Origin of the sequence: Sutcliffiella horikoshii, from assembly GCF_002157855.1 — a bacterium.
GTDB classification, from domain to species: Bacteria; Bacillota; Bacilli; order Bacillales; family Bacillaceae_I; genus Sutcliffiella_A; species Sutcliffiella_A horikoshii_C.
On record NZ_CP020880.1, the window covers coordinates 2,301,223 to 2,357,530 of the forward strand.

65 protein-coding genes (2 of these 65 running past the window's edge) are annotated in these 56,308 nt (G+C 38.8%); 16 read left to right on the forward strand and 49 right to left on the reverse strand.

From position 1 onward, the window contains the following. The 13 genes from B4U37_RS11790 to B4U37_RS11850 form a co-directional block, all read right to left on the reverse strand. Positions 1-114: the start of an aldehyde dehydrogenase family protein gene (locus B4U37_RS11790; RefSeq protein ID WP_088018390.1), read on the reverse strand. The gene continues 1,404 nt to the left of window position 1, outside the view; only the first 114 of its 1,518 coding nucleotides appear in the window; its start codon is at positions 112-114; its stop codon lies off the left edge, out of view. Between the two features lie 39 nt (positions 115-153). Next, positions 154-927, reverse strand: a complete 774-nt coding sequence (locus tag B4U37_RS11795; RefSeq protein WP_088018391.1) for an enoyl-CoA hydratase-related protein — start codon at positions 925-927, stop codon at positions 154-156. 12 nt (positions 928-939) lie between these two features. Then, positions 940-1,719 carry an enoyl-CoA hydratase/isomerase family protein gene (locus B4U37_RS11800; protein ID WP_088018392.1) on the reverse strand — a complete coding sequence of 260 codons (780 nt, stop codon included), beginning with the start codon at positions 1,717-1,719 and terminating at the stop codon, positions 940-942. Further along, positions 1,712-2,020 carry an EthD family reductase gene (locus B4U37_RS11805; protein WP_010193977.1) on the reverse strand — a complete coding sequence of 103 codons (309 nt, stop codon included), beginning with the start codon at positions 2,018-2,020 and terminating at the stop codon, positions 1,712-1,714. The genes B4U37_RS11800 and B4U37_RS11805 overlap by 8 nt, the downstream gene beginning before the upstream one ends. A gap of 92 nt (positions 2,021-2,112) precedes the next feature. Further along, on the reverse strand, positions 2,113-2,604 hold the full coding sequence (gene paaD, locus B4U37_RS11810; RefSeq protein WP_088018393.1) for a 1,2-phenylacetyl-CoA epoxidase subunit PaaD: 492 nt from the start codon (positions 2,602-2,604) through the stop codon (positions 2,113-2,115). A 42-nt stretch (positions 2,605-2,646) separates the two neighbouring features. Beyond that, positions 2,647-3,468, reverse strand: a complete 822-nt coding sequence (gene paaC, locus B4U37_RS11815; protein ID WP_088018394.1) for a 1,2-phenylacetyl-CoA epoxidase subunit PaaC — start codon at positions 3,466-3,468, stop codon at positions 2,647-2,649. Beyond that, complete coding sequence (gene paaB / locus B4U37_RS11820) at positions 3,465-3,749, reverse strand: 1,2-phenylacetyl-CoA epoxidase subunit PaaB (protein ID WP_425444111.1); 285 nt, start codon at positions 3,747-3,749, stop codon at positions 3,465-3,467. The genes paaC and paaB overlap by 4 nt, the downstream gene beginning before the upstream one ends. Before the next feature lie 79 nt (positions 3,750-3,828). Further along, on the reverse strand, positions 3,829-4,797 hold the full coding sequence (paaA, locus tag B4U37_RS11825) for a 1,2-phenylacetyl-CoA epoxidase subunit PaaA (protein ID WP_088018395.1): 969 nt from the start codon (positions 4,795-4,797) through the stop codon (positions 3,829-3,831). Positions 4,798-4,884: 87 nt separating this feature from the next. Next, complete coding sequence (locus B4U37_RS11830) at positions 4,885-6,204, reverse strand: phenylacetate--CoA ligase family protein (RefSeq protein ID WP_088018396.1); 1,320 nt, start codon at positions 6,202-6,204, stop codon at positions 4,885-4,887. A gap of 170 nt (positions 6,205-6,374) precedes the next feature. Further along, complete coding sequence (locus tag B4U37_RS11835) at positions 6,375-7,541, reverse strand: DUF2812 domain-containing protein (protein ID WP_088018397.1); 1,167 nt, start codon at positions 7,539-7,541, stop codon at positions 6,375-6,377. 299 nt (positions 7,542-7,840) lie between these two features. Beyond that, positions 7,841-8,506, reverse strand: coding sequence for a bacillithiol biosynthesis deacetylase BshB2 (bshB2, locus tag B4U37_RS11840; protein ID WP_088018398.1), 666 nt, complete (start codon positions 8,504-8,506; stop codon positions 7,841-7,843). An 18-nt stretch (positions 8,507-8,524) separates the two neighbouring features. Beyond that, entirely contained in the window at positions 8,525-8,866 is a 342-nt protein-coding gene (locus tag B4U37_RS11845; protein ID WP_010193952.1) for a YojF family protein, read from the reverse strand. 130 nt (positions 8,867-8,996) lie between these two features. Continuing rightward, positions 8,997-9,593, reverse strand: coding sequence for an alpha/beta hydrolase (locus tag B4U37_RS11850; protein WP_088018399.1), 597 nt, complete (start codon positions 9,591-9,593; stop codon positions 8,997-8,999). A 147-nt stretch (positions 9,594-9,740) separates the two neighbouring features. On the opposite strand from B4U37_RS11850, the gene B4U37_RS11855 reads away from it, so the two are divergent. Next, the gene (locus B4U37_RS11855; protein ID WP_088018400.1) at positions 9,741-10,244 is read left to right on the forward strand and encodes a hypothetical protein; all 504 of its coding nucleotides are present in this window, start codon (positions 9,741-9,743) and stop codon (positions 10,242-10,244) included. 41 nt (positions 10,245-10,285) lie between these two features. Here B4U37_RS11855 and B4U37_RS11860 read toward each other — a convergent pair whose 3' ends face one another. Then, a complete protein-coding gene (locus B4U37_RS11860) occupies positions 10,286-11,413 on the reverse strand; it encodes a hypothetical protein (RefSeq protein ID WP_088018401.1) in 1,128 nt (375 codons plus the stop codon). Between the two features lie 127 nt (positions 11,414-11,540). Between B4U37_RS11860 and B4U37_RS11865 the strand changes: the two genes are divergently transcribed. Next, positions 11,541-12,272 carry a ZIP family metal transporter gene (locus B4U37_RS11865; RefSeq protein WP_088018402.1) on the forward strand — a complete coding sequence of 244 codons (732 nt, stop codon included), beginning with the start codon at positions 11,541-11,543 and terminating at the stop codon, positions 12,270-12,272. Between the two features lie 81 nt (positions 12,273-12,353). Here the strand turns inward: B4U37_RS11865 and B4U37_RS11870 are convergent, their stop codons facing one another. The 3 genes from B4U37_RS11870 to deoD form a co-directional block, all read right to left on the reverse strand. Beyond that, positions 12,354-13,208, reverse strand: a complete 855-nt coding sequence (locus B4U37_RS11870) for a M15 family metallopeptidase (protein WP_088018403.1) — start codon at positions 13,206-13,208, stop codon at positions 12,354-12,356. A gap of 178 nt (positions 13,209-13,386) precedes the next feature. Continuing rightward, on the reverse strand, positions 13,387-13,794 hold the full coding sequence (locus tag B4U37_RS11875; RefSeq protein WP_088018404.1) for a secondary thiamine-phosphate synthase enzyme YjbQ: 408 nt from the start codon (positions 13,792-13,794) through the stop codon (positions 13,387-13,389). A gap of 428 nt (positions 13,795-14,222) precedes the next feature. After that, a complete protein-coding gene (gene deoD / locus B4U37_RS11880) occupies positions 14,223-14,927 on the reverse strand; it encodes a purine-nucleoside phosphorylase (RefSeq protein WP_088018405.1) in 705 nt (234 codons plus the stop codon). A gap of 321 nt (positions 14,928-15,248) precedes the next feature. On the opposite strand from deoD, the gene B4U37_RS22215 reads away from it, so the two are divergent. Further along, a complete protein-coding gene (locus B4U37_RS22215; RefSeq protein WP_010193932.1) occupies positions 15,249-15,392 on the forward strand; it encodes a hypothetical protein in 144 nt (47 codons plus the stop codon). 39 nt (positions 15,393-15,431) lie between these two features. On the opposite strand, the gene B4U37_RS11885 is transcribed toward B4U37_RS22215, so the two are convergent. Continuing rightward, entirely contained in the window at positions 15,432-15,746 is a 315-nt protein-coding gene (locus tag B4U37_RS11885) for a YodL domain-containing protein (protein WP_010193931.1), read from the reverse strand. 176 nt (positions 15,747-15,922) lie between these two features. Between B4U37_RS11885 and B4U37_RS11890 the strand changes: the two genes are divergently transcribed. After that, positions 15,923-17,029, forward strand: coding sequence for a DUF2515 family protein (locus tag B4U37_RS11890; RefSeq protein ID WP_157663776.1), 1,107 nt, complete (start codon positions 15,923-15,925; stop codon positions 17,027-17,029). 117 nt (positions 17,030-17,146) lie between these two features. On the opposite strand, the gene B4U37_RS11895 is transcribed toward B4U37_RS11890, so the two are convergent. After that, the gene (locus B4U37_RS11895; RefSeq protein ID WP_010193926.1) at positions 17,147-17,314 is read right to left on the reverse strand and encodes a YozD family protein; all 168 of its coding nucleotides are present in this window, start codon (positions 17,312-17,314) and stop codon (positions 17,147-17,149) included. Positions 17,315-17,502: 188 nt separating this feature from the next. On the opposite strand from B4U37_RS11895, the gene B4U37_RS21980 reads away from it, so the two are divergent. Next, entirely contained in the window at positions 17,503-17,661 is a 159-nt protein-coding gene (locus B4U37_RS21980) for a hypothetical protein (protein ID WP_157663777.1), read from the forward strand. On the opposite strand, the gene B4U37_RS11900 is transcribed toward B4U37_RS21980, so the two are convergent. From B4U37_RS11900 to B4U37_RS11990, 19 genes are all read right to left on the reverse strand, one after another. Continuing rightward, complete coding sequence (locus B4U37_RS11900; RefSeq protein WP_010193922.1) at positions 17,650-18,357, reverse strand: hypothetical protein; 708 nt, start codon at positions 18,355-18,357, stop codon at positions 17,650-17,652. The two genes, B4U37_RS21980 and B4U37_RS11900, sit on opposite strands and share 12 nt — an antisense overlap. 579 nt (positions 18,358-18,936) lie before the next feature. After that, a complete protein-coding gene (locus tag B4U37_RS11905; protein WP_245839965.1) occupies positions 18,937-19,185 on the reverse strand; it encodes a YozE family protein in 249 nt (82 codons plus the stop codon). A 31-nt stretch (positions 19,186-19,216) separates the two neighbouring features. Next, positions 19,217-19,495, reverse strand: coding sequence for a YokU family protein (locus B4U37_RS11910; RefSeq protein WP_088018408.1), 279 nt, complete (start codon positions 19,493-19,495; stop codon positions 19,217-19,219). An 11-nt stretch (positions 19,496-19,506) separates the two neighbouring features. Beyond that, the gene (gene kamA / locus B4U37_RS11915) at positions 19,507-20,928 is read right to left on the reverse strand and encodes a lysine 2,3-aminomutase (protein WP_088018409.1); all 1,422 of its coding nucleotides are present in this window, start codon (positions 20,926-20,928) and stop codon (positions 19,507-19,509) included. 96 nt (positions 20,929-21,024) lie between these two features. Beyond that, positions 21,025-22,437 carry a sigma-54 interaction domain-containing protein gene (locus B4U37_RS11920; RefSeq protein ID WP_088018410.1) on the reverse strand — a complete coding sequence of 471 codons (1,413 nt, stop codon included), beginning with the start codon at positions 22,435-22,437 and terminating at the stop codon, positions 21,025-21,027. Between the two features lie 12 nt (positions 22,438-22,449). Next, a complete protein-coding gene (gene ablB / locus B4U37_RS11925; protein WP_088018411.1) occupies positions 22,450-23,337 on the reverse strand; it encodes a putative beta-lysine N-acetyltransferase in 888 nt (295 codons plus the stop codon). Positions 23,338-23,398: 61 nt separating this feature from the next. Beyond that, positions 23,399-23,851: a Ger(x)C family spore germination C-terminal domain-containing protein gene (locus B4U37_RS11930; RefSeq protein ID WP_088018412.1), complete on the reverse strand. Its 453-nt coding sequence runs from the start codon at positions 23,849-23,851 to the stop codon at positions 23,399-23,401. A gap of 51 nt (positions 23,852-23,902) precedes the next feature. Continuing rightward, positions 23,903-24,610: a Ger(x)C family spore germination protein gene (locus tag B4U37_RS11935; protein ID WP_088018413.1), complete on the reverse strand. Its 708-nt coding sequence runs from the start codon at positions 24,608-24,610 to the stop codon at positions 23,903-23,905. Next, complete coding sequence (locus B4U37_RS11940) at positions 24,607-26,199, reverse strand: spore germination protein (protein WP_088018414.1); 1,593 nt, start codon at positions 26,197-26,199, stop codon at positions 24,607-24,609. The genes B4U37_RS11935 and B4U37_RS11940 overlap by 4 nt, the downstream gene beginning before the upstream one ends. Further along, positions 26,187-27,314 carry a GerAB/ArcD/ProY family transporter gene (locus B4U37_RS11945; protein WP_088018415.1) on the reverse strand — a complete coding sequence of 376 codons (1,128 nt, stop codon included), beginning with the start codon at positions 27,312-27,314 and terminating at the stop codon, positions 26,187-26,189. The genes B4U37_RS11940 and B4U37_RS11945 overlap by 13 nt, the downstream gene beginning before the upstream one ends. Continuing rightward, entirely contained in the window at positions 27,304-27,543 is a 240-nt protein-coding gene (locus tag B4U37_RS11950; RefSeq protein WP_088018416.1) for a hypothetical protein, read from the reverse strand. The genes B4U37_RS11945 and B4U37_RS11950 overlap by 11 nt, the downstream gene beginning before the upstream one ends. 339 nt (positions 27,544-27,882) lie before the next feature. Then, the gene (locus tag B4U37_RS11955; protein WP_088018417.1) at positions 27,883-29,151 is read right to left on the reverse strand and encodes a peptidase; all 1,269 of its coding nucleotides are present in this window, start codon (positions 29,149-29,151) and stop codon (positions 27,883-27,885) included. A gap of 36 nt (positions 29,152-29,187) precedes the next feature. Beyond that, positions 29,188-29,841, reverse strand: coding sequence for a 3-oxoacid CoA-transferase subunit B (locus B4U37_RS11960; RefSeq protein ID WP_088018418.1), 654 nt, complete (start codon positions 29,839-29,841; stop codon positions 29,188-29,190). Then, positions 29,811-30,527 (reverse strand): CoA transferase subunit A, encoded by a 717-nt coding sequence (locus B4U37_RS11965; protein ID WP_088018419.1) that lies wholly within the window; start codon positions 30,525-30,527, stop codon positions 29,811-29,813. Before B4U37_RS11965 ends, B4U37_RS11960 begins: the two co-directional genes overlap by 31 nt. A gap of 13 nt (positions 30,528-30,540) precedes the next feature. Further along, positions 30,541-31,872, reverse strand: a complete 1,332-nt coding sequence (locus B4U37_RS11970; protein WP_088018420.1) for an aspartate aminotransferase family protein — start codon at positions 31,870-31,872, stop codon at positions 30,541-30,543. A gap of 600 nt (positions 31,873-32,472) precedes the next feature. Next, positions 32,473-32,616: a YjcZ family sporulation protein gene (locus tag B4U37_RS11975; RefSeq protein WP_148966292.1), complete on the reverse strand. Its 144-nt coding sequence runs from the start codon at positions 32,614-32,616 to the stop codon at positions 32,473-32,475. Positions 32,617-32,702: 86 nt separating this feature from the next. Beyond that, positions 32,703-34,187 (reverse strand): methyl-accepting chemotaxis protein, encoded by a 1,485-nt coding sequence (locus B4U37_RS11980; RefSeq protein ID WP_088018421.1) that lies wholly within the window; start codon positions 34,185-34,187, stop codon positions 32,703-32,705. A gap of 161 nt (positions 34,188-34,348) precedes the next feature. Continuing rightward, positions 34,349-35,017 (reverse strand): DNA alkylation repair protein, encoded by a 669-nt coding sequence (locus B4U37_RS11985; RefSeq protein ID WP_088018422.1) that lies wholly within the window; start codon positions 35,015-35,017, stop codon positions 34,349-34,351. Positions 35,018-35,139: 122 nt separating this feature from the next. Beyond that, positions 35,140-35,742: a TetR/AcrR family transcriptional regulator gene (locus tag B4U37_RS11990; RefSeq protein WP_088020272.1), complete on the reverse strand. Its 603-nt coding sequence runs from the start codon at positions 35,740-35,742 to the stop codon at positions 35,140-35,142. 435 nt (positions 35,743-36,177) lie between these two features. On the opposite strand from B4U37_RS11990, the gene B4U37_RS11995 reads away from it, so the two are divergent. From B4U37_RS11995 to B4U37_RS12010, 4 genes are all read left to right on the forward strand, one after another. Continuing rightward, complete coding sequence (locus B4U37_RS11995) at positions 36,178-36,981, forward strand: GDSL-type esterase/lipase family protein (RefSeq protein ID WP_088018423.1); 804 nt, start codon at positions 36,178-36,180, stop codon at positions 36,979-36,981. Further along, positions 36,978-37,892: an ABC transporter ATP-binding protein gene (locus B4U37_RS12000; RefSeq protein WP_088018424.1), complete on the forward strand. Its 915-nt coding sequence runs from the start codon at positions 36,978-36,980 to the stop codon at positions 37,890-37,892. The genes B4U37_RS11995 and B4U37_RS12000 overlap by 4 nt, the downstream gene beginning before the upstream one ends. After that, on the forward strand, positions 37,885-38,865 hold the full coding sequence (locus B4U37_RS12005; RefSeq protein WP_088018425.1) for an ABC transporter permease: 981 nt from the start codon (positions 37,885-37,887) through the stop codon (positions 38,863-38,865). The genes B4U37_RS12000 and B4U37_RS12005 overlap by 8 nt, the downstream gene beginning before the upstream one ends. 98 nt (positions 38,866-38,963) lie before the next feature. Continuing rightward, positions 38,964-39,797 carry a phytoene/squalene synthase family protein gene (locus B4U37_RS12010; protein WP_088018426.1) on the forward strand — a complete coding sequence of 278 codons (834 nt, stop codon included), beginning with the start codon at positions 38,964-38,966 and terminating at the stop codon, positions 39,795-39,797. A 470-nt stretch (positions 39,798-40,267) separates the two neighbouring features. Here B4U37_RS12010 and B4U37_RS12015 read toward each other — a convergent pair whose 3' ends face one another. From B4U37_RS12015 to B4U37_RS22365, 4 genes are all read right to left on the reverse strand, one after another. Continuing rightward, a complete protein-coding gene (locus B4U37_RS12015) occupies positions 40,268-40,543 on the reverse strand; it encodes a hypothetical protein (protein ID WP_088018427.1) in 276 nt (91 codons plus the stop codon). A 245-nt stretch (positions 40,544-40,788) separates the two neighbouring features. After that, positions 40,789-41,007, reverse strand: coding sequence for a hypothetical protein (locus tag B4U37_RS12020; RefSeq protein ID WP_088018428.1), 219 nt, complete (start codon positions 41,005-41,007; stop codon positions 40,789-40,791). Between the two features lie 242 nt (positions 41,008-41,249). Further along, positions 41,250-41,753, reverse strand: a complete 504-nt coding sequence (locus tag B4U37_RS12025; protein ID WP_088018429.1) for an NUDIX hydrolase — start codon at positions 41,751-41,753, stop codon at positions 41,250-41,252. Positions 41,754-42,084: 331 nt separating this feature from the next. Next, complete coding sequence (locus B4U37_RS22365; RefSeq protein WP_245839967.1) at positions 42,085-42,369, reverse strand: NUDIX domain-containing protein; 285 nt, start codon at positions 42,367-42,369, stop codon at positions 42,085-42,087. 240 nt (positions 42,370-42,609) lie between these two features. Here B4U37_RS22365 and B4U37_RS12035 point away from each other — a divergent pair, with 240 nt between their 5' ends. Together B4U37_RS12035 and B4U37_RS12040 are read left to right on the forward strand one after the other, a co-directional pair. Beyond that, positions 42,610-42,840, forward strand: coding sequence for a hypothetical protein (locus tag B4U37_RS12035; protein ID WP_088018430.1), 231 nt, complete (start codon positions 42,610-42,612; stop codon positions 42,838-42,840). Between the two features lie 410 nt (positions 42,841-43,250). Next, positions 43,251-45,032 (forward strand): extracellular catalytic domain type 1 short-chain-length polyhydroxyalkanoate depolymerase, encoded by a 1,782-nt coding sequence (locus tag B4U37_RS12040; RefSeq protein WP_245839968.1) that lies wholly within the window; start codon positions 43,251-43,253, stop codon positions 45,030-45,032. A 424-nt stretch (positions 45,033-45,456) separates the two neighbouring features. On the opposite strand, the gene B4U37_RS12045 is transcribed toward B4U37_RS12040, so the two are convergent. From B4U37_RS12045 to msrA, 6 genes are all read right to left on the reverse strand, one after another. Continuing rightward, positions 45,457-46,503 (reverse strand): Ger(x)C family spore germination protein, encoded by a 1,047-nt coding sequence (locus tag B4U37_RS12045; protein WP_088018431.1) that lies wholly within the window; start codon positions 46,501-46,503, stop codon positions 45,457-45,459. Beyond that, positions 46,490-47,572 (reverse strand): GerAB/ArcD/ProY family transporter, encoded by a 1,083-nt coding sequence (locus tag B4U37_RS12050; protein WP_088018432.1) that lies wholly within the window; start codon positions 47,570-47,572, stop codon positions 46,490-46,492. Before B4U37_RS12050 ends, B4U37_RS12045 begins: the two co-directional genes overlap by 14 nt. Further along, entirely contained in the window at positions 47,569-48,885 is a 1,317-nt protein-coding gene (locus tag B4U37_RS12055) for a spore germination protein (protein ID WP_088018433.1), read from the reverse strand. The genes B4U37_RS12050 and B4U37_RS12055 overlap by 4 nt, the downstream gene beginning before the upstream one ends. A 364-nt stretch (positions 48,886-49,249) precedes the next feature. Next, the gene (locus B4U37_RS12060) at positions 49,250-49,681 is read right to left on the reverse strand and encodes a GNAT family N-acetyltransferase (protein ID WP_088018434.1); all 432 of its coding nucleotides are present in this window, start codon (positions 49,679-49,681) and stop codon (positions 49,250-49,252) included. 297 nt (positions 49,682-49,978) lie between these two features. Next, positions 49,979-50,128 (reverse strand): hypothetical protein, encoded by a 150-nt coding sequence (locus tag B4U37_RS22220; protein ID WP_088018435.1) that lies wholly within the window; start codon positions 50,126-50,128, stop codon positions 49,979-49,981. Positions 50,129-50,356: 228 nt separating this feature from the next. After that, positions 50,357-51,313, reverse strand: a complete 957-nt coding sequence (gene msrA, locus B4U37_RS12070; RefSeq protein WP_088018436.1) for a peptide-methionine (S)-S-oxide reductase MsrA — start codon at positions 51,311-51,313, stop codon at positions 50,357-50,359. Positions 51,314-51,450: 137 nt separating this feature from the next. On the opposite strand from msrA, the gene B4U37_RS12075 reads away from it, so the two are divergent. Beyond that, positions 51,451-52,377: a CobW family GTP-binding protein gene (locus B4U37_RS12075; RefSeq protein WP_088018437.1), complete on the forward strand. Its 927-nt coding sequence runs from the start codon at positions 51,451-51,453 to the stop codon at positions 52,375-52,377. A gap of 129 nt (positions 52,378-52,506) precedes the next feature. Continuing rightward, the gene (locus B4U37_RS12080; RefSeq protein ID WP_088018438.1) at positions 52,507-53,352 is read left to right on the forward strand and encodes a protein-glutamine gamma-glutamyltransferase; all 846 of its coding nucleotides are present in this window, start codon (positions 52,507-52,509) and stop codon (positions 53,350-53,352) included. A 183-nt stretch (positions 53,353-53,535) separates the two neighbouring features. Here B4U37_RS12080 and B4U37_RS12085 read toward each other — a convergent pair whose 3' ends face one another. Beyond that, positions 53,536-53,697: a Fur-regulated basic protein FbpA gene (locus B4U37_RS12085; protein WP_088018439.1), complete on the reverse strand. Its 162-nt coding sequence runs from the start codon at positions 53,695-53,697 to the stop codon at positions 53,536-53,538. A gap of 189 nt (positions 53,698-53,886) precedes the next feature. Between B4U37_RS12085 and B4U37_RS12090 the strand changes: the two genes are divergently transcribed. The 3 genes from B4U37_RS12090 to B4U37_RS12100 form a co-directional block, all read left to right on the forward strand. Further along, on the forward strand, positions 53,887-54,210 hold the full coding sequence (locus B4U37_RS12090) for a MerR family transcriptional regulator (RefSeq protein WP_088018440.1): 324 nt from the start codon (positions 53,887-53,889) through the stop codon (positions 54,208-54,210). Positions 54,211-54,325: 115 nt separating this feature from the next. Further along, on the forward strand, positions 54,326-56,086 hold the full coding sequence (locus B4U37_RS12095) for a sensor histidine kinase (protein ID WP_088018441.1): 1,761 nt from the start codon (positions 54,326-54,328) through the stop codon (positions 56,084-56,086). Then, positions 56,079-56,308, forward strand: partial view of a LytR/AlgR family response regulator transcription factor gene (locus tag B4U37_RS12100; protein ID WP_088018442.1) — the 5' portion only. 499 nt of this gene lie beyond the right edge of the window; the window shows 230 of its 729 coding nt (coding positions 1-230); it begins with the start codon at positions 56,079-56,081; the stop codon falls past the right edge of the window. Before B4U37_RS12095 ends, B4U37_RS12100 begins: the two co-directional genes overlap by 8 nt.

Below are 56,308 nucleotides of genomic sequence, written 5' to 3' on the forward strand. Positions count from 1 at the left end.
TGTGGTAAACGTTTCTCCTGTAGAACTGTCCATGCGTTGACCCGCGATAATAAGTTGATAAGTGTCTCGTTTCATATCAAGTTGTTCCATTTTTTGCTCTTTAACTGTAGACATACTCTCATCTCCTTTAAGTTTTCTTATATTTCAAATCAGTTATTTACCTTTGAAAGCCGGCTTTCTTTTTTCAATAAAAGAAGTTACCCCTTCTTTGTGGTCTTCTGATAAACCCGCAATTCGCTGACCATATGCTTCTTGTTCCAAATATTCTTCATACGTAACGCTCCAACTAGCTTGTATGGATCGTTTAATGAGGCCAATTGCTTGTGTCGGCATACTTGCAAGTTTGTTTGCAAAAGCTTCCACTTCTTCGTTCCAACTGTCTACAGGGACCACTTTTGTAACAAGTCCGAGTTCTTTGGCTTGCTCTGCTTTTATTTTCTCTCCTAAAATAGCTAACTCCAATGCTTTTGCAGTTCCTATTAACTTAGGGAGAAAATACAGATTTCCAGAGTCAGGTATCAACCCGACATGTATAAACGCCTGGACAAAGCTCGCTTTTTCAGAAGCAATTCGAAAATCACATGCCAAGGCGAGACTGAAACCGGCACCTGCTGCAACACCATTAACAGCTGCAATGACAGGTTTTTCACAACGGGCCAGCTGTTTCATCATCGGCCCATACCTTGTACGTAGCACATGTCCGTGATCCATATTTTCATCCACTTCTGCAAGGTCCTGGCCAGAGGAAAATGCCCTGCCCTCCCCTGTCATGACGATGGCCCGAACATTCTCATCTCCACTTGCTTGCTTTATTGCTTTCGTAATCTCTTTGTTCATCTGTTCTGTAAACGCATTCAATTTATCCGGTCGGTTCATGATGACCCATGCAACCTGGTTCTCAATTTCATATTTAATGGTTTCAAACATGGTATCTCCCCCTTAATCCCCTTCAAATTTAGGCTTGCGTTTTTCCTTAAATGCACGCATGCCTTCTTTTTGATCGTTGGATGCAAACAAAAGATAAAAATTCTTTCGTTCGTATTGCATCCCTTCATAGACGGAATAGTCCACTGCCTTATGGACAGATTCTTTGATCAAACGAAGGGAAAGAGGTGGTTGTTTTGCTATTTTTTTTGCAAAACGCATGGTTTCTTCTATTAATAATTCTTTTGGGATGACCCGGTTAATCACTCCATAGTGCAAGGCTTCCTTTGCACTCATTCTATCACCGGTGAGCAGCCACTCCATTGCTTTGGATTTCCCCATTAGTTTTGTCAATCTCTGGGTTCCACCAGCCCCAGGCATGACGCCAAGGCTAATTTCAGGAAAGCCGAATTCCGCATCATGAGCAGCAAATAGAATGTCACAGCACAGTGCGAGTTCAAAACCTCCCCCAAGGGCAAACCCTTGAACTGCACCAATTATAGGTTTCTTTACCCAAGCAAGGCGGTCCCATTCGGTGAATTGATTTAAGAGCTCCAGTTCAATGGCTGTAGCCTCTGCCATTTCATCGATATCTGCACCCGCCGCAAACGCGCGGCCGTTTCCAGCTAGGACCATGACTTTCACTTCATCGTTACGGTCAAAATCTTCTAAAACGGTCACAATTTCTGTCACCATCGGCCGGTTGATTGCGTTCAACACTTTTGGTCTATTGAGTTTAACGATGCCTATCGAGCTTTCAATGGAAACTTCGATATATTCGTACGTATTACTCATTCACTTCTTCACCAATCATCAAAGTGACAAGATTGCCGGCGAAGCTCATTAAATCCTTTCCAGATGCTTTCGCTTCATCCGTTCTCATCGCTTGCTTTAACGCGTCATGGCTATCGTAATACATTTCACACATTAAATAGTACTTGCCTTCTCCGCCCATTGGACTGCCTACGACTTTTGTTACTTCCATTTTGCGTAAGCCAGGGATTTTAGCAGTGATAGGTGCATGCGTGTCAAAGTAGTGCTGATCGAAAGCTTCCTTGTTTTCCGGGTGTTTGTAAAGCGCGATTAATTTTACCATTCAAAATCTCTCCTTTTATGGGCTCTGATTATTCTCAAAGAGCCGTTATTTATGTAATTGCCCAACAGAGTTTTTCTGTAAGGCAGGGGTACTTACATCATGGTTGAAATAGGTTTCATTGCTTCGAAAGGATTTTTGCATCCTTTGCAGTAAAGAATGCTTCTACAGGCGGTCGGGCCAAAGATGTTATCTAATGTTGTATAGGTCGATCCGCAATAAGGGCAATCCACATGCCATTCCCCGGAGTCATCCAGTGTTGGCGGTGGGGCAATTCCAAAATCTTGTAAATGAATTCTACCTTGTGCAGTAATGCGGTCAGATGTCCATGGTGGCTGATAGATGAAGTAAACTTGCACCTTTTTGAATAATGCTAAGTTATTAATCTCGTTTTCTACATTCTTTTTGATAATCTCCAGGGCTGGACATCCCATGAATGTAGGCAGCATCTGAATCGTCACTTCCTGATTTTTTACATCGATTGCTTCCACCATACCGAGATCGACCACACTGACAGAATCTATTTCAGGATCTTTTACTTGCTGCAGGGCATCCCAAACCTTCATGATATTTACTTCTTCCTGCATGATGTCATCATTCCTTTTTGTTGGGCTAAAAGGTGGATCAGCTTACCACACTGCTGCTGGATTGCTATTATAGACTTCGCTCAACGTTAAGAGGGCATCATCCAAATCCTTGGTATGGTCACCCTTCCTGCCGTTTCCACTTTTCATTCCCATATTGGCAGGAAAGCTCATTTCCACTTTCTCAAACATATTCGTCATTTCTTCTGTAAAGCGAAGGCGAATATCTCCCTCTGAATCTATTAGTTGGTGCTGTGTAATCTGAACACCACTAGGTCCTAATGACAGTACACCATCAAATTCTTCTAACACTCTATCAATGGCCGCTTTCATTCTAGTCTTAGCTTCACCATTTGCTGTACACAATTGTCTGAACCAGGTTCTCCAGTGCAATAAGTGATAATAAAGTTCCATATTCACTTTTACAGCCACATGTTTCAGAGGTTCATAGGAGGAATTTTTCAATGCCTCCACTTTAATTTTCTTGGCTTGTGTGTAAAAATAATGCCTTACAACTGTGTAAGCCCAGTCATATTTAGGTTCGGTGAGATAAGTACCGGATCCGTTCACTTTTTCCAACAGAACGGCGTTCACCCTATCTGCTGCTTTTCTTCCATGTGCAAGTGCATCCATATCTCCTTCGCCTAGATCCTCAAGCAGTTGATAATACATGGCAGCATGCCCCATCGTGTCTTGATTTATGGAAGAAAAAGCAACGTCTTCTTCAATATGCGGTGCAAGGCCCAGCCATTCCGATCCCCTGTAGGCAATAATAAAATCGTCGTCGGCCAGTTGATATAATAACGCTGTAAGGGCTTTATAATAGGATGCATCCTTTTTGGCTTCTTCTACAGTTGCTATATTCATCCTTTTTTCTTCCCTCCCCAAGACATGATTTCCTGTTCATCAAGCATCCCCTGCTCATAGTGGCGCCATTTTTTCTTCAAATACCCATAACCTTTCGTGTTTCGGTAGTCCTTATTGTCAATTCTCTGCAAAGATTGACGTTCTTCTTGAGACATCTTCCGAATATCACCGCGTTGTACCACCCAAATATCCACGGCAGGTTCCCGCCTCATAAAGTTTTCTTGTGCCATGACAAGCGCAATTTCTTTGTTGGGAGCAAGTAGACTGAACTGATATTGCATCGGAGCTGTGTGAGTTCTTTTACTAAACACTTCAAATTCTTTATAAAAGCCTTTTGTACTCAATTTTTAAGCTCCTCCTTCACCCTGCTGTTGTTTCGGAGCTTAACGCTTCACGAACCCATGCATTATTTTCGTGTGCAATCACTCTTAATCTCAGACGATCCTGTGATTTGGGGCCTTTATTTCTTATAATGTCTTTAAAGTTGTTCCAGTTGGGTTGTTTGTAAATCCATTTTTCTTCTTTTTCATCAAAATGCATCGTTTCATCCGGCAAAGTTAAGCCAAGCGATAACACTCTTGGGATGTATTTAGTGAAAAAGTCCTGGCGAAGTTCTTCATTGCTTTTGGTGCGGATATTATATTTCATGGTAATATCTTGCTTTGATGTACCAGTTGTCGAAGCATCTGCCGGTCCAAAGAACATTAACAAAGCTTCCCACCAGCGATTAATAGAGTCTTGAATCATATTTCTTTGCTCTTCTGTTCCTTCTGCAAGCGCCATAATAATAGCTTCACCGTGTTGAGCATGAAAAACTTCTTCTGCACATATTCTCTTTAATGCCCTTGCATATGGTCCATAGGATGCATCTAACATATTCGTCTGTGATATGATGGCCGCTCCGTCAACAAGCCATCCGATAAGACCTGCATCACCCCAAGTCGGTGCTTCCATGTGAAACACATTATGAAACTTTAAATCTCCTGAAAATAAATCTTGCATAATTTCTTCACGGGATTTCCCGTAAGGCTCCATCAAATCTTCCGCCACTCGCAACAGAAGTTGTCCGTGTCCCATTTCATCTTGAACTTTCGCCATGATCCCAAGCTTTCTTTTTAACGTAGGAGCTTTTGGTACCCATTCCTTCTCTGGAAGCGCTCCCATTATTTCGCTGATTGCATGCATCGAAATCAGTTTAATTAATGTTTTACGGTATTCTTCCGGCATCCAATCATCTGCTTCAATCTTTTCTCCCGCATGAATACGTTGCATAAAATGTTCATGTTTCTCATCTTCCGTCAAGCGGTCAAACGATAATGAGTTGGTCATTTTCGCCGCCTCCTATTTCTATAACGTTTATTTAACGTCATTATAATATAATGTTATACGTTTATCAACACTGAAAGTTCTGAACCTTTAAGAATGCGAAAACCTTCGATCGACAATACGAACCGCTTTTCCTTCAGACCGGGGGATAGATCTAGGTTCCACCACGCTTGCTTTTACATGAATCAAACATTTGGACTTCAAATCATATTCCACCTTTTGGGCAATGATCTTCATCATTTCCTGTCTTTTTACTGAGTCTGTTTGCAGAAATGTATGCGCTTGCATTTCTACCTGAACCTCGACAGTATCTAAGTTTTTCTCACGTGAAACGAAGATCTGATAGTGTGGTGCTAAATCTTTTATTTGCAATAATGTATGTTCAATCTCGGAAGGAAAGATATTAACCCCTCTAATAATTAACATATCATCAACTCTTCCTTTAACTCTCGACATTTTTGTTGTCGTCCGACCGCATGTACATGTCTCTCTTTTAATAGAAGCTATGTCTCCGGTTCTGTATCGAATGATTGGCATGGCTTGCTTTGTAAGACTTGTAAACACAAGCTCCCCTACTTCACCCTCTGGCAGTATTTCCATGGTCTTTGGATCTATTACTTCTACATAAAAATGATCTTCGGCAACATGCAGACCATCCTGCGCCTCATGACATTCCATTGCCACTCCAGGACCAATTACTTCACTTAATCCGTATATATCGCAAGCTTTAATTGCTAATTTATCTTCTAATGTTCTTCTCATCTCTTCCGACCAAGGCTCTGCTCCAAAAATTCCATATTGTAAAGAAGTCTTTTTTGGATTAATCCCTAAATCTACCATCCTGTCAGCAATGTTCAGCACATAAGAAGGTGTACCACAGATAACCGAAGGCTTAAAATCTTGGATTAATTGGATTTGCCTATCTGTGTTCCCGCCGGAAACCGGAATTGTGATCATCCCAAGCCTTTCACTACCATAATGCAGTCCGAGTCCTCCCGTAAAAAGACCGTACCCGTAAGCATTATGAAGGATTTTCCCTTTTTTTCCTTCAGCCATGGAAATGGCACGTGCTGCAATATCGCTCCACATATTTATATCTTCTTGGGAGTAGGCCACAACTGTTGGCTTCCCGCTAGTTCCTGATGAAGCATGAAGCCGTGTTATTTGACTTCGCGGAATTGCAAACAGTCCGAAAGGATAGTTCTCACGCAGTTCTTTTTTGGTGGTAAAGGGTAATTTGTGAATGTCATGGATGGTTTGAACATCAGAAGGTGTGATTGTAAAATTGGTTAATTTTTGTCTATAAAAAGGAACATGTTGAAAGACTTTCTGTACGGTGTCTCTCAACCTGGAGGATTGAAGGAGTTGCATCTCTGATAAAGATAGGGTTTCAGAATCATGTAAGATCATCGATATTTCCCCTTTCACTTTTTTAATATAACGAAATTATTCCGACATCATACAATATGTAATATTGTTCAACATCATTAAAATAACCTTGAAGGGGAGAAATGTCAACTGATAATTCTGAAGATTCTATTTTCATAATAAAAAAGCAGAGGCTATTAGCTCATCTGCTTTTACTCCGTTATTTTTTGTTCCATTGCATGAATGATTTTTTCAATAGATTCATTGCCAAAATAGGTAACATAATAGATAATATGACCCCTTCTCGAGAGGATTGAATTCTCTAATACGTACAGTTCATCAAATGCAGTTGTATTAGTAAGGGTAGCATCACCTCTATGAAGCTCTTCTTCCCTGTCAATTAAATGTTGGAATAGTCTTTCGGCTAAAAAATCGTTCCTCACAACATATTGACGCGAGGTCAAGGAAGGCCGGTAAGGTCCACTTCCATCTTCCCATTGCTCCCCTTCTACTTCGACAAGTTGATTGAGTTCGTTTTGCTCTGGTACAAGGATGCTGGAACTTACAGAGTAGAAATTGTCACGATTACTATCTTTTTCATAAACATAGGGCTCTTGATTGTTACTATCAGTAAAATCTTTCATCTGGACGACAGGTACTTCCCCTTCTGGAAGAGGTGGATAACTATTTGCCGCAGTTGTATTGCCCAATTTACTAACCTCATATAGGAAAACAACTACAAAAAACGTAATTAGGCTTAATCCTATTATCTTCTTTTGCCAATATTTTTTTCGAAAGTCAGACGCTGGTTGAATTCCTTTGTTGGAATGGAGTATGTTTATTAACTTATTTAAGTGGATTAGTCCCTTTAAAATCAACAAATTTATACCAAAGAAAATGAGGATTTGCACAAGTGGAAACAAAAATTCATCATCTAGATAATTTCTTACAGGATCTAATGTAAGCATGAATACAGCTAAAGCTATGCCTATCAATGTGAGTAAAGAAATGAAATATGCTCTTGTCTTTAAACTGCTTCTTAATAGTCTCAAAGACTCTGCTTGTTGGATTGGATCTGTATGTTTTTCTCTTTCGGAACTTTCAGGATTGTTTCGGAAAAAATGCAGGTGGCCTCTTGAAGCAACATAATTCCATCCTGCTTGTTCATATTGTTCCAGTTGTTCAGGATTTTGACTGATAGGTTCTTTAAAAATGTCTGTTTTGAAGGTAATTGTCTGAGGTACGGCTTTCTTAAAGTGTGCTGTCAGCCTTGTCATTTTTGTAAGTTCCCAGCCTTTTGTTGCCATATCAGAGAGCCATGCTTCTTGTTCGCCTATCTGCCATAGGTCCAACCATAATATCTTTTTCTTTATTTTCAAGTGCTAGTCATCCTTCCCCAATAGATCTTTGCTCTAACCTTAATAGTATATTAGAACGATTTGGGGGTAAAGGGAATATTTTCAAATAAGTGAGTGGTTAACTGGGGATGAGAACCCCTCTGCTCCTTTTTTCTTGTCATTCGGGTCTTTATACCTCCGATGAGGACTTCTCTCCTCCGTTTTCCTTGTCACTCATGTCTTCATGCCATCGATGAGGACCCCTCTTCTCCTTTTCCCTAGTCACCGAGGTCCTCATCACAAAAACAAAAAACCAGGAGCCCTGATCTCCTGATTTTTTCTTATACTTTATACGTCCAGAATGTTTCTCGGTATAACCAATCCTCTATTTCTGGTGCGTTTTCTTTTAACTGTTTCTCCATCAGCTCCACCCATCCGCTTGTTTGGGATTTGTGTGCTTTGATGGCTTTCAGCTTTTCTTCTGCAACGGATCGGATATCAATCATCACATCTGGTTCGCCTATCAGTTCTACGCTGTTTTTTAAAATAGCTTTTCCATAAACAGTTGGTCTGTCCTGTTCAGGAAGTCTTCTGACTGCTATGGCAACCGCATTACTCATAGCATCATGGTCAGGGTGAACGCCGTGTTCTGGGTAGAAAGTAAGGACCAAGCTTGGGTTCAACTCAACTAGCGCTTTATGAACTATGTCAGCAAGGTATTCTTCATCCTCAAACTCCAACGTTTTATCATGAAGGCCAAGCATACGCAAGTCCTCAATTCCCATGACTTTGCACGCATCCAATAATTCTTTTCTGCGCACTTCGGGAAGTGTCTCACGGTTTGCAAATAAGGGATTGCCAAGATTTCGTCCCATTTGCCCAAGTGTTCCGCACAAATAGGTAACTGGAACTCCGCTTTGGGTAAACTGTTTGATGGTGCCAGATGAGCTAAATGCCTCATCATCTGGATGTGGAAATACTACCAGTACGTGTCTTTCTGCTTCCATTCTTTTCTCTCCCTTCCCTTAAAATGGCTCCCGGCTGATTTGCAATGCCACAGCCAGTTTCCCTTCAGGATTTAAGCCAGCCAATAGCAGTCGATCTTTATCATCCACTTCATAATGTGTAACACCTTCTGCATAGACCCAGCCGTGTTGAAGCTTCAGTCCAATTCTATAAGGTCCGTTTCCAACTATTTTAGCACGCTCATAGTTCAATGGGACATTGCGTATGAATGCACCCACTGCTTGACCAGTATTGTGGTGGCCGGCATAGGCCCCGTTAGTCGTTTCCAAATGAACGAATACTTCCACATTTATCTGTTTGTCTAATTCGGCTTGCACATGTTTTTGGTCAATAATCTTCATTCTGTTCCTCCAAAGGTATGTACAGATTTTATTTCTAACTTCAGTTTAATATATGAAGCAATGGAAAGAAAATGGTTTGCTCATTTATTAACACGAAAGCGGAGTGAAAATTATCTCACTCCGCTTTCTTTCAGAAGGAATCATACCACTTTCTGGATGCTTGGATTTCTGAGTGTGTTAATTGATGTCCTTGATATTCCCAGTGAACCTCGACAGTTGATCCCGCTTCTTCTAGCAACTTGCTTAGTTCTTCCGTTTCTGCTGCAGGACAGATCGGATCATTTTTTCCAGCCCCGATAAATACAGGAGTTTTGCTTAAGTCTGGAAGTTCAAGTCCTCTTCTTGGAACCATTGGATGATATAACACAGCAGCCTTTAGCGTGTTTTTGTAATGGAAAAGCAGGCTGCCGGCAATATTGGCACCATTGGAATAGCCAACAGCTATGACATTAGTTCGATCAAATTCATACTTTTCCGCTGCTTCATCTAAAAATTCATGAAGTTCTTTTGTACGAAAGATCAAATCTTCTTCGTCAAACACCCCTTCTGACAAACGCCTAAAGAAACGCGGCATGCCATTTTCGGATACATTACCTCTTACACTTAGTACAGATGCTTGAGGATCAATCATATCCGCTAGGGGAAGAAGGTCCTGCTCCGTTCCTCCTGTTCCATGCAACAAAAGTAACACTCGGTTATTGGTCCCTTTTTTAAATATATGTTTCATAATCAGCCACTCCTCCTCTGATATATCTTGAATTCGAGATTAATTTAGTATAGTAAAAAAACGGGTGAACGTCAAACAATTGGTTCTAACATATTCCGCTAAAGGAGAATAGTTTAAAGTAAGAAAAGTCTTTCTGGAGGGATTACTATGCTACCTTGGAACAAGATGTTTCCATTTCCAAAGGATTACATGAAGCAGGATATATTTAAGCAAACAGATGTGGAAAACTGGATGTCAAAAGCAATGCAAGGAAAATTGCCACCAAATACACAAACATTTGGTTCCACCGATTTTTTTGCACAGTCTTTCGATTTACTAAGATCTGCTCAAGCAAAAAAGACCAAAAAGAAGAAACCTGGATTTGAGGCAAAAGTATTTGAAACCCACGAAGAAGTATTTGTTCGATTTTCCGTTGCATCTGAAGATCAGCTCTCCCAGATTAAAACATCTCATAATACGACTACATTATTTATTGATAATATACCCTCTCACGGGGCCAAACAGACCATTCCTCTACCATGCATGGTCAAAGGGAATAGCTCCAAGGCAAAATATCAAGATGGAATTGTGGAAATAAGAATACCAAAAGAAACAATAGTCCCTATTACCAAGGTACCAATAGAAATTATTAAAACAATACCGAAAAAATAGAAGGTGGCTCCTGGACTGTCCAGGAGCCTCCCAACCATTTTTTATAGCTGCTGAATCAAGTTGTCTAAATCCACTGTCCACGGCTCTTCAATAGAACCTCTGTAAAGTTGAAAAGTGACTTGCCTTGATTCTGTACCTGTTTTATCCCGATGGATATATAGTTTGACGGTGATTGGATAATATAGCTTTGTGTCATAATCACGGTCGGTAGGCAAGTCAGAAAGCCTTTTAACAAGATCAATTTCTTCTAGAAACTTCACTTTTTCCTTCAACAAGACTCTATTTTTATCATCTAGAACGGACGCAAGAATAAACCAGTCATGTTGATGGATGGATAAAACAGTAGCATCCACAATTTCAGCAGGTGACAGCTTTTCTGTATGATCTAACCACTCACCTGCAGCCTTTTTAATCATAATGGAGTGTGCATGATCCATTTTACGTGATTTATGGGTGATGCTATCCTGGAAGTGTATACAGAAATGACCTGGAAAGCCGTTCTGCAAGGCACCTTTACCGTGAGGCATTCCATGCATAGAGGCAGCATATTTATGGTCTTGAGATAGAATGAGAATGGCCCTGCGATCCCAACTCCATGTTCCTCTGTAAATTTCTTTCATTATTTTCGTATCTTCGTTTGTTAAAGGCTGTACATCTGCATGATAGGAGCCTGCTCTTCTTTGAACTTCGAAGGTTCTCCCTGTATCCAAATCCAATACGGTGAAGCTGCTATATCGAGGCAATGCGCTATTTGCTTCATTCCATGTAATCAGATCTCCATAATGAATTTTATATAGCTTTTTCATGTCTTTTGTTAATTGATGAACTGCTTTATCTGGCAGTTCCAAAATTGCCTTGTTGTTTTTTAAATCATATATGTTCATTTGGTGATCAATTGCATATTTGTTATTTTTATCAATATCAATGTACACGTCTGTTGGGGGTACGGGATAGTTAATTTCTACCCACTTTCCATTTTTAATTGCTTTAATGACTGTTTTAGGAGCTCGCATGTCGGATATATACTCAGAGTCAAGCGAAGTTTGTGCATAATACCGCCCCGTCCCCACCCTTTCACCAAAAGCCGCAACATTTTCAGGGATACTCATATAAAGTAAATACATACTAATGACAGCTATTATTAATACAAAAGGATAAAACCTTTTCAAATTCATTCCTCCTAACAATTGAAACAAGTACCTTTATATTTTGTCAAAAACACGTTTAAAGTATGTTGTATTTTTTTTCGTACACATTAGTACTATAAGAATTTCAATGATAAGTCAGGTGAGAATTATGACAGGCGCTTTGTTATGGGGAGCAGTTGCAGGCGGAGCTTTAATACTTGGAGCGTTAGTTGGATTATATATTCCAATCCCTCGAAAACTAACTGGATTTATTATGGCCTTTGGGACTGGCGTACTCATTGGAGCTGCATCATTTGAGCTAATGGGGAAAGTGGAAGTGGAAACAGGATACAGCTATGTCATTTTTGGATTTCTAATAGGTGCTGCATTGTTTATTCTTTTAGAGATGGTGATTATTAAAAAAGGCGGAAAAGAACGCAAACGTTCAAAGGAAAAAAGCGAAGGACATTCTGGCATGGCTATTTTTATCGGTTCTATCATGGACTCCATTCCAGAATCTGTCATTATCGGGGTATGCTTGATAAAATCCAATACGGTTAGCTGGGTTATTGTCCTTGCGATTTTTATTAGTAATATTCCAGAAGCTTTGTCAAGTTCTGTAGGTCTAAGGAAAGATGGTTACTCTAGAAAAAAAATACTGTTTCTTTGGACCATCGTGTTTATTTTAACCACATTGAGTTCTGTATTCGGTTTTGTAGTTTTTAAAGAGTTAAATGAACTCTACATTTATCTTGTTAGTGGACTTGCAGCAGGCGGAATTATTGCGATGGTCGCTTCCACCATGATGCCTGAAGCCTTTGAAGAAGGCGGACCCATCGTAGGCCTCCTATCAGCTCTTGGCCTCCTCTGTTCTTACGTCCTCTCAAGCGGGATACTTTAAAAAACCTCAACCAAATTAAATGGTTGAGGTTCAAGGTTGATGAAATATTTGCTGGAACCTAGATCAGCCGTAAACGCTGATTTATTGTTTTATCGCACGGTCAAAGAATTCTTCTAAGGTTAGATCATGTTCATCCATATAAGCTGCTACCTCTTTGCCAACATAACGAAGATGCCAAGGCTCATATTGATAACCTGTAATAACTTCCCCATCCTTTGGGTATCGGATAATGAACCCATGCTCACTTGCATGCTCTTTCACCCATTTCCCTTCAGGTGTTTCGCCAAATTCCTCTGTTAAGTCTAGCGCTGCAGACCTGCTTGAAATGTCCATAGCCAAACCTGTTTGGTGTTCACTATGTCCTGGTATCGCAGAAACAGCATTGGTTTTTTCTTTTCCCCACTTTTTCAAGTAAGTATTATAAATTCCATACTGCGTTTCATAGGAACGATAACCAGATACTGCGAAAATTTCTACATTCTCAGCTTCTGCTGCAGCAAAAAGCTCTTCCAATGCACGTGCCGCTGCTTCCCTAAGGTATTTTTTCTCATAGTCACCTTCAAAAGAAAAAGGAACATCTGGAATAGTCAAATCACTTGGAACATAATCAGTTGGCAAGGACTGATTTTTATTTACCAGCACTAATAGGTTATCCGTGTTTTCAATCACCTTTTCCTCATTCAACACGGTGAAAAACGGTTCTTCCAAGACGTACTGGTTCTCATTTGTTTCAGGCGGTGCTTCGGTCTGTGGGGTTTCTTCCGGTTGTTCTTCTTCCTCCACCGGTTCTTCTTCAACAGGTGTCTCCTCTACAACCTCTTCTGCCGTATCATTGGTAAAATACTCCCAGAACTTCCAGTTAACTTCGTCCAATTGATTGGAACATCCTGTTAACAATAGTAATATCACCAGGACAGAAAAATGTTTCTTTTTCATAAAATAATCACCTTTTTACTATTCTAATATAATCATTATGAGTTGGTTGGTTCTAGCAATAAAAGTTTCACTCATGTGAAACATACTTAAACAGTGTACCATTAATCCATAACGCCGTAAAAAGATATTACTGATAAAATAGAAGATAAGAAAAAAGTCACTAGACTACATCATGCGATTATTCAGCGTCTTTCATCACCTTAATATAGATTTTTCTATGACGCGGTCCATCAAATTCACAGAAAAAAATACTTTGCCAAGTACCAAGAACAAGCTCTCCGTTTTGGATGATTACCTGCTGGGAGTTCCCAAGCGTCATTGCTTTCAGGTGAGCTGCAGTATTTCCTTCCATATGCCGGTATTTAGGATGTTCCCATGGATATACTTCATCCAGTCGCATCACAACGTCCTTTACAACATCTGGATCTGCATTCTCATTAATAGTAATTCCTGCAGTTGTATGCGGACAATATACCATTACATGCCCTTCTTTTACCCCTGATTTTTGAACCAAACTCTCCACCTTAGCCGTGATATCTTGCCACTCATCCCTCTTATGTGTTTGTAGATTTAAAGTGTGCATCATAAAGTATCATCCTTTATCATATTTTGAATAATCGAGCAAAGCCGCTCGGTTCACTATACATAATTACCTTAGCTGATTGGTTAAATCGCTGTTCCTTTCCGCAAATGGCTGCGCTTTCCACGGGGCGACCTTGAGCCTCCTCGGCAAGCCTGCGGGGTCTCAACATTGCCGCTACTTCCCCGTAGGAGTCTCCGCCATTTGCTCCAATACACAGCTATAAAGTATGTAAATATACGTTATTGGTTTTTCAGTAAGTTTTAAGTTAGATAGCTTTTTTACTAAGGTGAATGGAGTCACCCTGTTGATTGGAGTGGAAGGCGCGCAGTCGCCCGCAGGCAAGCGAAGCGCCTGGAACGGAAATCAACTGATTTAATCTTTTCTAAATTTATAAAAAAGCCCTTGAGTGAATTCCCAAGGGCTAGTGTGTTTTATTTTTTTATTACAGCTTCCAATGCCACTTCCATCATGTCGCTGAATGTAGATTGGCGTTCTTCGGATGTTGTTTCTTCTCCAGTAAGGATATGGTCGCTTACTGTTAGAACAGATAATGCATTTCGGCCATATTTTGCAGCCAAAGTATAAAGCGCTGCGGATTCCATCTCAATTGCAAGAATTCCGTACTTCGCCCATTTTTCAAGCTCGCCGTTGTCATTGTAGAACATGTCTGCCGTGAAGACATTTCCAACTTTTAAATTCAGACCTTTTTCCACTCCAACGTCATAAGCCTTTTTGAGAAGATCGAAATTAGCAGTCGGTGCATAGTCCACTCCACCGAATGTTAAACGGTTCATTTGTGAGTCAGTGGAAGCACTCATTGCAAGGATTACGTCACGAACCTTTACATCTTTCTGGATAGCTCCGCATGTTCCTACGCGAACTAAGTTTTGCACATTATATTCATTCATAAGTTCATTAATGTAAATGGAAATAGATGGAACTCCCATGCCAGTACCTTGAACAGAGACTCTTTCACCCTTATAAGTACCTGTATAGCCTAACATTCCTCTTACTTCATTGTAGCAGACTGCATCCTCAAGGAATGTTTCTGCAATGTATTTTGCACGTAACGGATCTCCAGGTAGTAGGATCGTTTCGGCTATTTCACCTTGTTTTGCTCCAATATGTACACTCATTATGTTACCTCCTAATTGCTCTTGCCATTGTTACTTTACAACAATGACTACTATACCATATATTACCCCTGTTTCAAAAGAATCTCTCCATAAAAAAGCGCATTCTTTTACAGTTGCAGTAGAAAATAAAAGAGAAAGAAATTCTCCTTTCAGGAAGGTGATCTAATTGAAAAAGAAGCTAAAGCAAGCTGTAGAACATGCAAATGCAACGAACACAACAAAAAAGAAAACTGCTGAGCCTCACACTTCCAGACGAGATAAGCAGCAAAGCTAAAATTATATAAATGGCGTCTACCATTAACTAAAAAGGAGCTGAAATAAATGGGAAAGAAACACCGTAATAGAATTAATGGGCAAAAGAAGAATAACCATATCAGTCCTGATGCAATAGAAGCGGAACATACCGCCCACAAAAAAGAGCATTCTCCTAAAGGCCGAAAAAACGGTCCTGGAAATCATATATAAAGACAAAAGGGCAAAGGTTGACCTTTGCCCTTACTCTAATTAGCGTACTGCGACACGATTTATTTTCTTCCAGCCTCCAAATTCCAACCGGTAATAAGTAATTCCCAAAGTACCTTCATCAATCATGATAATATCTCCAGTAGCAATAAACCGGCCTTCATAATCACGTGGAATAGAGTCTGTCACATTGAATTTTTTATATACCTGATCCACTATATCCTGATGACTGCTTCCTTCCATGGTTAGTCGGAAAATGGGATTGTACCCTTTTGATTCTCCATAATTAGGTGTTTGCATAATGGTCACATCATATTCCCCTGTCCCCATCTTCATCATTCTTTTAAGAGCCAACATCCTTTTCACCCCTCAACCATTTCTATATATACTAATTAGCAATAAGGGGTGTCGAATCCTTCATCAAATTATAAAAAGTTTTGTCGAAACGTGAAAATCTTTGCAATAAAAGCAGATGACTCGCCTGTTTAACATGAAACCACTACAATCCTCATACGATAATGCGAGGTGATTTAATGTTTGGGAAGTGGTTTACAGGAACAATATCCAAGCCGAATAATGATTTGGTAAAATTATGGACTACTACAGAAGAAAATCAACTCAAAAAGGAATGGACAAATTCCCCCTTTAACCATTCACCTTCATTAAAAGAAAAAGATATGTTGGTCAAAATCCGCACCAAGACTGCAAGCCTTAATCGAAACAATGTTACACGAACTCAAGCCTATTTGGATTTTTATCTTAAACACCCTGAAGTGCATTGGAGTTTCTTGGCTCACATGGTATCAAGAAATGGCGGCTGGAATATGACAGACCTGAAAGCCAGTCACATATCGACCTTGCTTTCCTACGAGAAGGCCTCCATCCTATTTCGTTTTCTTGAAAAAGCCAATCACCTCATTTTTCAAGATGCTTACCCACAACTGCTCCTTTATGAAGAAAGTAAAAAAGCCGGGAGACCTCTATTTTATCTACTCTCCGAATTTCATGTTTCACCTTTTATGATTCCGATATGGACACTTTTTTTGAATGACAACAGCAAGAAAGAACTGCTTACCGTTTCCTTGATCATTAATGAACAGAATTTTATAGAGTCTAACCTCCTTCAGAATGCTTATTTTCAGCAAAAAGTCTTATCTAGTTTAACCTACCAGCTTCAGGAAAAACTGGGCTTTACACTAGTGTTGTTTCCTTACCGGAAGGCTTCAAAAACTCTATTGACAGGCCTTGGAGTACAACAATTCTCCAACCTTTCCAACCGTATTGAGATAGGAAAAAAGCTTTATGTACTTCTGTTTAAGAACGCGGATGTCCTGCAGGGGGCTTTAGGTTTTAGCAAGGAGAAATCCCATACCGGTTCAAGGGAAGATTACCTTCCTGCCGTTTTTTCATCTAAGTCTGATTCCAGTAAAATATATAGTCCGACCATAGATGCAGCTTGGGCGGATTTTGATCATCCATCCATTGTGCCTGTTGCTTGGTTCCATAATATTGAGGAGGTGTTACCGTTTTTCCATCTCCCTTCCACCCAAGAGCCGGCTGATATGGAGAAAACTCATCTTTATAATTTGATGAAGCTTACTGGGATATCTGAGCTTCATGGGGTTTTCTTTGATAAGTAAAAATTATGAGGTTCCGACATAAACGGGGAGCTGCAAAAAAACTAAAAAAGCTGCCCCCAAGGCTACGATCTCGCCTAAGAAACAGCAATGCTTGTATGATTTTTTCTTTATCGATTCCTATTCTATCTCTTCATCAATAATGCATTTCTCTAATAAATAATCAAACATGATATCCGCCAACTCTTCTATCTCGCTTTCAGCTGGAACATACCCCCGCCTTACCAGCTCATTGTAAAAGAACTCGGCTATTTCTTCTGTGTCAATGACCACTTCGATTTCTTTCACAATATCACCCCTTTTTTAAGGTTTATGTACGTCTTTAAAGATATATGTCTTACTCTCTATATTAATCCATCAGGTTGGATAATTGCTATCTTTGTTTTCAAAAATTCCGAAAAAGTGCATATCAAAGTTCATGTGTGCATACATTGGGGACATAAGGACAAGCCGTCACAAATTAGGAGGAGATTAATATGAAGAACTATTTAGCAAGTTTAGAAAGATTGGGAGAAGAGGAAGTTTTATTGCCACTGTTAGATAAAATTTCGGACAAACTAGTATTGGCGACTGCAATTATTGGAGGTCCATTTTTTATCTATTTGATCTTTCAATTCTCCACACTATTTTTCTAGTTGACTATGTTTCTTGCCATCCATGTATTTTTTCAAATTCTTCATGACTAGATTCATCACTTCCATGTATTCTTCATCGCCGAAGATATCATACAGCACCTTATAATCATTATAGACATCTAGAAGTCCATCTATTATCCTTTGATATTCCTTGTTGTATTCTTCTTTTTTGAAATGTTTGTTTGATCCAGTCATCGGATTATACAACTCCAAGCTTGTATTTTCTTTGTTGAACATATAGGACAATCCAAGTTTGTGGATAAGTATTTCAGCATGTTCGTGATGGACAACCATTGTCAATTCTTCCTCTCCCGCTTCCAACCATTCCCCATCAGACAATCTAGTCAGTTCATAAATAATGTCTTCCCATGAGTCTTCTTTGTATCGCCATATTTCCGTGCGGAAACCGACTATTTTAAATAATTCTTTCCCATAACCTGCAACATGGACAATATCACCGATAAAATACATATACTTGATATCAAGTCGTTCGGTTACCAGCACTTTTCCCTCGTATTCAGATACAAAGGCAAGTGTCTCTTCTTGATATAGCCCATCACTTGAATTTACTTCATATACGTACGCACCATCAATTTGCTTCATGTCCGTCACTTTACCGACAGTTCCATAGATGGTGATGACGACAATGTCGCCGATTTTATATTTCGGTTTATTTGGTTTTTTGTTCTTCCCCATATAATTTCTCCCCATTTATCACTGTGGCTTTAATAGTAATGTATTATATGCAGCAAGATGCCAACTCGCCAAAGTGTTAGGGCAAAAAGTGGTTGTACCGATGTGTTAATAGGCGGCCGTCCCTATTAATCTCATTCTCCATAAACGTAGAGAATAATAAAAAACGAGACTTAGGAATCGGTTATTGGCTAAACGACGCTGTTCCTTTACGCAAATGGCGTCGCTTTCCGCGGGACGGTGCTTGAGCCTCCTCGCTGCGCTGTGGGGTCACAAGCTACCGTTACTCCCCCGCTGGAGTCTTTGCCATTTGCTCCAATTCACAGCTGAAAATCAGAGAACAGATGTTAGTGCTTTTACAGTTAATTAAGTTAGATGTTCGCACAAATCCTTTCGTTTATGGAGTACCTTAGTTGATTGTAGTGGAAGGCGCGCAGACGCCCGAGGGAGGAAGGGACAGGTGAGACCCCGGAAGGCGAAAGCCTGAGGAGGCTCACGGACCGCCCGGAACGGAAATCAACAGGATTTAAACTTTTCTCAAAAAAAAATGCACCCTCATAAAAGGTGCATTTTGCATAGCTATTAAACATCTTCTTCGTATAGTTCCCAGGCTTTGTCGAAGGTAGACATGCTGTCTAAGTATTGGCCGTTCATTTCTAGATAGCTGCTGATTTCATGGTAGTCCTCTGAGTTTTTTGGAAAACTATGATCGTCGTAAGCATGATTGGCAAATATACTGATGTCATCTTTTTTCAAAGCATGACGAAACTTCATTAAATAATGGTAAAACGACTTTCTCAAACTGCATTCACACCCATTTTTTACCCTCATTCTACATTAGAATGAGGGTAAAGGACAACCATTAGCTTGAAAAGTCAAAGTAGTTTCTTTTTAACAATCGGGGTTTAGCCATAAGTTCTTTGTAACTGAGCTCTGCTTCTAATACCTTCGTGTTGATCAAAAACAATTGATCCTCTATTTCCTTCAAAGTTGTTTCTTCTTGATATTCCATACCGCAATCCCCACAAATGACAGAGGGTGTTTCTGTTATAGTCACGGCTTTTGTTCCATCGGGCAGTTCCCAATAAACTGTACCGGATGAAGAGGTTGCTTGTGAGCTTTCACACCAATTACATTTCATCAAGTACCCTCCTAACTTGATTCACTCTTGTTTTCTTCTTCTCCAACTATATATTTCTTCTGTTGGGCTTGGAATTTCTTTTCTTTTAATTCATCCCGTTTGTCGCGTTTATCTTTTAATGAAGAGTGTTCTGGGTTTGTTTCATAGTCCTTGCGTCGATTCAAACGATTTAATCCTTCTGGAACAAGATTGAATTGGGAATCATTCATCAGTGCTGCAATCCCTATATTAGAACGCTTATCCTCCATGTTTGAATAAATTTCTCCAAAATAGGCTTCTGCTCTTCCTGGGACATAATTTTCTGGTTCCGGGTAAGTGGTGATAACGCCTTCGAAGTTCCTTAACACTACTTTGTTCGCACTTTGAGAGATAATATAATTCGGTTGTACAGCTATTTTACCACCGCCACCAGGGGCATCTACTACAAATGTCGGAACAGCATACCCGCTCGTATGTCCACGTAACCCTTCAATTATTTCAAGTCCCTTTGAAATTGGGGCCCTGAAATGTCCGATTCCTTCCGAAAGATCACATTGATAGATGTAGTAAGGTCTGACACGGATTTTGACAAGGTCGTGCATCAGTTTTTTCATGATTGGCACACTGTCATTGATCCCGGCCAAAATGACCGCTTGATTACCTACAGGTACACCTGCATTCACGAGCATTTCACAAGCGAGCTTAGACTCTTCTGTAATTTCAATAGAAGTATTAAAGTGAGTATTTAACCAGACAGGATGATATTTCTTTAAGATGTTGCAAAGGTTCTCTGTAATTCGTTGAGGAAAGACGACGGGTGCCCTTGTTCCTATCCGGATAATCTCAAGATGCGGAATGGCACGCAGGTTCTTTAAGATGTATTCAAGGATTTGGTCATTGATCAAAAGACCGTCTCCCCCAGAAATTAAACAATCTCTGATTTGGTCATTTGAAGCGATGTAAGCAATGGCGGCATCCAATTGTTTTTTTGGTACTCCCATTCCTATTTGGCCGGAGAACCTTCTGCGTGTACAGTACCGGCAATACATGGAGCACTGGTTGGTAACCAGAAACAAAACCCTATCTGGATAACGGTGCGTCAGGCCAGGGACTGGCGAATCTTCATCCTCATGAAGAGGATCTTCGAGATCGTATTTTGTTTTATAAATTTCTTTTGAAATTGGTACAGACTGCATCCGTATAGGACATCTAGGATCATCTGGATTCATTAACGAAGCGTAGTATGGCGTTATATTTAAAGGAATGGTTTTGGTGGAGATTTTTACCCCTTCCTCTTCTTCCGGTGTTAAATTAATGACTTTCTTTAAATCCTCAAGTGTTCGGATTGTATTGGTCAACTGCCATATCCAATCATTCCATTGTTCTTCTGTTACATCTTTCCAGAGTTCAAATTCACTCCAATGCCGTTTGGGCTTATATAGATCCATTTTCATCTCTATCTCCTCCCTGTTCTACACCATGCAATAACCGTGCCAACTACGCTGATGCCCAGTTATTACTTATATATGTAGAATAGGAGAAACTTGTTATTAATCTGCATGCCGGATTTCCGGCACTTTAGTAGCACTAGATTTCTCTTCCAGTTTAGCCAGTTTGTATTGAAGGGTCTGACGAGGAATGTCCAAGATCTTTGCGGCTTTCATTACGTTCCCATTTGTCTGATCCATGGCATTTCGGATCATAGATTCTTCTGTCTTCTGTAATTCTGTCCTTAATGAACCCAAACTTTTTAAGGTTGAAGCTCTCTGCTTTATTTTGTTCAACTTTGCAGGAAGATGTTTAGTAGATATGGTTTCACTTTTTGATTTTAATAGGACATATTCTATCGTATTGATTAATTCTCTTACATTACCTGGCCAATGATAAGAACCAAAGATTTCTTCAATTACCTTAGGCAACAGATAAGAAATTCTGGTTTGTAATTTCTTTTGCAATAGAAGGCTTATATCATGAGGTCGTTCCCTTAATGGTGGGATATATATCGGGCAAGTGTTCAATCGATAATACAAGTCTGCTCTAAATGATCCATTCTCTACACAGGTCTCGGGAGACTCATTCATTGCAGTGATAATCCTGACATCCACTTTAATCGTAGTCGTTCCTCCAACTCTCCTTATGGATCCATCTTCAAGGACTCGCAGCAGTTTGGCCTGCAGTTCTAACGGCATGGAATTCATTTCATCAAGGAATAAGGTTCCCCCCGTTGCCAGCTCAAAAAGTCCTTTGCGGTCAACTGCACCGGTGTAACTGCCTTTTTCCGTACCAAACAGAATGCTTTCTAGCAATGTAGCCGGTATCGCTCCACAATTTTGCGCAATAAATGGTCCGTGTTTTCTAAGAGATTGATGATGAATCCCTTGTGCAATGATTTCCTTTCCTGTCCCTGTTTCACCCCAAATAACAACAGGTAATAGTGAGGATGCAAATAACATGGCGTCTTGGAGCATAGATATACAATCCGGATCATCCGTGATGAAGTTATCTAATGTGTAGGTGGCTTGGAAAGGTAAGAACTTCTTTGCTCCTTCTGATTTATTAATTTTCGCTTGCAAGTCCATCAGTTTATTAGATAGTGTGTTTAAATGTCCATAATTTTTGGCAATTTCCACTGCTCCTAATAAATTTTCCCCGTTTAGAATTGGGATGGTAGTGTTCACCGTTTCAAGTAATTGCCCTTTTCTATTTTCATATCGTTGATTTTCATGATAGATTGGCTTTTTCGTTTTCAGTACTTTCAACAACGTACTGGTTTCCTCCGTCAAGGAAGGGAAAACATGTAAAAGATGTTTTCCTAGTACTTCCTCTACGTTCATGCCATCGTAGCCCGCTGCCACCTTGTTATAATAAATGGTGATACCGTCTTTATCTACAGCGTGAATGGCTTCATCAATTCCATCTAAAATAGCGATAAGCATCTCTTTAGATAGTGTATGTGTTTGCATGTACAGCACCGCCTATTTCTCGGCATTCTGTGCCGGTTTTTGGGCATTATTGAGCGAAAGATCTTTACTCCACACATTCATATCTTCAATCTTATCGAAAATATAACAGTTATTTTTCAATCTTCCTTTATACGTGTAGTCGAGATTGTGCAAGACAGCATTCATCCCGAATGAAAGCGCCCTGGCAATCGAATAGCTGCAATAAATTTGCCTTTTCACTAATTCCGCTTCAAGTTCACGAATGAGAGTGTTCATGTAACCGCCTTTACGTTTGGAAGGCAATGTCGCACAGTCCGTAATTTCGGCATTTCTATATGTTTCGTTCATTTCCGCAGAGGCAGCCGCTATGATTTCTCCTTTTTCCTCCAAAAGCATAAAGAGAGTATTACTTTCCATTTGTTCGATAATAAAATTTGGATCTTCAATTGGCACAGGATAGATTGGGAAAACATCTTTGTAAAATAAGGATAAAGCTTGAGCATCTGATGTCTTTGCCACACGTAACGTTAAATTCGAATCAAGCAGTACATCCTTTTGATTTTTCTTTTGCCAAACCGAATCAAGGATACTATCTTCCTCACACCATCTATCACTGTTATATCGATCAACCTTCCTGTATTTGCACAAAAAATACCCATCTCCACCAAGAAAGTATCCAGGAACAGAAGCTTCCAATAGAAATCCTCTTTCCATCAGTGTGCTTACATTTTCTTTTCTCGATTTTATAATTATTTTCTCCACAAATGGCTGCTTGCTCCATTCCTCAATCCTTTCAATGATTTGCTTTATATTCCCTCTGAAATCTTCTATTTTCAGTCTTTTATTATAATAATCCTCATATGCGCCCACATAAATGGCTTCATTTTTTATCCATATGGTTTTACCTGATTTTGTACTCATTGTATCCCCCCTCCTAATTCAATTCGTCATCGAACAGGAAATTCCCCCATTTATTTCTTTTCTATTGACCAGAAACTGGTTCATCTGTTAAAAAGCTCTTGTTTCGTATTCCAGAACGTTTGATGCGGTAATCTGCACGGACCTCCACTTCCGCTTCTGAAAAAACTTCGTCCCATTCATCTTCAACCTTTTTAAACTTCTTTGGTGATGTACGATAATATACCTCCCCAAACCCAAAAATATCAGCTTTATAATCATGTTGCATTTTTTGAATGGTTGCCAAAATCTTTTCTTCTATATACTTATTTAAGGCATCTTCATGATTTTCATATGTTTTTATTTTTTCTAGGTTTTGATGACATTGGGTTCCTTGTATTTTTGCTTCTCCACTAATATTCACTTTTATTTTCACACCAGAAGCTTCTTCTATCGTTTTCACATCTGAATGGGAATGGATAATGCGGATATCTAGAAAATTGTCCTCTTCCTCATTGCCTTCTTCATAACATGGCACAGTTAGACTGGTCCTGCTAAGCCCTTGTGTCCAGAGGTAATCTCTTGCTTCTTAACGAGATAAAAACCCAATCAGTTTGTCTTTTTTAAAAACAGAAAGACCCGAGATGACAACAGTGGAATCAAGCTCCGTCTTCGAATTTTGTTCAATATTCTTCCCAGCTTCCGGCTTTCCTTGTATGGAAACAGCACTTGTCACCGGATGTCGTCCATTTGAAGTAAGAGAGGAAATAAAATCTGTAAGGCGCACATACGGGTCCCCGCCCCATTCTTCTAAGTACACCTCAATTTGTTTATGAACTTTAATAGAAGGTACCAATTCTAACGGATAGGTTGTTTTTACGATATCAGAGGCTTTAGTACCTCTAGATATCAGGATGTTAAAGTCATTGCGGAATTCTCCCGTCCTTTCTAAGAAATCCAATACATCACCTACTCCATCTTTAGCAAGTAATTCATCAATTACAATGATTCTAGTGTGAGAATAGATTAGTTTTCTAGAAAGTCCGACATTCATTCTTTCTGAGAGTTCCGCAAGTGAGTTCCCTTCCTCTTGAAAAGTAATGACAGGTGTTCCGCTACCAGGCTGGTCAGCGGAAAGTTGCGGGGCGTTTATCGTCTCGACAGTGACTCGGAATTTTGCATTTTCTCCCTTTTCGATTGCAATGCCTGTGACGATGGAAATTTCATTAAGCTCGACTTTGTCCCAACATCCAGTTAATAACGCTAAGACAGAGCAAATACATAACCTTTTCTTCATGAGAAATTCCCCTTATCTTGTGATGGGCCAGTGTTGTTTCCTTGATCAGTAGTTTTCTTCGTATGTTTGGGTTTTAAATAGGAAGGCCGGGTAATATTATCCCAAACAGGCATTCTGACAAAAACATCTTTCTGATCTTCCAATAGGAGAGGAGCCACTGGAGCCAGATACGGCACACCATATGATCGTAAACCCGTTAAATGGATAACCATGATGACAACCAAAAGAAGTACCCCGTACAACCCGATCAATGCACCCATTAAGATAAAGGCAAACCTTAAAATCCTCGTAGCAATGGAAAAGTTATATATAGGGGAAACAAAGCTTGCAATTGCTGTTAAAGCGACAATAATAATCAAAACGCTTGAAACCAATCCCGCTTCCACAGCTGCTTGTCCAATTACCAATGCACCAACAATGGAAACCGTCTGCCCAACGGCCCTTGGCATTCTGACCCCAGCTTCCCTTAACACCTCAAAAGTAAGTTCCATCAAAAGTATTTCGATTACTGCCGGAAAAGGCACTCCCTCCCTTTGAGCTTGGACACTAATTAAGAGCGACGTGGGAATTAGCTCGTGATGATAGGTAGATATGGCTACATACAAGGATGGCAACAACAAAGAAAGCATAAATGACACATAACGGATAAGCCTGATGAAAGAAGCCATAAAAAAAGGTTGATAATAATCTTCCGTTGAAATAAAAAAATCCGTGAATACGGTAGGCACACTTAAAGCAAAAGGACTTCCATCCACTAACACTGCTACCTTTCCCTCAATAAGGTTCGCCGCAATATTATCTGGTCTTTCCGTGTTATAAGTAAGCGGAAAAGGTGTCATTGATTTATCTGTCAGGTATTCCTCGATGTTCCCACTATCAAAAAGACCAACTACATTTACCTTTTCTATCCGGCTCTTCACTTCCTGTACTAGATCCTCGTTGGTAATGTTTTTTATATACCCTACCACTACCGCCGTTTTTGTATCCTGTCCTACACGGTACTGTTCAAAACAAAGGTTGGGATTGCGGATTCTGCGTCTGATCAAACTAATATTTGTATTCATTGTTTCTGTAAAGCTGTCCTTAGGTCCCCTGATGATTGTTTGGGTACTTGGCTCTGATACGCTTCTTTTTTCAATGCTTCCCAAATTGATACATAAAGCTTTCTCTATCCCATCGATAACGATGACTGCATACCCATTGAGAAGTTTCCAAAAAATCTGATGATAATTCTCAGCAAATTTATATGGAACAGAAGCAAAGTATTCTTTTCTAAACTCTTCTAAATTCCCAGTCTGGAAAACCGTGTCAGATCCTTCTGCTGCAACGAGCGGCTCGAAAATTTCTTCAGTTAATCTGTCTTTTGAAATTAACGTATCGAAATAATAAGCAATGGCATCCCTTTTTCCAACTACTAAAGTAGAATAATGAAAATCAATGGAAAGTGAAAATTCTTTTTGTATGATTTCGTCATTATCCTTTAGTGATTGCAGTAGTGGTTCTGAAGTTTCTTCCTCAGAATATATCTCTTTATCCGTAGAACTGATATTCTCACTTTCCCCTAATAGAATTTTTTTCAGCTTTCCCATTCCACTTCACTCCTTTTTTTGCCACTTTTCTTCCTAGTACGGATCAGCACGATCACAAGTAATAAAAGCGGCAAAGCGAACTGAAAAGGAAGATGGACAAAATAAGGGACAATCTGTAAACCTTCCTCAATATGTTCAGCGAAATTATCGGTTATGATGATAGAAGACAAACAAATTATCGAACCCACAGGAAAAAGGTATTTGCGGTACTCTCTATTGGAGATATGTTCTAAACCCTTTAATGCACCAAAAAAGAAAACTCCTATTTTCACGATAATGCCATACATAACCACAAAGACAACCGCAATATCCACCCTTTCAACAAAATCCAATAATGAGATTTCTCGTGCTGCCGAAAGGAGTGGGAAATTCGACCTTTCTTTCATTTCATGCCCAAGTGTCATCACTTGAATGACAGATGAATAGACAAGCACTGATGTACTGAGGATGATACTTGCTATAGCAAAACCTTTTGCCTTCTTATATTTTGTGACGAGTGGTAATACAACCGCAAAAGCAATAAGCTCTCCGTATGGGAATGTCAATAGGCTAGGAAAAATTGCTTGAAAAATTGGTTTAATGCCCTCATCGAGGAATGGCCTAAGGTTCTCGAATTGGATTTCGCCTGACATCAAAATAAATATTCCTACTAAAAATGTAAATAAGAACACGTAGGGAAAAAAAATCTCAGAGGTTCTTGCCATCACTTCTATGCCTGAATTCAACATGTAAACAATCGTCAGCATAATAGTTATGCTAATAATTTCAATTGGTGTATAGATAAAAATGGTGGACACAATTAGTTCGCCAAAGTCCCGCAAAACCCTTGAGGAAATGTAGATGAAATACATGATATAAAGAAAACTTACTGCTCCCCCTACCCACTTGCCAAGACAGAATTCAATAAGAGCAAATAGATTATATCCCTTTTTTCTACCAAGCATGAAATGCAGCACATATATATACCCTACTCCTATTAATCCTGCCAGGCTAATGGCCATCCATACATTTTGCTTGGCTTCTCCTCCTATCCCTACAACAGTGGCGCTGCCCATTTCAAAAATAAGCATTAAGATAAATAGTTGCCATAATGATATTGTTTCTTTATTTCCCATTAGCACCTTTGCCCCTGCCTTTATTATTTTTGAAACGTACATCTTGGATGACAGCAACTAGAATCCCAAATATAAACGTCAAATAAACCATCCACTCTCTTAATCCCGGATCAAAAATGAATAAATGTGTAAAACAATCTAAGATATTACTTTCATAGTAATAACAATCCAAAATGGTAGTGAAAAGCATCATACTTATAAATAGTAAGATAGTAAAAAATGTCACCATTAAGTTGCCTCCGGTCTTCATATACTTGATAGTGTTTTCTAATTACGACAGGATATGTAAAATAGTGTAAATGAAATGGAGGAAAGTTGGGGCAGGTAAAGGTATCTGCACAGGGGGAAGAACGGATATCAAGAAAAAAATCAATATATCAATAAGTTCTGGCATATATCAATAAATTTTGAGATATATCAAGAATTTTATTGATATATCAAGAATTTTGGAGATATATCAATAAAAAACAAATTATATCAAGAAATCGACATAACTCAACAATACTCTCCTATCACACCACCACCTCAATATAAAAAAAAGAATCTCTATTGTAAGAGATCCCATCATTTATGCTTCTTCGGAGATTCCGCACCAATCCATCAATACCAACGCAATAACTTCAGCAGCATTCATCATTTGATCAATGGAGATATATTCATTTGGATAATGGGCAACTTCTGTTGTACCCGGCCCAAATACGACTGTCGGGATGTTGCAAAGTTGGGTAAACAATCCACCATCTGTTCCCCAAGGCGAGGCTTCCACAATGGCAGACTTTCCAACAACCTCTTTATATGCATGGTCTATCACTTTTACAAACGGATGTGTCACCTCAACCGTTCCTGGCACCCATTGAGCCCCAAACCACTCCAACTCTACCGGATGGGTTTCAAACCACGTATCAACTTCCTTCAATGAACGTAACGAAGCAGCTAACTCTTGTTTAACATCTTCTAACGTTTCCTCTGGTCCAACGCCTATTCTTCCCTCTAAAACCACCAGATCAGGAACAGACGATGGCCAGTTTCCTCCTTCAATTTTACCTAAATTAATAGGAAGCGGAATGGGAATACCCTTATAAAGCGGATCATTGACTCTATTGTTACGAAGCGTTTCCAGTTCTTTTATTTTATCCATAACAACCACACTCTTTTCAAGAGCACTTACCCCCTCATACCTCGTGCCACCATGAGCCGATTTCCCCTTTACTTTTAGCCGAAACCACATCGATCCTTGTTGTTTAGGGAATATCTTCATATTGGTAGGTTCAGGGATTAGTACCGCATCTGCAGAATAACCTCGTAGAATTGCCGCCAACGTTCCGGCGCCTCCACTCTCCTCTTCAATCACACTTTGGAAAATAACATCACCCTTAAGTTTTACACCGATCGATTTTAATGCATTTATAGCAAGAAGTAAGGAAACGTTTCCTCCCTTCATATCTGTGCTCCCACGTCCGTATACCTTCCCATCTTGAACTTTACCTTCATACGGGTCACAATCCCACTGCAGCATGTCTCCTTCAGGAACCACATCGATATGTCCGTTTAGGATGATCGAGTGGCCTCCACCAGTTCCTCTCCAAATTGCTACTACATTGGGGGAGTCCTCAAAATTGTCGCGCGTCGATACAAAGTTTTCATGAGCACTTATTTCCTTTATATCCGGTTCCCAAATATCTATTTCCAAGCCTAGTTCCCGGCACGCTTCAACCACCACTGCTTGAGCGGAACTTTCCCTTCCCTGGATACTTCTTTCTTGAATAAGTTTCCTTAGGAGCTTGACAGCATTTCCCTTGTTTTTGCCTAACCACTCCTTGATCAATTTCTGTTCCATCTCATCCCCCCTTTTCCATCCATCAAATTGCTACCATTATAAAATTGCTGGTGACAGTGTAAAGGTTGCTTCTGTTTTTTCTTTTACCTGCTCCAAATTAACTCCCGGCATCAATTCTGTAAGCAACATTCCATCTTTCTTAATCTCAAAAACTGCTAAATCGGTAATTATCATGTTCACACAATCTGGTGTTGTTACAGGCAAGCTGCACGACTTAACCACTTTTGAGTTTCCAAATTTATCAGTATGACTCATTAAGACAATCACTTTTTTAGCTTTCTGGGAAAGCTCCATCGCGCCACCCATTCCCGGTACCCTTTTGCCCGGTACAATCCAGTTTGCTAGATCTCCTTTTTCTGAAACTTGGAGCGATCCCAAAATGGTAATATCGAGTTTCCCTCTTCTGATCATTCCAAAAGCAAGCGCACTATCAAAATAGGATGCACCTGGCCTGACAGACACTGGATATCCTGCTGCATTGCATAAATTTTCATTCTCTTCTCCCGGCAATGGAGTGGATCCCATCCCTAATACACCGTTTTCGGCTTGGAAAAAGACATGGATATTTTCAGGCAAGTGATTGGGTACTAATGACGGAATACCTATTCCCAAGTTTACGACCATTCCATTTTCTATTTCTTTCGCTGCTCTTTTGGCAATTAAGTTCCGTATGTTTCCTCCCATACCCATGTCCAGTTCACCCCCTCGCTTTGAACCATATAATCCACATATACTCCAGGCACAACGATTTCTTCCGGATCCAACTCCCCTAAGGGAACGAATTCCTCTACTTCCACAATGGTTTTTGTCCCTGCCATCGCCACAAGCGGATTCGTGTTCCTGGCACTTTTATCAAAAATAAGATTTCCATAAGGGTCTGCCTTTTTGGCAAAAACGATGGAAAGGTCTGCAGTAAGCGCCGGTTCAAGGATATAATCTTTTCCGCCCGATGTAAGTATTTGCTTGTTTCTTGTTACTATTTCACTTGTAATCCCAACATCAACCAGGATGCCCCCCAGCCCAACTCCACCGGCTCTAATTCTTTCCGCCAATGTCCCTTGAGGGCTGAACTCGACTTCCAACTTATTATCAGTCATCATTTTGCCTGCAACAGGATTAGAGCCGATATGGGAGGCTATTAATTTATCTACCTTTCCCGCACAAACCACTTTTCCAATACCTATCGTTGGAAACCCGGCGTCATTTCCGATTAGGGTCAGGTTTTTCACACTTGAATCCAACAGTGTATCAACCAGTTTTGGAGGTGTCCCCACTCCCCCAAAGCCCCCGAACATCAATGTCATTCCATCAAAAAATAAATGATGGACCTTTTCCAACTCAACGATTTTATTAAATGTATTCTCCACTTTTTCCATCCCGGTCCACTCCTTACAATTCTGCTTGAAGTTCGTTTAGTGTCAGTTCTAGGATGGTAATCAGTTCATCCATTTCTTGTTGGTTTATTGAAAGTGGCGGTGCAATAATGACTGCATCCCCTCCGATTCCTTCAATACCCGCGGATGCAGGGTAGATAAGTAATCCATTCTTCTGGGCAAGCTCCACAAGCCTTGGAGTGACCGCCTTTTCCTGGGAATACGGATACTTTGTCGCATGATCTGCTACTATCTCCAATCCAAGTAATAGCCCCTTGCCTCTAACGTCACCGATAAAAGAGTACGTCTGTTTTAATTGAGATAATTTCTGCAATAAATAATCTCCCAGTTGTTCGCCATTGCTTACAAGATTTTGGCTTTCGATGTATTCTATAACCGCCAATGCGACTGCGGCCGATTGAGGATTGGCACTGTACGTATGTCCACTCATTATCACCTTAGATCCCTTTAGAATGCTTTCAACAATCCTTTCACTGACAAGTGTTGCTGCAATAGGTGTATACCCCGCACTCATGCCTTTGCCAATACAGATGATGTCCGGTGTCACGTGCCAATGCTCCATGGCAAACATTTTCCCGGTTCTTCCGATGCCTGTCATCACTTCGTCTGCAATAAAAAGAATGTCATGCTTTTTGCATATCTCTGAAATCTTTTGATAATACCCCTCAGGAGGGCAAATTGCTCCAGCTGCTGCTCCTATAACCGGCTCCGCTACAAAAGCTGCGATATTTTCATTTCCGATTTCCAGGATGGCACGCTCCAGGTCCTCTGCACATTTCAACCCACAGGAAGGGTATTCCAAATTAAAGGGACAACGGTAACAATAAGGTGGCTCTACAACAGGTGATTTTTCCAACAAAGGCTCAAATCTCTTCCTGCGATCAGCGTGTCCCGATAAAGACAGTGCTCCAATCGTAATACCGTGGTAGCTTTTCCAACGGGAGATGATTTGATTTTTGTCTGTTTTACCTACCTCTTGCCAATATTGGATGGATATTTTCATCGCCGTTTCCACAGCTTCTGTGCCGCTATTAACAAAAAATGACCAATTAATATCTCCTGGTGTGATGGAACTTAATTTTGTTGCTAGTTTTTCTGCAGGAACACTGCTGAATTGGGATCGATAAACAAATGATACTTTGCTTGCTTGGTCGGCCATCGCATCTATTACAGCTTGTACATGATGACCAATGCTTGCCGTTACAGCACCAGAAGAACCATCCAAATACTTCTTCCCGGTAACATCATACAAATATACTCCATTGCCGTGGCTAATCACAGGGTACTCTTTATCTAATAAAGGCTTAATAAGATAGGATTGATCCATAAACGATTACTCCTTTCCACAACTGTCCTGTAACCGTTTACTAGCAATGGTAGCCCCATCCTTTAAGAGGCTTAGTAAATCCAGGCTGTCGATAAGCTAGCTTACTTTCATTCTATGTTCACTCGAACGAAATCTTTCGTTCAATTTATGGATAAATAAACAGTCTTAGTTGTTTGTGTATCGACGCTGTTCCTTTCCGCAAATGGCTTCGCTTTCCGCGGTACGGTGCTTGAGCCTCCTCGCTGCGCTGTGCGGTCTCAAGCTACCGTTACTCCCCCGCTGGAGTCTCCACCATTAGCTCCAATCCACAGCTAGAAATTACGTTAAGATATGAAAATACACTTTCAAAAAAACCGGTTAGATGGTTTTTTAAGCTAAGGTGAATGAAGTAACCTTGTTGATTGAAGTGGATGGCGCGCAGACGCCCGCGGGAGGAAGGGACAGGTGAGACCCCGGAAGGCGAAGCCTGAGGGAGGCTCACGGACCGCCCGCAGGCAAGCGAAGCGCCTGGAACGGATATCAACAGTATTAGATGATATCTAACCTCCAAATAAAAAAGCATCACTCCAATTTCGCGAGTGATACTTCCTGAATCTTATCTTATTTGCAATAGCAAGCTCCAACAATGATTAACAAAATGAATAGAACTACGATCAAAACGAATGTATTTCCGCAGCCATGTGCCGGGGCAACTTGAGATGGATAGCCGCATGGTCCACAAGTGTAGTAACAGTAATCGTGCATGGTCATCACTCCTGTTTAATATTTACACTGTTACTCTATGAACTAGGTGGCTGTCCTGTATGTGCATATGCCCATTTTTCAAAAATCTATTTATATTCCTCCATTTTATCAATAACTTTGACCATGCTCTTTAATGTCTCTTCAATATGCGTGTTATCCTCTGTAACTTGTTCGACTGTCGCACTGATTTCCTCAAGACCTGCAGTCGCTTCTTCCATCAATGCTGCAAATTCACTCGTATATGAGTCTGTATTAGCCGTTTTTTCCTTTACAGTTCCGGCAAAATCACGAAATTGTTGTGCATCCGTTAATAATGTTTTCAGTGTTTCGCTAATCTGCTGGAAGGATTGGTTGACCTGATTTGTTGCTTCCAAGTTTTTCCCCATTTTTGCAATATTAAGTTGTAACTGTTCTAACACCTCTTCTTTTGTTTGATGAAGTGAAGAAAGGTTTTCTGTAATTTCTTTTGTCGTTTCACCGGTTGATGTGGCAAGCTTGCGGATCTCTTCAGCTACCACCGCAAACCCTCTTCCGGCTTCCCCTGCCCTAGCAGCTTCAATGGAAGCATTAAGAGCCAGCAAGTTTGTCTGATCTGTAATGTTTTTAATGTGTTGCGTTAAAATATTTGTTTCATCAATTTTTTCCGTTAGAACCTGGAATACCGCGTCCATTTCAGCAACATCTTGAGAAAAACTTTTCATGTTTTCCTGAAGTTCAACTGCCATCACTTTCCCTTGATCTGCTGTGGATTTTGTTGTATTGGTTGTTTGATATAAACTATTCGATTTATCTACAACGTTGTCCATCAAGGAGGATACATCACTCGTCTGTTCCGCTATCCCACCAATTTGGTCTGCTTGTTTTGAACTTCCGACAGAAAGCTCCTGTATAGTTAAAGACACCTCTTTTTGTGATTGAATATTCATGTTCAAGCGCTCATGGACTTTATTGACTTGCTCAATCAAAGTCATCGCATCTTGCTGAAAGGCTTCCTGCTTCTTTTGACGCTCTTCATTTACAGCTTGCATCGCGTCTACAATCCCCTCAAATTGAGCAAACAGTTTCTTCCCTATTTTCACTTGAACAAAAGTAATAACAAACAGTAAAAAGAATAACAAGACGATATTTCCTAGCTGTCCATCTGTCATCAGGTTGCCGTTTAGAAATGACCAAAGAGAGTAAGAAAATAAAATTAAACTCCCAATCCCTCCAACAATAAACACATTTCTATTAAAGTAAACGGTTGCAAGCATCAAAACAAAAAAAGGTAGAACAAATCCTGATAAAGATGCTCCGCGGTTTACTAAAATGATAAAAAACACTAAAAATGTTACTCCTACTGTAAAGTAAGGAACTAAATAGTGGAACCAATTATTCCATCTAGTCAGTATTAATAAAACGCCCCCTAAGCATAAGGCAACAAATAAGGTCACGGTTATAAAGGTTGCCGCAGGTACGAAGAAATTCACTAGAAGTCCTGCACCATATGATATAAAAATCACAAAAAACATAAGCTTATTTTTGTTAACTAAATCTTGAAACTTTAATTCTTTTACACTTACCACTGACATTGTATGATCCCCCACTCCATCGTCCTTTGTTGCTGTTGTTTCTTTTCTTTAATATTTACTAATTCTCCATGTCCTTTCTATTATCCTGCAATAATTCTGTTATTTTGTTGAATTTTGACAGAAAAAAACCAGGCAATCATTGCCCGGCATTTCTTCAATAACTAATTATTCATTCGTTTGTTAATTTCAATCGTTATGAACTCCGGCAAATAATTGGGAGTACATCCCTTTGATACCATTTCATCTTTGTAGAGGCCCGTTTTCTCACCAATTTTCATACAACGTGCTCGATACTTTTCATCATAAACACCTATCCAGCCTGCGGTGAAATTCATAGCCCATTGAACTTCAGGTTCTTCCTGTGTAATATTAGCACCAATTTCAGATAGTAAGTCTTCGGTGTTAACAGGAGGGGTTTGCCCAGTCCATCTCAATCGCGCTTGATAATACCAGAAAGCCCTCCTTTGAAGAGCAACAGGACTATTTTTCCATGACACCATCAATGCAATGTTCTTCTTATCTTTGGTGAGCTGATTAGCCATTAACCAATCCATTAAGTTATTTCGCTCATCAAAAGTGTGAATCTGCATATCCTTATCAAAATTATTTAGCACATCTTGTGAAAGAAGTTTTTTGTCCATAATTAAGATTGCTAATAGTCTGGGCATAAACTCTTCGGTTGACCAAAGTTCCATAGCTAGTTCGTGATCTTTTTTGATGTCCTTTGCGATTTTTCGTAAGTCACCTAGCTTAGTTTTACTATTAATCTGAAGTAGAATGTTTTCTGCTTTTGAAGAGCGTTTTATTTCTGTATCTTTCTTTTCATTCACTTTGTACAACTCCTTTAATTAAGCACTGTTTCATAAAAATTTAATTTAGTTATAGATCTTATTGAAGTGGTGCGTCTCCAGAGTTTACTATTTTTAACACTGTAGCATATATCGTATGGAAGTTACCTAGGTTCAATCCCATTCCAAAATAGTTCTACTAATGCACTTGCCGTTTTTTCTGCTCCACCCAACTCCTCTATCAATGCTTTTTTATTGCGGATCATAGTAACGGTAGAAAAGGCATGTGCCAGCAACAAGGGGTTGGTTGTAGAAATTTCCTCATTTTCAACAGCCTGCTTGAAAATAGCTTCAAGTGCATCATTCACTCCACTTTCCGCTGTGCGAATGACATGTATATTGTCTTCAGAAAGAGAAGGAGAAGCCTCTTTTAGCAATGTTTCAAAGTCAACGTGAGGTCTTTTTAGGTGATCTACTGTCACTTCGTATAATCTTTGTTTAAGCCCTTTGTGGCTCTCTAAAAGTTGCTCAGTATGTTTTCTAACTCGATTAAACATATTAGACACCGCCGTCGTAAATAAGGTGGCTTTGTTATTAAAATAATAATAAACACTTGCTTTGGTGACTTGACTAGATTCTGCAACTTGCTCCATTGATACATTTTCATAGCCATACGTCATAAATAGTTGTGATGCAGTATGTAAAATTTGATTTTTAGTATTAGGGCTATCCGTCAACTTAGGTCGACCGGGTCTTTTTTTATTCATAGAGTTGGACAAAACAAAATGCCTCCTTCCATACTAAATTAATCAGTTGATTAATTAATTGTCCTTTACTTTATATAAACAATTTATAGTTTAAATTACATCCCAAGATTGTGATGAACGGTGTAACGGTTGCTTCTCGACATAATTATAGCAGAATATGGAGCATATATCCGATTTGTAACACCCTCTAGCATAGAATTCTCTCAATAGCCCTACATATACAAGAAATGGAAGCTCACTTAAAAATATAATCCATGCTAACAGCATAAACCACTATGGTTTTTAAGTTAAAAGAACTCATTATTGTAGTTCCAATAATATTGATACACATTAGAAATTGATAATTAACCTTCCAGTATATATAATAAGTGAGTCTATACCATTTACTATTTGAGATCTGCAGATTTATTACATTAAGGAAAGGATGAAAGTAGCTTGAAAAAATATACTTTATCAATCATATCAACGGTCTCTATCGCAGCTACATTATTATGGCTGTTTGGTCTCGGTTGGACGTTCGTGGATCAATTCTCTACCAATGAAAAATTGGAACATTCAGAGAAAAAAACTGAACCACCATTATCGAGTAATCAAGATGGCACTCTCACCATTTTTGCATTGGGTGATTCTTTAACCCGTGGTACTGGTGACGCCGATGGCAAAGGGTATACCGGTTACTTAACGGATCAATTAAAAGAGAAGACAAATCAAGAAATCAACCTTTTCAATACCGCCATTAAAGGAGAAACATCCAGCGGCCTGTTAAATCAGCTTCAGCAAAGAGAGATACAGCGTCAAACCAAACAAGCAGATGTTATTGTTATGACAATTGGCGGTAATGACTTATTTCAGCAGGGCGCCGCTTTAGAATCGTTAGACATAAACGCTATTAACAGCAATAAGGAGCTCTATTTAAATAACGTCAAAAAGATTTACTCCCAGCTTAGAGAGCTTAATGATGATGCAGTCATCTACCATGTTGGATTGTACAACCCTTTTAGTAATATTCCTGATGCAAGTACGACATCTTCTATTGTAAGAGATTGGAATTTTCAATCAGCTGAAACAGCAGCTGGGTTTGAAGACATAGTCTACGTTCCTACTTTTGATCTTTTTCAGTTACAGGTTGAAAACTATTTATATACTGATCAATTCCATCCCAACACTGAAGGTTATATGCTAATTGCAGAACGTGTAGCCTCTTTGATTAACTTTGAAAAAAAGGAGAAGAAATCATGAGCCAAGTCCCAGCGCTGCAAGTTGAAAATTTGACCAAAAGTATAAAAGGCAAGCCAATCGTTAAAGATGTTTCTTTTACCCTTGTACCTGGAGAGGTTTTTGGCTTTTTAGGACCGAATGGAGCTGGTAAGACTACCACAATCCGAATGATTGTCGGATTAATCTCCCCTACTTCTGGCAGGATAAAAATCAACGGTAAAAATGTGCGGACAGATTTTACTGAAGCAATGAAACATTTAGGATGTATTGTGGAAAATCCTGAACTTTATTCTTACCTTACAGGATGGGAAAACCTTGAACACTTTGCAAGAATGGATAAAACCATCCCAAAGTCAAGATTAGATGAAGTAATAACACTTGTTGGATTATCGAATCGAATTCACGACAGAGTAAGTACTTATTCACTTGGAATGAGACAGCGACTCGGTATTGCACAGGCACTTTTAGGAAAACCGAAAGTCCTTATTTTAGACGAGCCTACAAACGGTCTCGACCCTGCTGGTATTCGTGAAATGCGTGAATTCATCCGGCAGCTCGCACGTGAGGAAAACTTAAGCGTTCTTGTATCTTCTCACTTATTAAGTGAGATTCAGCTGATGTGTGACAGAGTGGCAATCATCTCGAAAGGCTCTGTACTACGTACGGATTCTGTTCAAAATTTGTTAGCGGAAAAAGAACGAGTAATCTGGAAAGCAGAACCCTTACCACTTGCCAAACAACTTTTGTCCGAAGAAACCCTAGTTACAGAAGGTACACATGAAACATTGATTACTCTATTAGATGAGCAACTTTTACCAGAATGGAATGCAAAGCTTGTAAGGAATGGTGTAAAAGTTAAAGAAATGAGAACGCAGCTTCCTACTTTAGAAGATTTGTTCTTAGAAGTAACAGGAGGCGAAAGTATTGATTAATCTTATCCGTAATGAAATGTTAAAGCTTCTTAGAAAAAAAAGGTTATACGTCATCATCTTAATTATCGCCTTTCTGGTTCCTCTCTTTACTTACGCACAGTTTAAAGAAATTCAAGAGCAGAGTGAAAATATAGGCAATCAGGATTGGCGAACGGTTCTGCAGCAAGAAATTACTGAAACACAGAACCAGTTAAGCTCAAACCGAATACAAGATGAATGGCGAAAATTTTTGAAGATCAGACTCTCTCAACAGCAATATTATTTAGAGAATGACATTGATCCCCGTGCTCCGGGTGCACCAACGTTTATGCGAATTTTTGCTGAAAACTCCATTGACCTTGTTTTACCACTGCTCGTTATGATCATTGTAGCTGACCTTGTATCATCTGAAGCAAGTAGCGGTACGATCAAGCTGTTGCTTACACGACCAGTAAAACGATGGAGGATTCTATTAAGCAAGTACTTAGCGATGGTATTATCCATTTCTTTTATCGTCTTATCCGTAGCTGTCCTATCCTATGGAATATCTGGAATAGTCTTTGGCTATGGTGGCTGGAACATGCCTTTACTGACAGGTTTCTCAATCTCTGGTGACGAACTGGTTACAACCAACGTTCATATTGTTCCTCAATGGCAATTTATCCTAATGGAGTTTGGACTGGTATGGTATGTTTGTCTGATTGTGGGTACACTCACATTTATGCTATCTGTTCTGTTACGAAGCACAGCAACTGTTATGGGAATCATGCTCTCATCTCTCATTGCAGGAGCAATTCTAGCAAACATGGTATCTTCTTGGGAAAGTGCAAAATATCTATTTATTTTAAACTTAGACCTCACAAACTATATAAGTGGAATAGCAACTCCTATCGAAGGAATGACATTAGGCTTCTCGATGAGCGTTCTAGCCGTTTGGGGAATTGCTGGCTTGATCATTGCATTTGTAACCTTTTCTAAAAGAGATATCTATTAATATTATGCAGCAACAGTTTATGTTTTTTATTCAAACGCTAAAGCTACCGTCTTATTCATGTTTTTGCCTACCATTCATTTGCAAAGGATGTGAATCTCATGAAAGATTTAATGAAAGCCTATCAACATTGTGAAACTATTATTAAACAACATTCCAAAACATTTTATAAAGCCTTTATGCTTCTACCTAAAGAGAAGAAGCAATCAGTCTGGGCTGTTTATGCATTTTGTCGACAGGTCGATGATATTGTTGATGAAGGAATGAATCCGAAAGAAGAGCTTTTTGCATTTAGAGGGATGTTTGCTGACTTTCTAAAAGGCGAATTGCCGTCAGAAGATCCAATGTGGTTAGCTCTTCAAGATGTGTTCAATCGATACGAGATGGATGTTCAATCTTTTCATGACATGATAGTTGGGCAAGAAATGGACTTATATAAAAAGTTGTATAATTCGGAGGAGGAAGTACTGCATTATTCCTATCATGTAGCAAGTACCGTTGGATTGATGCTCCTTCCGATTCTTGCTCCAAAAAATAAAGATATATTGCGAGAGGATGCTATTGCGCTTGGACAGGCGATGCAGATAACTAATATTCTTCGGGATATTGGAGAAGACCTTGAGCGTGGCAGAATCTATCTACCTATTGAAATGTTGGAAAAAGCCGGGTATTCATTGGATGACTTGAATAAACATATCGTAAATAACAAGTTCATCTCGGTATGGGAAGAGATGGCGACCAAAGCGGAAAGTCTTTATGAACAAGCGTTAAGTACAATTCATTTATATCCTATTCATTCGAGAGCTCCAGTTAAAGGAGCAGCACATTTATATCGCGCAATACTAGGTTCAATCCGCAAAAAGGGGTATTCTGTATTTAAGAAAAAGCATTATGTTTCAAGTGAAGAAAAAAACCAAATCATAACGCAAATGTGAAATGCAAATGGCAAATCTCAACAGATTCCATAACCTTTTCCACATCAAATAGGCTTAGAGAAATTTAGTTCTCCAAGCTAAAGACCGTATACAAACTATAAACTAGTTAGGTTATCTGTTGGAAGAGTTGATCTCCGTTTCAGGAGCTTCGCTTTCCGGGGGCAGTCCGGAAGCCTCCTCGGGCTACGCCCTGCGGGGTCTTCCATGTCCTTTCCTCCCGCAGGACAAGGAATACTTCGACAGCGATTCATCGCACGAAGAAAATGCGTTAGTATTTTCGAGGAGTCTTCGCTCCTTCCACTACGATCAACTAGAGAATTTCATTATTTTAAGCTTTGTCTACACACTGATGCTTAGAGATTTAATCTATTTTGTTTTTATATGCTCCAATTATGCGACCGTTTTGTTAAAAATTTTATATAATATCTTATTAAACAAAAGCTACTATTTAATTGAATATCTATCAACAGTTAACTTACTGCTGTGTTACCTTTTAAGATTTTTTTTCCAACAAGTGCAATGAGAATCAACAAAGTAATTAAACTTGCAACAAAGAAACCTATTGCATATGTATGGATATTCGCTTCTTTTACTCGGTCATTTATTTCAAAACCAAAGAAGTGTACTCCAATGCCATCGCCATCTACATTTGTTCCAAGAGACCATAAATCTATTCCTTTGTTGACCAATGAAGCAGTAATGAAAGTAAGAAAAATAATAACAACCCAACGAAAAATAACGTTCATTTTATACCCCTAACATCTCCAATACTTGTTAAACAGGAATGCTGCCCGATTGCTTAATTCCAATTATTTCATAATCTAAAAATTCCTACAATATGAAATTCCCTTTGGCCACGACAAAAATGGCGCTGATCCTTGTTCCTGGATCGCGCCCTATAATGGAATACTAAATCATGATCTCAATCTTAGAATCAATTAATTCTTCTTTCACTTAAGCACCCATTTAGCACAAGGAGACAATAGTTTACTTAAAGTTTTTTTATTTTTTTAATTTCATTTTCTACTATTTGATAATCTTCGTTTTCTTCCTCAGTGAGGATGTAAAAGAATACCCGACCGTCGTAATCAAAATCCATATTCTCAAGGATTGTACCGATAAAGGTTCTACCCTCAACTTCAATATAATACCTTTCGTTTTCTTCGATTTCTATGATAGTATCTTGAACCCGTATTTTAATTTTACTCACTTAAAAATCATCACCCACACTTTAAAAATAATACCGTAATTTTGGAAAAGTTGTTCAACTAAACTGCTCTGTTCCGGAATCATTTAAAAATTCAAGAGGAACTATCTAATTTCCTTTTTCATTACAAAATATGTCCCTAAAATATAGAAAATGAGCGCTTATCCTTGTTCCAGGACCGCGCCCGATTGCCGAAGACTCAATTTCAAGATAACTACTATACATTTCTTCAATTAGAGCTCCAGTTAGGTGAAAATCGGCAACTCCCAATCCTCCAAAGGTCCCCAAGTAATTTCAGGGTTCCCTTTTAAAGATTTCATCGAACCTACATTTACTTTTTCGTTATATTTGCCTACCTGGTCGTAATGTTTAACAATTTCTTTGGTAGTAGCTGATACATTATAGTCAAGAATATCTTTGTAACCAACCCAAGATAGCGACCCTTCATCACTTTCAAATAGAGTATTATTTTTACTCACACTTCCAATGAAAACATATTGTATTCGAATTTCTTGATTGTCTTTTATTCTAAGCAAAATATATCTAAGTGTAAGATTTTCTATGTAATCTTTCTTTAAACCAGTTTCTTCTTCATTCTCTCTAAAACACGCTTTTTGTGGTTCATTCATTTCGTCCCCTTCTATATGACCACCTATAGGAACTAAAAACCCTGCGAGGAAAGTATCTTGTTGCTTTTTTTGAAGGAATAAAACTTCTTGTTCCTCATTAAAAAGGAAAGCGACTGCCATTTGTCTAAGTTCAAAAATCCCAACTTTTTGTTAGGATTAAACAACCTAATTTCCATTTCTAAAGTGAACCTTTTTAATCTAAACGGCCCAATTCTAAAGCGAGGAACGATGCCACTATTCTGCAATCGCTCCCGATAGTTGAAGAATTATTATCCAATAATCGGTAGTTGTTTTTTTGATAATAAATCATCGATAAGCATCTTATGTTCAGTGAATATATTCTCTGGTAGCTCTTTAAGTGAATAAAATCTATTCTGTATGGACTCCTCGTTACTTTTAACTAACTCCCAGTATACTGTTTACAGATAAATGATATTAGAACAAGTGATACTTAGTCGCCATTAGAAAATGTCTTATCATATTGAGGACCAGAATAGATCCCAAATAACTCAAGTTCTTCTAATTTAAGTCCCGTTTCTTCGTAAACTTCTCTTCTAGCAGTATCCTGAACGCTTTCTCCTAAATCCATAAATCCTCCTGGAAATCCCCACTGACCATTATCAGAACGTTTTTGCATTAACACTCGATTTTCTTTATCAAAAACAAATGCACCCGCAACAACCATAATAACCTTCTCGTTTCCTATCATTGACCTTAAATGTTCTATGTAATCCATTTATACAGTCCCTTCATTTTTTAAACCACCTATTGAACTAAACTCCCTATTGCTTAATACCAATTATTTCAAAGCAAATTAATAAACACAATCATTTTTTCCATAATTAAAAAGACACTTACCTTTTACAGATAAGCGGCAGATTAGGGATTGAGTAAACTTTTAACTGGTAAAGAATGGTGCTAGTTAAAAAATACTATATAATTTAACATCAAGATAAAACATCTTAGGAGATACAATATGTGGTTAAAGATACTTTTAGGGATTATTGCAATTTTAGGCATTTTGCTTATGTGGTTTTCTGTGTTTGGTAAGAAAAAGGCTATTGATAATATGTCGATGGGCGGTTCTTTTAGCTTATTTGAACTAATATTTGATCTACTAATTGAGTTTTCCCCAACTTTAGTAAAAAGAATACTACTATTCATTTTAGGATTAGCTATTGCATTTGTTTTTACAATTTACTCATAATAGTGTTGCTGAGGACCATTCTAAGACATAATAACTAACAAAACTTCTTTTTAACTATATAAGAACAAGAGAAATGGACTGCTTAAACAGTCCATTTCTCTTGTTCAATTCTTAGCGCCTGATTACGGAGTAATTTTCTTTTTCTTCATTACAGGAATGCTGCCCTATTGCTTAATACCAATTATTTCAATCTAGTGTAACTTCTACAACCTTTTCTTCCATGGACAGCTGGCTTCGTATAGAGCAGTAAGCCAAGGTCGGTTCCCACTCTGTTTGGCCAGCCCCCTGTTACAAAGAATCTTTCTTGTGCTTTTGTGATTACTCCTTTTTCTCAAACAAAGATTGTAACTCTTTTGTAACTCCTCTCTTATACACTTCAATTATCAATTTTAAGGGGTTGATTTCTTTTTATGTCAGGTAAACGTTTGTGGCTGATGTCGGTTGCTTTAGTATTGATATGTGCATGTACACTGTTTCCAGGTTCCTACTCTGCTGCAAGTCAGTTTATTAACGGTTCATACGGTGGCAAACCTTATAAGCTGTATGTTCCAAATGGGTACAGTTCCAACAAGAGCTACCCTTTATATGTCATGCTTCATGGGTGCACACAGGATGCCAGTCAGTTTGCCACTGGAACGAAGATGAATGCGCTGGCAGATGAGAAAAATTTCTTAGTTCTGTATCCGGAACAAACAAGCAGCGGAAACTCAAATAAGTGCTGGAACTGGTTTGAAACAGCACATCAGTCACGGGGAAGCGGGGAGCCTGCGATCATTGCCGGCATGGTAAATACGATAAAGAATAACTATTCAATTCAGGATAATCAAGTGTATGCAGCTGGACTTTCAGCTGGAGCTGCCATGAGTGTCATCATGGGGGCCACTTATCCTGATCTCTTTTCAGGTATTGGTGTCGGAGCAGGTCTCGAATATAAAGCAGCAACAAGTATGACCGGTGCCTTTACAGCGATGTCAAGCGGCGGTCCAAATCCAAGTCAGCAGGGAAATGCTGCCTATCAGGCAATGGGAAGTCGTGCAAAAGTAATGCCCGTCATAGTCTTTCATGGAACCTCGGACTATACGGTCTATCCTGTTAATGGTGATCAGGTCATATCACAATGGTCTATCACAAATGATTTAGCTCAGAACGGAACGAATGATGGCTGGATCAATGACCAGCCTGAGCGAACGGAGAACTTCACGGAGTCAGGAGGCAGAAGTTATAGTGTCAGTGATTACGAAGGCGGAGACGGAAATGTCTGGATGAAAAAGGTTACGGTCCAAAGCATGGGGCATGCCTGGTCCGGCGGTAGCTCACAAGGAAGCTATACCGACCCTCAAGGTCCTGATGCAAGTCGGATGATGTGGGAGTTCTTTGACTCTTTTACTAGTGACGGTGGTGGCGAAAGCGACACAACTGCACCGATTACTGCAGCAAATCCAAAGGGAGGGACGTATAACCAACCGGTACAGGTAACGCTACAAGTAAATGAAGAAGCTTCTACTCATTACACAACAGATGGCTCAGATCCGACCATTCAATCCGCATTGTACACAGAACCGATTCTAATCACAGAGAATACCACTCTTAGATTTTTTAGCCGTGACTCATCGAAGAACTCAGAGTCCATTAAGCAGGAAATCTATGTCATCGATGAATCCGCTCCTCCAAGTGAAGGCATATCAATCCCTTCACTTTCGTTGGAAGATGGATTTGCTGGCCAACTCACAGCTGATGGAAAAGGAATTGGCGACATCAAGGTAGGAGATAAAGGAATGTACAACACAGACACATATAGAGGCATTATTTCATTCGATACGAGCACTCTGGGGCAAACAACAATTGATTCTGCAGTCATCCGCCTATATACCAAGACCCTCACAGGAACGGTTTCATCGATTCAAGCTGATATCAAAAATGGAACCTTTGGTACCGCGGCGATTGAACAAAGCGATTATTCCGCAATTGCCAGCCTGAATAACATCGCAAGCATCCCATCACCTGCTGCCTCCGGGTACATCGATTTGGTCCTGCCGGCCAGCGCATTGTCGCATATCAATAAAAGTGGGAAAACTCAATTCAGACTGAAAGCCACAACCACTCCAGGCTTTAATAAAAACCAAATAGAGTTTTATGGAGGAGGAAATGACGCACTGTCCCCTGTTCTTATCATTAATGGGGCAAACGAATGATGTAAAGGGATAAAAACCTTAAATATTCTTCTAACCAGTCTTCTATATAATGACCGAATCAGAAAACGATTAGTGGGGCAACAACTAATCGTTTTCTTGATTTGCAGCCATTAGCACTATGCACCTATTTTACAGTTTGCCCTTGCCACGTTATGTTAAGTACATTTCCTCACAATCTCTTCCTAATTTTAGCATACTTCGTCCACTACGTTATTTAACAATCTTGCCCTAAAAAGTAAAGTGAGCGCCAATTCTTGTTCCAGAATGGCGCCCGTTTGTTTAACAAGAATTGAGGCCACAATTGGTGACTTTAATATAGGTTGATACCCACTAGATTAATTATAGATTGGCCGGTTAATTCTAGCGTATTGTTTTTATTGTTATCTTGCAATATATTCCAAAAAAAGAACATATAAATCCAATGTTACTCCATACTGGTGTGGACTTGAAAATCCACTTTTAAATCAGGATAATACCCTTCTCTCCATTTTTTTAAATCATCATATGGAATTTGATTTCGAAAATATTGACCAAATCCAAAAATATCAGTTTTGTTTTCTTGAGCTTTTTCAAACATCTTATTAAACCGTTCTTCAATAAGCTTTTCTAGGTCCTTTTTGATCCGTTCATTCGAGATTCCTGCTTCTCGTTCCAAAACGTGTATTTTTAACTTTACGTTAATAGACACTACGGGTTTATTACTTTCTATTAACGTTTTATTTTCGATGGCGCTACTTGTAACCATAACACTTGCAAAACCAACATTCTCTATTTTTCCTTTTGCATTTTTGTTTTGGAACAATTTAATTAATTGGGTTTCATTAGGGTCGATTCTTTGAGTAAGTTCACCCAATTTTAAGGCAACAGCGCCCTTATAATTTATTACCGTATCCTTTCCAGGATCAACAATAGGAATGGTTATATCTTCAGTGTATGAAAACATACTACGATACACTTCCCAAATACGAGTACTTAAAATCTCGGGTGCCCAGCCAGCCCCTTTGTTAAAAAAATCATATAAAGAAGTGGAATCAACACCTAGTTTGTCGTTAATATTTGACAACAGTTCCTCAATAGGAACATCTGTAAAAGCCAATTGTGCGTTTGTAGGAAATTCCCTTGAGGTCATCAAAAACGTCACAAGTTGCTTTAATTCTTCTTTGTTATCTGATAAATCCGATTGTATTATAACCAATCGCACATGTGAATAATCCACCGCATTTTCAGAGTTTGTTTTTATTTGTCCAAGGGCACTAGAAACATTTTCATCTATACTTGTTACTATTCTCGAAATTTCGCCGTCTTTTTTTGTTATGGGGATTTGCACCGTTACCTTATAGTCCTCATTGTTAACTTTGGAAATACCAATTACCAACGGGAGAACTCTTTTATCTATATCCTTAATATCCCAACATCCGCTGAGAAAGGTAACTAGAAACATTAACATCATCAAAGCTTTAACCCTCTTCATAAAACGCTGTTCTCCTTTTTATAATAAATCCATAGATATAAATCGTTAATGGAATTATTATCATAAAAAAGACCTGGGCCCCTACACTCCAAAAAAAGATTCTTTCTGTCCAAGCAAGACTTGGGACCATTAATGCACCTAAAAAAGCGACCACAGAAAAAGCAATAATCCAGTAGGAAATTTCAACCTTTATCCATCTTAATAATTTTTGCATAATTCTTCCAATAACCCAGAGTAAAACGGCATTCAGTATGACAGTGAAACCAATCAGCGATAAACCCAAGAACATTGATTGCTTATTTAAAAAGAACCAATCGACATCCACAGTATAAATTGCACGAACCATAGAAAAGGTCAATGAAATGGCTGATTCTTGACCAAATATCAATAGTGGGATATACACCGAAGAAAGAGAGAAGAACATTACACACATCCATGCTAGAAAAATGGAACGAAAAGTTAATGCAGTTTTGTATACCATGAATCCTAGGGGTAAGAAAGCCGAATATCCCATAAGATAGAAGAAATTTTTTTCTATTAAAAAATTAATAGAAGGTGGCCGTATCGGAGCTGCGTTGTACCAATCAATATTTATAAAGGAGGTGAAAGTTATCATTAATAACAAAGGAATAACCATAAAGAATATGAAAAAGGATGCACGAAGAATAGTCCCTAAACCTGTTAAGGCGATATATGTTGTGATGAAAAAGAGAAGTACCAATACTGGCCAGGAGGGGGTGCGCGGTAAAAATATCGAAATTATAACATCAGTATGTAAACGATTATTAATGGTAACCAAAACTGTTAAAGAAATTACAAATGGAATAAGAAGAATGAATGCAATTGGTTTGCCGATTTTCAAACAAATATCAATTACATCCTGTTGAGGAAAATAACTCAATCCTTTTATATAAATCCAAATTAAAAATAATTGAAGCAAACCTTGACAAAAAACCACTCCCCAATGTCCATAATTCGTTAGTTGCAAAATGAGATCCGGATAAAACAAATGGTTTAAACTTACATACATAATAATAAAGATAAATCCAATCTGTAATTTTTGAATCATTTAGCGTCACCTTTTCTATTAATATGAAACGTTGTGTAAGGGATACCGTTCGATTTTAAACTCGCCAGATATACAAGGATAAAAAGAAAACCAATAAACATACCTAGCAGCCCAAAAATAGAGGCCAAAATTAATATAGGGTATCTTAACAGACGGATGTACAAGGAATTTTGTATACCCGAAACCACTGAACCCGAAATGACAATTGCAGTAATTACAATTACTAATAATGGGCTCACTAATTTTGCCTCCACCATCGCCTGGCCAAGGATGATTCCTCCAACCATTGTGATGGTTGGACCTACACTTTTTGGAAGCCTCACAATCGCTTCAAGTGTTAAGTCTACTAAAACTACCATTGTAATAGTTTCAACTAATGCCGGAAATGGTATGCCTTGCCTACTTTCCGAGACAAATAAAGCCAGGTCTATTTTCAATGCCTCAGGATTGACAGATACGACAGAAACATATAATGCGGGAAGCAGGACATTTACAATTGCCCCGATGGCCCTTAGTGTTCGAATAACATACGCAATTACTGTTGGGTAATTTCGATCACTAGAAACATTAAACATATCCATTAAGGTTTGAGGAAATACAAGCGCAAAAGGATAATTATCTAAAAAGAGCACAACTCTGTTCTTTTTCAAGAAGTGAGTTGCCTCATTCGGTAATTCTGTCTGAAAAACATGACTTACGATACTGAACCTGCGCTCACCAAAATATTTATTGAGATCTTCTACCGTATCAATATCTGTGTCAATTTGGTTTATCTGCCTCTTAATTTCCCCAATTAGAGCATCCGGAGCTTTTCCCTTGATATAAAGCATTGATAGTTTTCTACTCTCAAATTCTCCAATTTCAAAGGAACCATGATACAGACGTTCAGTGTTCAACCGTTTTCTAATCAGCCCGATGTTAGTATCAATATCCTCGCCAAAGGCATCCACAGACGATAGAAGAGGACTTTCACTTAGAGGTTCAGCAATGCTTCTTGTTAGATTTCGGGAGATTGGATCGACTATGGCATTCCGTTCATCTTTCTCTGATACAATCACTAATTTCCCTTTTAATAACGCATGTATAATTTGCTCGGAATCAATTTCAAGCTGATCACTGAGGTTTATAAAAAGCTCTTGTACCGAAGCTGAAGTTCCTGCAATTTGGCGAACATACAATTTTGATTTGGTTAAATCAATTAGGGTGTTAAATCCCATAAGATAAATAGGTGTGCTATCTTTTATTTCCTTCTCCATGAAAAAATCAGCATGGTCAGAAAACATATTTTGTATTTCTTTAACCAAATTCTCCATTAGAATGCTCCTTAGATTTTGTGTCCAAGTTAATTTTGCCAATAAACGAAATTTTTATGTATGCTGTAACACTATATTCTCGGGCAATCCTTACTCTTATAATCTTGTAGAAACAAGTTAAACTTAATACCGTAATTTTGGAAAAGTTGTTCAACTAAACTGCTCTGTTCCGGAATAATTTAAAAATTCAAGAGGAACTATCTAATTTCCTTTTTCATTACAAAATATGTCCCTAAAATATAGAAAATGAGCGCTTATCCTTGTTCTAGGACCGCGCCCTTTTCTTGAATAATAAAGAAATATGATCGGTATTAACTAAAAATAATTTTCAATTAAAACTACCGAGAGTTGAAGAGGACCTCAGTTACTTTTTGTTCTTCCTAATTACTTTAAACATTCCTGTCATATTAGGAGAGTAGTCATTAAAATTATATTTTTCATAAAATTGAGTTTTTCCTTCTGATGCAAATAACCCTACAAATGCCTTAGCCGGTGCATTTTCTTCCAGATAACTTACTAACGCATCCATAATTTCGTTACCAATTCCTTTTCCCTGATGTTCAGGATGTACCACTACATCTTGGATATAAAAATAAATCACACCATCCCCAACAATTCTTCCCATTCCGATAATTTCATTACACTCTCTAACGGTAACTGAAAAAATTGAATTTTGGATTGATGTTTCAGCAACATCAAAATTCATATAATCTTCCCATCCCACACTCGAACATAAATAGATATATTCATCCAATGTTGGTTTTGTATTATTTAAAACTTCATATTTTCCTGCCATAAACTGTCCTCCAAAAAATCCAACGTTATTTACTCTTATTTACTCATTAAATATAGAATTTAAATACTAGAAATAAAGTAAAATTTACATTACCTTCTACATTTCTATCCGTTAATTCCGTCTTATTCAAGAATGGCGCCCTGATAATTGAATAACCAGAAAAATGATTATAATAATTCTTTAAGTTTTCTACAAACCTCGTTAATTACAATAGTTGTAGTATCAATATTAAAATCAGACCTTACTTCGAATAAGAAAAACATAGGGAGATTTAGTCTTCCTATGTTTCCATTCATATTATTTATCTGTTAGTTTTTGCTTCTTTTTCAAATACTCCGCACGTATTTTTTCAAGTTGCTGCTTTTTATCAAATTTAGCAGGTGTCTGTTTTTCATGAAACTTTGCCACAGCTACTTTACCTTTGTTATCCAATTGATACTTCCCCACTTTGTTCACCTACTTCTATTGTTCTAAAAAAATCTATTCAACAAATATAATACCTTATTTTAATGAAGTAAACCGCCTTTTTTATCAACTGGAGAATGATATACCCTTGTTGATTGGAGTGGAAGGCGCGAAGACGCCCGCAGGCAAGCGAAGCGCCTGGAACGGAAATCAACATGTTTTCTAATTCATAAAAAAAGGAGTGTGATGTACACTCCGTTCTATGAATCATTATGAAAATAACTTTTTGTATTCTCCATAACCCTCTTGTTCAATTTGGCTCACAGGGATGAATCTTAGGGCAGCAGAGTTAATGCAATACCTTAAACCGCCTTTGTCTACAGGACCGTCCTCAAACACATGACCAAGATGCGAATCTCCCTCTTTGCTTCTAACTTCCGTCCGTACCATTCTGTGACTTACATCCATCTCTTCTTTTACTTGTTCTTTGTTTATCGGCTTGGTAAAGCTTGGCCAACCGCAACCCGCATCATATTTATCAAGAGAAGAGAATAATGGCTCCCCTGAAACTATGTCAACGTAGATTCCTTCTTCTGTATGATTCCAGAACTCATTTTTAAAAGGTGGTTCCGTGCCGTTATTCTGTGTAACCTCATACTGCATAGGGGTTAGCTTCTTTTTCAAGTCTTCACTTTTATCTTTTTTCCAATGGTCTTTAATAAATGCCGCCCTCCCAGATCCTGCTTGATACATCTTGTAGCGGAAAGGATTTTTCTTGTAATAATCTTGGTGATACTCTTCCGCTGCATAGAATGGTTTGGCAGGAAGTATTTCTGTTACGATTGGATCTTTAAATCTCTCACTTTGGTTTAAGTCTTGCTTGGATTTTTCTGCGATTTCTTTTTGTTCATTGGAATGATAGAAAATGGCGGTACGATACGAATCTCCACGGTCGTGGAATTGGCCACCTGCATCTGTGGGATCAATTTGGCTCCAGAAAACGTCTAGTAATTTTTCATACGGGAATATTTCAGGATTGAACGTAATTTGTACCGCTTCATAATGGCCTGTCGTCTCCGAACAAACCTCTTTATAAGTAGGATTTTCTTTATGTCCACCTGTGTAGCCCGAGACTACTTCTTCTATTCCATCCTGTTCGTCAAAAGGTTTAACCATACACCAAAAGCAACCTCCGGCAAACGTTGCTTTCTCTAATTTATTCATCATGTAGTACCCACCTTTTTATAAAATATATTTACGTGAATTATAGCAATATCAGTGAGGATTTCCTAATGGAATGCTCGGATTACAGAAAGATAATAGGTATGGTAAAATGAGGTTACATAATTCAGGAGGTACCGTTTATGAGCAAAAAAGTTGAAGTTTATATATTAGCAGGGTTTCTTGGGAGTGGGAAGACTACCCTTTTGACTCAAATGCTGCAACAGGAACAAGCGGAAAATAGAAAAGTGGCGGTGGTAATGAACGAGCTTGGCAAAGTCTCCATCGATTCCGATTCCATACCGGACGAAACCCCACTGTCTGAATTATTTGACGGCTGTATATGTTGTACGATTCAGGAAAAATTGGAATCCACTATGCAGGGGCTTTTACTAGATAAAGATTTGGATGCCATTTACATAGAGACGACAGGTGCGGCACACCCAATAGAAGTGCTGGACACAGTTCTTTCCCCTATTTTCGCTAACAAATTTTCTGAAGCTCGTATAATCACCCTTTTAGATGTCTTGCGATGGAAAGATCGTGACAACCTTTCTATTCAAGTAAAACAGTTGATAAGAGAACAAGTGAAACATGCAGATATGCTTATTTTAAATAAGACGGATTTAGTAAGTGAATCAGAAGTTTCGAACATTGTGTTTGAATTACAATCCATCAATCCACATGCTTCCACACTGCTAACTACCTATGCTAAAATTCCGGAAAACAGCTGGAAGCGAACGAAACAGATAGAAAAAGGAAGTCATTCTAGTGCACATGTGAAGGATTCTCTTCATTTGAAAACATTCGTGTATCAATTTTCCAATAAAATAGACTTAGATGAGTTTGAAGACTGGCTTAGAAACCTACCTGACTCCGTTTACCGCATCAAAGGGTATCTTACTTTCGATCATTCAAACAGTATTTATTTGTTTCAATATTCTTATGGCACTCCACTGTATTTAAAAGAGTTGGTTAAAGTTCCATTGAATCTTGTCATTATTGGTGAAAACTTGGACGTAGAGTTATTAAAGGAACAATTACAGTCCTTAGATAAAAATAAGCAATAATCGAAAGTGCTGTGTAAATCGTGAAGGTTTGCACAGCACTTTTGATGTTTATTCAATCATGAATGCCATTAACTTGAATATGTTAATTAGTAATGAGGATTATACTGTATTTGTGAAAAGAGGGATGACATGATTGTCATAAACGGAGAATCAATTACAGAAAGTACTCTTTCTAATCTAGAAGGTCTTGAAAAGACCATTTTTCAACGCTTACTTAATGATTCAGAGGTATATTCTTATGATTCTATGGAGGAATTAAGATTTGAGATAGCCTTACGGAATAATATTGTAGCAAGTGCCGCATTAATGGCACAAGGAGAAGCACGCTTTGAAACGTTTGCTGGTTCACAAGGCAACCCTGCTTATTGGAATATAACGGAGACTGGCGGCTTTTTATTACGAGAAGATGTCAATCCATCAGATGCCATAACCGATATTCTTGAAAACAGTCAATTTTATGCGTATGAGTGCGCAACTGCCATCCTTATTCTCTATTATCACGCCATCTTAAATACAATCGGGCCTAAACTTTTTAATGAATACTTTCAAGACTTGTTACTTTACAGCTGGCATTTTGATTCAGATCTTGTCATGCAATCTGTCTACACTTACTATACGATTCCTGGTGATGTTGTTTACTTTAAAAACCCTGATTTCAATCCACTGACCTATTGGTGGAGAGGTGAGAATGCCGTGGTGATGGGTGACGATTTGTATTTTGGGCACGGACTTGGAATAAAAGATGAAGCCTATATCATTGAGTTTTTGAATGGCACCAGAAAATTAGATGCTACTAAGCCCGCTTATCTGAGTGATTATGTTGCCCGCCCATCTTTTACACATTTGGCAAAGTTATTTTCGCAACAAAATAGACGAACCAAACACCAACATCCTGTCATTATCCACCGCAAGAATTCCATTTCCCTCGATCGGTATTTGTTCTACTTGTATCGATCTTACCTTCCTAATCAATAAAGGCCAGCTCCCACGTTGGAGCCGGCCTCTTTTATTTAGAATTTTGGACAAACCTCAATATTTCCAAAGCACGGTCTCCTTCTTTTCTAAGAAGTTCCTCCCATATTTGATCTCGTCGGCAATCCAGTTTAATAATATCATTAGCAAGTTTAAATGAATCAGTATTTAGAAACCCCTGCAACTTTATCTCCTCCCTTTTTCAATTAAATTCGTATATTCTTTTTTCAATTCACTTAACGTGTAGGTGGAAAGAACACTATGATTCATGAAAAAACCCGCATTAACAAGTTTGGTTATATAATACTCTTTGGCATCCTTGATAGCCTTGTTTAGTATCTTTGCCATTCCACTCACCTCTCTTTATTACAGTTTAATTAACATATAAGTTGAATTCTTTATTTCTGTCAGAAGTTATCACACGGAAAATATAAAAAACATCATTTAAGTGTAAGGTTTTCTTACAAACACACAGGAGTTCACGAAAGAAATGTACTATAATAACTGTAAGAGCTCTAGAATAGGATGTGAATGGCTATGACACAGGAAGATCCATCTTTGAAAGAGAGAAAAGTCATTTCAATTGGCACGGTACGCGATCTTACTGGTTTATCAGAAAGACAGATTAGATATTACGAGGAAAGAAAGTTAATCTTTCCTGCCAGATCAGGCTCGGGCATTCGCAAGTATTCCTTCTCTGATGTCGAAAGGCTGATGGAAATTGCCAATCAGATGGAAGAAGGCGTCCAGACTCATGAAATACGCAGAGAGTGGAAAAAGAAAGAAAAAGAGAATGAAAATTGGAAAAAACAAATGTTAAAAGGGCAAATACAAGCGCATTTTAAACAAAATAGAAACTAAGCATGATTATCTCCTTGGAGGAAATCATGCTTTTTTCTGTAACTGAATTTAATCTTAACGGAAAGGTTTGGTTATGCTACCATTAGCACATCAGGTTTTAAGTGGGGCGTGAAGTATGTTTGAATTATTGTTAACCATGTTAGAGCGACTTGGTATTATTGTAACCGTTGCTTTTATCATGACTAGGCTATCTTTCTTCAGACAGTTGATCAATCGGCAGCAAATTGATAGAAAACAGCAAGCATATGCTATTCTGTTTTTTGGCTTTTTCGGTATTATCGGTACTTATACTGGTCTCGCTTTTAGTACGGAAACATTAGGTTTCAATCGTTGGATCACGGAACTAAACGATTCAGAGGCAATTGCTAACTCCCGTGTGATAGGAATTGTGATGGCTGGTCTTCTCGGTGGATATAAAGTGGGAATTGGCGCAGGGTTGATTGCTGGTATACATCGCATGAGTCTTGGTGGTTTCACTGCTTTTTCATGTGGCTTTTCTGCTGTAGTAGCAGGCCTTTTGGCAGGTTTCATACGAAGCAAGTATAAGGGGAAAAGAATCAGCGTTGCAGTTGCGCTTCTGACCGGAGCATTAGCTGAATCCATTCAGATGGGCATCATTCTCCTTAGTTCTCAACCATTCTCGAAGGCTCTCGCCCTTGTGGAAAGTATCGGACTTCCCATGATTTTTGCTAACGGGGTTGGGTCTGCCCTCTTTTTCCTCATCATCTTAACCGTCATTAACGAAGAGGAAAAAGTGGGAGCAGTACAAGCTCAAAAAGCCTTGTCGCTAGCAGAGAATACATTGACACACCTCAGAAAAGGATTAACGCCGGAATCTGCTAAAGAGACGTGCAAGATAATTTATCGGGAAGTAAATGCCAGTGCTGTAGCCATAACAGATATGGAGAAGATTCTGGCACATGTAGGATTGGGCAATAATCATCATAAAGCCCTCTCCCCCATCCAAACTCATAGCACGAAACAAGTACTGAGATACGGAAATTTGTTGGTAGCAGGTAAAAATGACATACAGTGTCAGGACCCGTCTTGTCCACTTGGTGCTGTGGTTATTGCTCCGTTAAAGAAAAGGGATGAAACAGTGGGAACACTCAAATTTTACTTTTCTTCAGACAAAGAAATAGATAATGTGGTCATCCAGTTAATAACCGGACTCAGTTCCCTTATGAGTCATCAGTTGGAAATTTCTGAAGCTGAAAATGCATCCAAACTAGTAAAGGAAGCTGAAATCAAAGCTCTTCAAGCTCAAATCAGCCCCCATTTTCTCTTCAATTCTTTGAATGTAATTGTTTCATTAATTCGCACCGATCCTAAGAAAGCAAGAAAACTACTGATTTCTCTTTCACATTTCTTTCGTCAAAACCTGACGGCGACAACTGCAAAATGGACCACTGTCCAGGAAGAGTTAAAACATGTTCAGGCATATTTGTCTGTAGAGGAAGCCAGGTTTTCCGATCGTCTTACCGTAACCTATCATGTTGATGAATCAGCGCTTTCCTATCTTGTTCCTCCCCTTTCCTTGCAGCCAATTGTTGAAAACGGGGTTAAACACGGACTTAAAGACAGGGAGGAAAATGCACATTTAATTATCGAAATAAAAGAGCGCGAATCTGATATTTACATCTCTATAAGCGACAATGGAATAGGCATGACCAGGGAAAGAATAAGTGAACTTGGGCAAGATCAGGTCTCTTCCCCTACTGGTACTGGGGTTGGCCTTTACAATATTAATAAAAGACTTATAATGATGTTTGGCAATCAAGCAAAATTGCATTTTAATAGTGAAGCAAGCATTGGTACCACTGTTTCTTTTACCATTGCCAAAAAATTAAATAAGGATGATAAAACAAATGGATAACATAAAAACAATCATCGTGGACGATGAACCATACAGCCGTGATGAACTAAAGCATTTATTAGAAGAGCATGATTGTCTGCAAGTAATAGGAGAAGCAGCAACAGGTGAAGACGCTCTTTTACTCTGCATGCAACATCAACCCGATGTCGTCTTTTTAGATATAGAAATGCCAAAAATGAACGGCTTGGATGTCGCCAAGCATTTAAAAGAGTTAAAAAAGTC

What these genes read in the sequence shown, in the direction of transcription:
- B4U37_RS11795 (WP_088018391.1), bottom strand. Translation starts at nt 927, where the DNA reads ATGTTTGAAACCATTAAATATGAAATTGAGAACCAGGTTGCATGGGTC.
- B4U37_RS11800 (WP_088018392.1), bottom strand. Translation starts at nt 1,719, where the DNA reads ATGAGTAATACGTACGAATATATCGAAGTTTCCATTGAAAGCTCGATA.
- B4U37_RS11805 (WP_010193977.1), bottom strand. Translation starts at nt 2,020, where the DNA reads ATGGTAAAATTAATCGCGCTTTACAAACACCCGGAAAACAAGGAAGCT.
- paaD (WP_088018393.1), bottom strand. Translation starts at nt 2,604, where the DNA reads ATGCAGGAAGAAGTAAATATCATGAAGGTTTGGGATGCCCTGCAGCAA.
- paaC (WP_088018394.1), bottom strand. Translation starts at nt 3,468, where the DNA reads ATGAATATAGCAACTGTAGAAGAAGCCAAAAAGGATGCATCCTATTAT.
- paaB (WP_425444111.1), bottom strand. Translation starts at nt 3,749, where the DNA reads ATGCAATATCAGTTCAGTCTACTTGCTCCCAACAAAGAAATTGCGCTT.
- paaA (WP_088018395.1), bottom strand. Translation starts at nt 4,797, where the DNA reads ATGACCAACTCATTATCGTTTGACCGCTTGACGGAAGATGAGAAACAT.
- B4U37_RS11830 (WP_088018396.1), bottom strand. Translation starts at nt 6,204, where the DNA reads ATGATCTTACATGATTCTGAAACCCTATCTTTATCAGAGATGCAACTC.
- bshB2 (WP_088018398.1), bottom strand. Translation starts at nt 8,506, where the DNA reads ATGGAAGCAGAAAGACACGTACTGGTAGTATTTCCACATCCAGATGAT.
- B4U37_RS11845 (WP_010193952.1), bottom strand. Translation starts at nt 8,866, where the DNA reads ATGAAGATTATTGACCAAAAACATGTGCAAGCCGAATTAGACAAACAG.
- B4U37_RS11850 (WP_088018399.1), bottom strand. Translation starts at nt 9,593, where the DNA reads ATGAAACATATATTTAAAAAAGGGACCAATAACCGAGTGTTACTTTTG.
- B4U37_RS11855 (WP_088018400.1), top strand. Translation starts at nt 9,741, where the DNA reads ATGCTACCTTGGAACAAGATGTTTCCATTTCCAAAGGATTACATGAAG.
- B4U37_RS11865 (WP_088018402.1), top strand. Translation starts at nt 11,541, where the DNA reads ATGACAGGCGCTTTGTTATGGGGAGCAGTTGCAGGCGGAGCTTTAATA.
- B4U37_RS11870 (WP_088018403.1), bottom strand. Translation starts at nt 13,208, where the DNA reads ATGAAAAAGAAACATTTTTCTGTCCTGGTGATATTACTATTGTTAACA.
- B4U37_RS11875 (WP_088018404.1), bottom strand. Translation starts at nt 13,794, where the DNA reads ATGATGCACACTTTAAATCTACAAACACATAAGAGGGATGAGTGGCAA.
- deoD (WP_088018405.1), bottom strand. Translation starts at nt 14,927, where the DNA reads ATGAGTGTACATATTGGAGCAAAACAAGGTGAAATAGCCGAAACGATC.
- B4U37_RS22215 (WP_010193932.1), top strand. Translation starts at nt 15,249, where the DNA reads ATGGGAAAGAAACACCGTAATAGAATTAATGGGCAAAAGAAGAATAAC.
- B4U37_RS11885 (WP_010193931.1), bottom strand. Translation starts at nt 15,746, where the DNA reads ATGTTGGCTCTTAAAAGAATGATGAAGATGGGGACAGGGGAATATGAT.
- B4U37_RS11890 (WP_157663776.1), top strand. Translation starts at nt 15,923, where the DNA reads ATGTTTGGGAAGTGGTTTACAGGAACAATATCCAAGCCGAATAATGAT.
- B4U37_RS21980 (WP_157663777.1), top strand. Translation starts at nt 17,503, where the DNA reads ATGAAGAACTATTTAGCAAGTTTAGAAAGATTGGGAGAAGAGGAAGTT.
- B4U37_RS11900 (WP_010193922.1), bottom strand. Translation starts at nt 18,357, where the DNA reads ATGGGGAAGAACAAAAAACCAAATAAACCGAAATATAAAATCGGCGAC.
- B4U37_RS11905 (WP_245839965.1), bottom strand. Translation starts at nt 19,185, where the DNA reads ATGAGGGTAAAAAATGGGTGTGAATGCAGTTTGAGAAAGTCGTTTTAC.
- B4U37_RS11910 (WP_088018408.1), bottom strand. Translation starts at nt 19,495, where the DNA reads ATGAAATGTAATTGGTGTGAAAGCTCACAAGCAACCTCTTCATCCGGT.
- kamA (WP_088018409.1), bottom strand. Translation starts at nt 20,928, where the DNA reads ATGAAAATGGATCTATATAAGCCCAAACGGCATTGGAGTGAATTTGAA.
- B4U37_RS11920 (WP_088018410.1), bottom strand. Translation starts at nt 22,437, where the DNA reads ATGCAAACACATACACTATCTAAAGAGATGCTTATCGCTATTTTAGAT.
- ablB (WP_088018411.1), bottom strand. Translation starts at nt 23,337, where the DNA reads ATGAGTACAAAATCAGGTAAAACCATATGGATAAAAAATGAAGCCATT.
- B4U37_RS11935 (WP_088018413.1), bottom strand. Translation starts at nt 24,610, where the DNA reads ATGAAGAAAAGGTTATGTATTTGCTCTGTCTTAGCGTTATTAACTGGA.
- B4U37_RS11940 (WP_088018414.1), bottom strand. Translation starts at nt 26,199, where the DNA reads ATGGGAAAGCTGAAAAAAATTCTATTAGGGGAAAGTGAGAATATCAGT.
- B4U37_RS11945 (WP_088018415.1), bottom strand. Translation starts at nt 27,314, where the DNA reads ATGGGAAATAAAGAAACAATATCATTATGGCAACTATTTATCTTAATG.
- B4U37_RS11950 (WP_088018416.1), bottom strand. Translation starts at nt 27,543, where the DNA reads ATGGTGACATTTTTTACTATCTTACTATTTATAAGTATGATGCTTTTC.
- B4U37_RS11955 (WP_088018417.1), bottom strand. Translation starts at nt 29,151, where the DNA reads ATGGAACAGAAATTGATCAAGGAGTGGTTAGGCAAAAACAAGGGAAAT.
- B4U37_RS11960 (WP_088018418.1), bottom strand. Translation starts at nt 29,841, where the DNA reads ATGGGTATGGGAGGAAACATACGGAACTTAATTGCCAAAAGAGCAGCG.
- B4U37_RS11965 (WP_088018419.1), bottom strand. Translation starts at nt 30,527, where the DNA reads ATGGAAAAAGTGGAGAATACATTTAATAAAATCGTTGAGTTGGAAAAG.
- B4U37_RS11970 (WP_088018420.1), bottom strand. Translation starts at nt 31,872, where the DNA reads ATGGATCAATCCTATCTTATTAAGCCTTTATTAGATAAAGAGTACCCT.
- B4U37_RS11975 (WP_148966292.1), bottom strand. Translation starts at nt 32,616, where the DNA reads ATGCACGATTACTGTTACTACACTTGTGGACCATGCGGCTATCCATCT.
- B4U37_RS11980 (WP_088018421.1), bottom strand. Translation starts at nt 34,187, where the DNA reads ATGTCAGTGGTAAGTGTAAAAGAATTAAAGTTTCAAGATTTAGTTAAC.
- B4U37_RS11990 (WP_088020272.1), bottom strand. Translation starts at nt 35,742, where the DNA reads ATGAATAAAAAAAGACCCGGTCGACCTAAGTTGACGGATAGCCCTAAT.
- B4U37_RS12000 (WP_088018424.1), top strand. Translation starts at nt 36,978, where the DNA reads ATGAGCCAAGTCCCAGCGCTGCAAGTTGAAAATTTGACCAAAAGTATA.
- B4U37_RS12010 (WP_088018426.1), top strand. Translation starts at nt 38,964, where the DNA reads ATGAAAGATTTAATGAAAGCCTATCAACATTGTGAAACTATTATTAAA.
- B4U37_RS12015 (WP_088018427.1), bottom strand. Translation starts at nt 40,543, where the DNA reads ATGAACGTTATTTTTCGTTGGGTTGTTATTATTTTTCTTACTTTCATT.
- B4U37_RS12025 (WP_088018429.1), bottom strand. Translation starts at nt 41,753, where the DNA reads ATGGCAGTCGCTTTCCTTTTTAATGAGGAACAAGAAGTTTTATTCCTT.
- B4U37_RS22365 (WP_245839967.1), bottom strand. Translation starts at nt 42,369, where the DNA reads ATGGATTACATAGAACATTTAAGGTCAATGATAGGAAACGAGAAGGTT.
- B4U37_RS12035 (WP_088018430.1), top strand. Translation starts at nt 42,610, where the DNA reads ATGTGGTTAAAGATACTTTTAGGGATTATTGCAATTTTAGGCATTTTG.
- B4U37_RS12040 (WP_245839968.1), top strand. Translation starts at nt 43,251, where the DNA reads ATGTCAGGTAAACGTTTGTGGCTGATGTCGGTTGCTTTAGTATTGATA.
- B4U37_RS12045 (WP_088018431.1), bottom strand. Translation starts at nt 46,503, where the DNA reads ATGAAGAGGGTTAAAGCTTTGATGATGTTAATGTTTCTAGTTACCTTT.
- B4U37_RS12050 (WP_088018432.1), bottom strand. Translation starts at nt 47,572, where the DNA reads ATGATTCAAAAATTACAGATTGGATTTATCTTTATTATTATGTATGTA.
- B4U37_RS12055 (WP_088018433.1), bottom strand. Translation starts at nt 48,885, where the DNA reads ATGGAGAATTTGGTTAAAGAAATACAAAATATGTTTTCTGACCATGCT.
- B4U37_RS12060 (WP_088018434.1), bottom strand. Translation starts at nt 49,681, where the DNA reads ATGGCAGGAAAATATGAAGTTTTAAATAATACAAAACCAACATTGGAT.
- msrA (WP_088018436.1), bottom strand. Translation starts at nt 51,313, where the DNA reads ATGATGAATAAATTAGAGAAAGCAACGTTTGCCGGAGGTTGCTTTTGG.
- B4U37_RS12075 (WP_088018437.1), top strand. Translation starts at nt 51,451, where the DNA reads ATGAGCAAAAAAGTTGAAGTTTATATATTAGCAGGGTTTCTTGGGAGT.
- B4U37_RS12080 (WP_088018438.1), top strand. Translation starts at nt 52,507, where the DNA reads ATGATTGTCATAAACGGAGAATCAATTACAGAAAGTACTCTTTCTAAT.
- B4U37_RS12085 (WP_088018439.1), bottom strand. Translation starts at nt 53,697, where the DNA reads ATGGCAAAGATACTAAACAAGGCTATCAAGGATGCCAAAGAGTATTAT.
- B4U37_RS12090 (WP_088018440.1), top strand. Translation starts at nt 53,887, where the DNA reads ATGACACAGGAAGATCCATCTTTGAAAGAGAGAAAAGTCATTTCAATT.
- B4U37_RS12095 (WP_088018441.1), top strand. Translation starts at nt 54,326, where the DNA reads ATGTTTGAATTATTGTTAACCATGTTAGAGCGACTTGGTATTATTGTA.